The organism is Opitutia bacterium, from assembly GCA_016217545.1.
GTDB lineage: Bacteria > Verrucomicrobiota > Verrucomicrobiia > Opitutales > Opitutaceae > Didemnitutus.
In genome coordinates, this window is record JACRHT010000002.1 from 1 (window position 1) to 57,419 (window position 57,419).

Sequence of the window (57,419 nt, forward strand, 5' to 3'; positions counted from 1 at the left end):
CGCTCAGCCGCTACACCGCCGACGAAGGTGGTGCGCGTTGACCTCAACGCGCTCTTCGCAGACGAGCCCCGTGCAGCGGGTTGAGTTCAACGCGCTCCACCTCGATCCGATGCGCAATTCATGAGCCGTGACGGTCGCCGTCAGGGACGACGGCGACCACCTGGCGCGCGCGCGATCAGCGTTCATGCGACGCGTCAGCCTTTCTTCTCGGGCGCCGGTTTTGGGAACAGGATGTCGACCGCGCCGAGCTTCGCACCGGCGAGGCGGCCGCCCCACTCCAGTTCGCCTTCCCACTTAGAGAGCGGAGGCAACGCGAGACCGGTGCGGATCTTATCGACCGCAGCGGGCATCACCGGCCAGAGCAGCGCCGAGCCGAGACGCAGCGCCTCGGCGATCGTCGCAAGCGTGGTGCGGAGCTGAGCCTGCGCGGCGGGCGACGGGTCCTTGGCGAGCTTCCACGGCGCGCGTTTCTCGATGTAGGCGTTGGTCGCGGCGACGAACTGCATCGCCCGCTCCAGCGCGAGGTGGAATTGGAAGCCGTCGCACAGCGCGGTGAACTCGTCGCGCGTCTTCGGCCACAGCGCCTGTAACTCGCGCTCGGGATCTTCGGTGACCTCGAATGTCGGCACGACGCCCGCGGCGAAGCGCGTCGTCATGTTCAGCGTGCGATTCACGAGATTGCCGAGGCTGTTCGCCAACTCGCTGTTGTAGCGGACGAGGAATTGCTCCTGTGAAAAATCCGCGTCCATGCCGACCGTCATCTCGCGCACAAGGAAGTAGCGCAGCGAGTCTACGTTCCAAGTTTTGGTAAACTCGACCGGATCGACGAAGTTGCCGGTGCTCTTGGACATCTTGGCCCCGTTGATCGACCACCAACCGTGCACGAGCAGGCCTTTCGGCGGCGGCAGCCCGAGCGCGTGGAGCATGATCGGCCAGTAGATGCCGTGTGCGGGGATAAGGATGTCCTTGCCGATGACGTTATAGTCGGCAGGCCAGCGGCCGAGGTCCTTCACCGCGGTGTAGTAGTTCAGCAGCGCGTCGAACCACACGTAGGTGACGTAGTTCTCGTCGAACGGCAGCGGAATGCCCCACTCGAGGCGATCCTTCGGACGCGAGATGCAGAGGTCGTTGAGCGGCTCGCTGAGAAATTCGAGCAGCGACTTGCGACGGTGCGCCGGAAACACGAAGTCCTCGTGCGCCGTGATATAGTCGATCAGCCACTGCTGATAGGCGCGCAGCTTGAAGAAGTAGTTGCTCTCCGTGATCTCGATGACCTCGCCGAAAATTTCCGGCCATTTGCCGTCGGGCAGGCGGTCCTTCTCCTGGAGAAACTGCTCCTGGCGCGGCGAGTAGAAGCCCTTGTATTCGGCCTTGTAGATCTCGCCCTTGTCGAAGAGCTGCTGCAGGCAATCGCGCACGACCTGCTTGTGGCGCGGCTCGGTGGTGCGGATAAAGTCGTTGTTCGAGAGATTGAGGAGCTTCGCGAGCTGGACGAATTCCTGCGCGGTGTCGTCGACGAACTCCTGCGTCGGCACGCCCTTGGCGCGCGCGCTTTGCTGGATTTTTTGGCCGTGCTCGTCGGTGCCGGTGAGGAAGAAGACGTCCTGCCCCTGCATTCGCTTGGTGCGCGCGATGACGTCGGACAGCACCTTTTCGTAGGCGTGGCCGAGATGCGGCGAGCCGTTGACGTAGTCAATGGCAGTGGTCAGGTAGAACGACTTCATGAAAAGAACGGTCAAAGTAGTGGTCGGGACCCGTTTGTCGAAGATTTTGACGGGACTCGCCGGGCGGCCTAAGACACCTTCGCCAACTCCCTCATGACGCCCCTCGCTCGCGCGCTCCTGCTCTCGATCACCCTCGTCGGGGTTTTCCTCGTCGCGGCGTTTTCACTGCAAGCGTGGTGGCTGCGGCAGGAAACCGCGGCGCGCAGCGAAATGGCGGACCGGCTCGAAACCACTTTGAGCGGCGCCCTCCGCCTCGTTTCGCGGGCTCCGGAAAAATGGGACGAGTCCTTTCGCCGCGATCTGAGCGGCTTGGTGCAGGCCGACGTCCAACTGCGGCGCGCGCCGGTCGTGGCGCCAAACCTGCCGGACGCCTTGTTCGCGGCGGTTCCGCTGCCGGGTCATCCCGATTGGACGGTCACCGCCACCGGCAACTCGCCCACGCTCCAGCGGCTGCGGCGCTCGCATCAACGCCTCTTCGTCACCACCATCTTTCTCGCGCTGCTTCTCGGTGCCATTCCGCTCGTGTTCAGCCTGGCCAGCTCGCGCCCGAATCCCGAGCGCGACACTCGTGCACCTTGGCGGCGCGACGCGGCGGGCTTCGAGCAATTCGCCCGCCTCACCGTCGAGCGCGGCGCGGCGCTCGAACGCGAGCACGACGCGCGCCGTCGCGCCGAGGAGGACCTGCAGGTCAGCCGCACGCTGCTCGACCGTTCTCTCGAGGAGCGCATCAAGCTCGGCCGCGAACTCCACGACAACATGAGCCAGACGCTCTACGCCGTGAGCCTCGCGCTCGAAAGCGTCCGCAAGAAAATGACCGCCGCGCCCGCGATAGAGGAGCGACTCGACCAGTGCGTCGTCGAACTGCGCCGCCTCAATCAGGAAGTCCGCGCTTACATCCGCGAGCTCGAGCCGGAGAATCTCCGCCGCGAATCCTTCCCCACCGCGCTGGCCTCAACGCTCAAAGGCCTCGTGCCTGATCACGTGGTGCTGGAACAACGTCTCGATCCCACCGCGCTCGAACTGATTCCCGCGCAGCACGCCTCGGAGCTGGTGAACATCGTTCGCGAGGCTGTCAGCAACAGCGTGCGCCACGGCCGCGCGCAACGCATCACGCTGCGCGCCGCGCATGACGCAGGCTCGCTCGCGCTCGCGATTGCGGACGACGGCGCGGGCTTCGCCGCCAGCCAGACGGCTTCCGGCGGCCACGGCCTCGCCAACATGCGTGCCCGCGCCGCCGCGCTTGGCGGCACGCTGCACGTCGAGTCCGCCCCGGGAAAAGGCACTCGCGTCCTCCTCACGTTGCCCCTCGCCTCTCCTTCCTCCGCATGAACGCCGCCCCAGTCCGTCGCATTCGCGTCCTGCTCGTCGACGACAGCCCGCTGATCCGGCTTGGCCTGCGCGCCGCGCTCGAAGACCGCGCGGACATCGAGATCGTCGGCGAGGAAGGCACCGCCACCGCTGGCGTCGCCGCCGCGGAGCGGCTGAAGCCCGACGTCGTGCTCCTCGACTTGCGCCTGCCGGACAAACCGGGCTTCACGGCCTGCCGGGAAATTTCCGCCCACTTGCCGACCGCGCGCGTGCTCATCCTGACCTCCGCGACCGACGAGCGAAACGTCCAGCAAGCCATCGCCGCCGGCGCCTACGGCTATCTGCTCAAGGACAACGACAGCGCCACGCTCGCCGCCGCGATTCTTCAGGTTGCGTCCGGCCGCTCCGTGCTCGACCCGACGCTGGCCGGGCAAGTCGTAAGCCTCGTGCGCCGCGGACCCGAACTCAGCGCAGCAGACAAAATCAAGTCCCTCTCATTTCAGGAACACCGAGTCGTGGCCCTCCTCACCGAAGGCAAAACGAACAAGGAAATCGGCGACGCGCTTAACCTCACGGAGAAGACCGTGAAGAACTATCTCGCCACGATTTTCGACAAACTCGGCATCCAACGCCGCGCGCAGGCCGCTGCGCTTTTTACCGAAGCGCACCGCGAGTCGCTCTGATTTACGCGACTAGAGGCTTTCGCCTCCCTGATTACGGGAGGCGAGTGCCCCCTTCCATCGACCCTGTTTGGCACAGGCCGAGTGTGGCACTCTGGCCCCATGTCATCCGTCCCTAGCTCACCGCTTCGCCGCTCTCGCGTAGCGCGAAGCCGAGTTGCCGCCGCTTCCGGCCTCACGCTGGTCGAAGTCATGATCGCCCTCGGCATCTTCGCCATCACCGCCACCTCCGTCGTCGCGGTGACGTTTCGAATCCGCTCGATGGCGGAGCAGACGATCTATCAAAACACGGCGCTCGTTCTCGCCCAAGGCTACGTCGAGCAATTGCGCAGCGTCGACTACACCACCCTCAGCTCCGCCGCCGCCAACAGCGCCATCGCCCTGCCACTCGTCAACGCCACCGGCGCCGCGGCCACCGACACCTCGGGCGGTTCGCTCGGGAATGGCGACTGGTCCAGCGAGGTCGTCTACCTCGACGAAGACAGCGCGGGCCACAGCATCCAACCGCTGACCTTCCGATTCCAGCCGGTGCTCAACCTGCTTTCTCCCACCACCGCCGCCGGCGTGGAAATCACGGTCAACTACGAGACGACCTACAACTTCGGCCTCACTCGAACCTTCCGCGGCACGCTGCGCACCGTGCGCTCCGGTATTCCCACCTACTGATGAGAACCAGACGCCCACCCGCCCGCGCCGGCTACTCGCTCGTCGAAGTGCTGGTCACCATGACCGTGATGGGCTTGGTCATGGCCGGCGCCCTGCCGTTCTTCATTTCGAATCTCCGCTACCAATACGTCGGCGAACAAAAACTCCTCGTGAACCAGGACGTGCGACGCGCCACCAACGAGCTCGTCGAAAACGCCCGCGAAGCGAACAACTTCGCCCTCTACCAGAGCTTCTACAACCAGAGCCGCGCCAACGGCACCTCCGTTTCCCGCGATGCCAACGCCAGCGGCGCGGTCACTTGGGCCGACCGCCAACTCAACGGTCAGGCCGGCGACATGCTGGTCTTCGTCTACTACACCGACTCCTACTTCGACACCCGCTTCTACGACGGCGTCGCCGGCAACAGCCCCGACCTCTCGCAAGGCCGCGTCTCGCGCCTCGTCATTTATTGGACCGCCCCCAATCGCAACATCTCCGGCGAAACCGCCCTCTACTGCCTCGACACCGATCGCTACAAGGGCGCCGGTGCTACTTGGAACACCGGCTGGGGTGCCACCCTCCCCGCCGCCCTCTCCACCACCGGGGTCAGCGGCACGACCACGATCGAGGCCCTACTGCCACCGGCCAACAGCACCTGGGCCCAAAGCACCGACGCCCGCATCGTCCTGAACGACCTCAACGGCCTCGCCAACACCGGCGCCTGCTTCGTGAACTTCCAAAACCGCTCCGTCATCGTGCGCGCGAAAATCCTGCACGGCTCCCGCGCCAAGCGCGTCACCAACACCTACAACTTCACCGTCACGCCTCGCGGCTGACCCTCCCATGGACTCGTTCCTCTCTCCCTCCCGCCGCCGCGGCGTCGCCCTCGTGACCGTCGCCCTGCTCACCACCTTCGTGGGCATCACCGCCGCCGTGCTCCTCCGCTACGCGATCGTCGAGTTCCGCCTGAACCAGCGCACCGCCCTCCGCTTCGCCAGCAAGAATGCCGCCGAGGCCATGATGGAATACGGCGCCGCCGAACTGATGGCGCGACTCCAGCGCAACGTGAACTTCTCCACCAACGAGCTCATCTCCTCACCGCTCACCACCGCCACCACCCGCAAGGCCGTCCTCTTCGCCTCCGACTCCTCCAACCTCGTTTCGTCATCCTCCCTCCGGCTCTACGCCTCCGCCTACTCGGAGCCCGGCCGCAAATACGTCGACCCCGGTGATCCCGGCAACGACTTCGACCCGCTCCGCGGACAGAACATTCGCTCCCAAACCATCCGCCTCCTCTCCCGCGCCACCGCGACTTCCGTCACCGGCATCACCGCCCCCGCCTTCGCCGTCAGCACGATAGAGATCCGCGACGTGTTCCTCTTCAACTACGCGATCTTCTACAACCTCACCATGGAGTTTCACCCCGGTGCCGACATGACCATCTCCGGCCCCGTCCACTCCAACGTCGACTCGCGCTACTCCGCCAGCTCCGTGCTGCGCTTCCAAAGCCCCGTCACCGCCGCCGGCCGGATCATTGCCGCACCGTTGTCCAATGCAGGCAGCGGCCGCCCCACCGGACAGAACGTCCAATTCGCCACCGGACTCGACCAAAATGCCGACGGCGTGCCCGATACCGTCGCCCTCAACAGCAACACCATCACTGGCTCGAACGGCTCATCGCTCGGCACCTACGTCGACTCCGATCTCGTCAGCCGCTCCTCCTCCAACAGCTTCGCCCAAATCGCCTCCCAAGTCTGGCGCGGAAACGCCCAGGACAGCTCCATGGGCGTCATCCAACAAAACCTCCCGGCCATCAGCGCGGCCAATCCGTCCCAAGCCCACGACCTCATCGAGCCCCCAAGCGGAGCGACATTGACCGAGGAGGCCGCGATAGCCCGAGAAGCCCAAAAATTCTCGAAGAAAGCCGGACTCTACATTTTTCAAGGAAGTCCGGTCAGCGGCACTGCCCCGGCCCCTGTAGCTTTCCACAACTCGGATGACGCCAAAACCTATAAGGCCCTCAATGCGGCGGCTCGTGCCACATGGCTGACGAGCAATCCTGACAAGGTAGTCACCCTCCCCACTGGGATGGTCAAGAACACCCGAAGAATGGACGACTGGCGCGAAGACAAGACTGTCAACATAGTCGATGTGGATATGAGCGTCATGCGCACCGCCGTGAACCCGTCCGGTTCCGCGACCGCCGCGGAGAAATTTCAGGTCAATGGCTCCGACTGGAATCTCGACTCTTCCACCGACGGCTGGAACGGACAGGTCTACGTCGAAGTCGAGTCCCCTCTTTCCGGCTACACCGCCACGAGCGACGTCAACGGCTCCGGCACCGGCACCGCCACGTCCGTCCGTCTGATCAACGGCTCCCGCCTCCCCAACCGGCGCGAATACAACACCAGCAACGCCATGCTGCCTGAGGGCGTTACCGTAGCAACAAACGCCCCGGTCTACATTGCTGGCAACTTCAACTCACCTGGCCTCAACGCCGGCACACGAAACGGAACTGCCGTGGGAACTGAGACAACCGCGTCCATCGGTATCCCAAAAGACAATGAGGTTCCAGCCGCCGTGATCGCGGACGCAATCAACATTCTCTCCAACGCGTGGATGTCAGGCGGCGTTCCGACCGGCGACAGCAAGTCCGACGACGCGATAGCGACATCGGCGTCACCGCCTGTGCGCGTGGCCTCCAACACTGAGATCTGCGCGGCCTTCCTTACCGGCAATGTCGCGACGGCCGGCACCGGAAATTTAAACGAAAACTACTCTGGGGGCGTCGAAAACTTCCCCCGCCTCCACGAAAGCTGGAGCGCCTCAGGCAACCGCACCCTCCGCTACCGCGGCTCCATGGTCGCACTGTTCAACAGCGAAGTCGCCACCGGCCGCTGGACCAACGCCAGCTACGGCGCGCCCACCCGCGAGTGGGGCTTCAATCGCATGTTCGCCGATGGCCGCCAGCCCCCCGGCACACCCATGCTGCGCTCCTTCCGTCGTCTCGACTACCGCGACATCTCCGAATCCGACTTCAACACCTTTCTCGCCAGCACCACCTACGACTTCACCGAGATGTAGCCCGCCTCATCTCCCGAAGAAGCCACCGCCCTCGCTTTGAAACGCCCACTCCTGTCGCTCGCCCTACTCACCCTGCTCGACCTGGCGAACGCCGCCCACGGCGAAATCCTCGGCGCGCGCGCGCTGCCGCCCACCGCCACCCTGGTCATCTCCTCGCCGCGCCGCCCGGCGGCTCCGCCACCGTGGCCCAAGCCCCCGCCACCGCCGCGTGTCATCACCGTTCCTCGCCTCGACGACGACCGCCCGGGAGCGTGGCTCCAAGCACAATTCGCTGCCCGGCGCATCAACTTCGAGGCCGATCCGCTCACCGACTGGCGCCGCGTGATCCCGCCCTCGCGCTACTCATTGGAATGGACCGGGCGCTGGGCGCCCGACGTTCGCCTCGGCGCCACTCAGCTCCCGGCTGGGCAACTCGCCGACCTCTCCGATTCCGCGTGGCGCACCTACGTCAGCACGCTGCAACGGACCTATTTCCCGCGCGCCACCATCAACCTAGACGACGACACCAACAAAAACGCGGACATGACCCGCATCCTCGGTGCTCGCACCCGCGTGATCCGCTTCGACATCCCGCCCGACGATCCGGCGGGGAAACCGACGCAACTGCTGATCGTCGCCGCCGAATTTCCCGGCGGCGTGCTGGCATTCACCTGCGACGGCCCGGCACGGGACGTCGCCGCGCTTGCCCCCACCTTCGAACGCCTCCTCAACCGCGCCGAGTCGCTGGAACCGTAACGCCGCCGCTTATCGTCCCGCCAGCCACTGCGCCAGCTGCGCCCACGCGCGGCCGCGGTGGCTGATCGCGTTTTTCTCCGCCTCGCCCAGCTCCGCATAGGTGCAGGCGAAACCCTCGGGCACGAACAACGGATCGTAGCCGAATCCCTTTCCGCCGCGCGGCTCGCGACACAGCACGCCCTCGCAACGTCCCTCGAAGACTTGCTCCACGCCGCCCGGCCCGCGCAACAGCAGCACGCACACGAAACGCGCCGCGCGCTTCCCCTCCGGCACCTCGCGCATCACCTCCACTAGCTTGCGCAAATTCGCCGCTGCGTCGCCCTGCGGTCCCGCGTAGTAAGCCGACTCCACGCCCGGCGCGCCGCCGAGCGCATCGACGCACACGCCGCTGTCATCCGCCAAGACCCACGCGTCCGGTCCCAACGTCGCCTGCAACGCCATCGCTTTCTTGCGCGCGTTGCCGATAAACGTGCCCGTGTCTTCCTCCACCGCCGGCATCTGGATCGCCGGCACCACGCGCACGCCCAACGCGGCGCTCGCCGGCGTCTCGTCCGCGAGCCGCTGCATTTCCTGAACCTTGTGCCTGTTCCCGGAAGCCAGATGGATGATCATCGCTCCCACTCTCGTAAGCCCCGAACTCGTGTCGAGCCTCCGCACGCCCGCGACGCTGCGCCAGCGACCTGACCCCACGTCAGGCTTTGCGCGCCGTCACCGAGCGCCACGCCCCCCGAAAAATTCCGCCGAAGCCTCGGCGCAGGCGGATCACTCGAGCAGGCTCCGTTTGCTGAACGTCGCCTCGTCGATGAACATTTTCTCGGGATACTTCACGAAGCCGCGCGTCAGCACGTCCTCGCCAAGCGTCTCGTGCCGCACGCGCTCGAGGCGCACCGCGTTCGCCAGGTGCTCGGTCCGCAACCCGCGGAAGATCGTCTTGCCCTTGTCGTCGCCGAACAGCACCGGCGCCTGATAACTCAGCAAATAATCGAGCTCGCGCGCCTGCAGCAGCTCGCTGACGAGTTGCGCGCCGCCCTCGAAAAACACGCCCGTGATGCCCTCCTCCGCGCACTTCTTCCGGAAATCCACGAACGACACCTTCGGCGACGCATTCGACAACACCCACGTGCGCACGCCCATCGCGTTCAACTTCCGGACGTAGCCCAAGCCCCCGTGCGAAGTCGTCACGACGATCGTCCGCTCGCGAAATTCGTCCGTGTAGAGGTTCGGCATCGCCTTATCGAGCACGCTGCGCAACAGACCATCGAAGACGAACCGCACCGGGCACCACTCGCCGACCGGCAGCCGCGAAGTCAGCCGCGGATTGTCCGCGCGCAACGTGCCCGCGCCGACCGCGATCGCCGGGAAATACCGCCGCCACAAATGCCCGTTCGCTCGCGCCGCTTCGCCCGTGATCCACTTCGACTCGCCGAGGCGCGTCGCGACCTTGCCGTCGAGCGTCACGCCCGCCTTGGCCGCGAACAGCGGCTGCTTGGTCGTGATCCAGCGATTGAAAATCAGATTCAGATCCTCGCACTCCGACGCAAGGACTCCCGCCACCACTTCGATGCCCGCCGCCCGCAGAATCTCGAAGCCATGGCCGGCGTGCGCGGGATTCGGATCGGTGGCACCGACGACGACGCGCGCGAATTGGTGCTCGATGATCGCCTCCGTGCACGGCGGCGTGCGGCCGTGCGTGCAACATGGTTCAAGCGTCACGTAGAGCGTCGCGCCGGGCAGCGGCCGGCGGCCGAGCGCCCGCAGAGCGTTGATTTCCGCGTGCGCTTCCCCGGCCTTCGCGTGATGTCCCTCGGCGACGATTTCGCCGTTCTCCACGATCAGCGCGCCCACGAGCGGATTCGGGTGCGTGTCGCCCCAACCGCGCTTCGCCACCTCGATGGCGCGCCGCATGAACCAAACGTGATCGAGCTCCTTCATCGCGCCACGCCCGCGACGAACGGGTTGTTCTCCTTCTCGTCTCCCACCGTCGTGCGCGGCCCGTGGCCCGGCAGCACGATCGTCTCATCCGGCAGCGTGTAGATCTGACCGCGGATCGACGCCGCCAACTGCTCGAAATTCCCGCCCGGCAAATCCCAGCGCCCGACACCGCCGTTGAACAGCGCGTCGCCGACGAGCGCCGCTTTCGCCTCCGCTTGGTGAAACAACACATTGCCGGGGCAATGGCCGGGGACGTGCCGCACCTCAAATTCCCGCCCGAGCGCCGCGAGCCGGTCGCCCTGCCGCATGAACGCATCGATCTTCACGCCCTCGAGTTCCATCCCGGGCATCAGGAAATCGCGCATCACCTCGGGCGTCTCGATGAGATGCTGGTCAGCCTGGTGCGCGCGAACGACGGCGCCCGTCGCCCGCTTGATCGTCGCGGCATCCTGCGTGTGATCCCAATGCCCGTGCGTCAGCCACAACTCGACGAGCTTGCATCCGTCTTTCGCGAGGATCGGCTGCACCTTCTCCCAGACATCCGCCGGCGCGTCCACCAGCACGGCCTCGCCGGCGGGCGGCTCGGTCAGCAGGTAGCCGATTGTTTGGATCGGCCCCGAAGGCAGCGGATAGATTTTCACGTTCGCCAGAATCCGCGCGTGCCACGGTTCCGCAAACGTAATTTGGCGCCGCGCGCGTCTCGCTGCCCGCTCACTGTCGTCGCACGACGGGCGCCGCGCCCTAGTTCAGCGCGGCCTGGACCTCGCGCAGGAGAGTCATCGCGGTGAAGGGTTTTGCCAGCACGCACCGCACACCGGCGCGCTCCGCTTCCTCGCTCGTCACGCTTTGGCCGAGCCCGCTGCACACGATGACGGGGATATCCGCCCGATCCACACGCAACTCGTAGATCAAGTCCCAGCCTTGCGCGCCGGGCATCATCAGGTCCGTGATCACGACCCGCACCGTATCGCGCTGCAACGGCCAGTCCGCCAGCGCTTCGGCGACGTTGGGGAAAGCCACCACTTGGTATCCGGCGCTCTCGAGCACTTCGCGCATGGCGATGCGGATCGACTCCTCGTCGTCCACCACGAGCACGCGTTCGCCGTTTCCGCGTGGCAGGTCTTCCGCGTCGGCCACCGGGGCGGCGGAGCTCTCGCAGCCGAGCGCTGGCAGGAACACCTCAAAGCGCGTGCCGTTGCCCGGCGCGGAGTCCACTTCGATGAAACCTCCGTGGCCGCGCACAATGCCGAGCACCGTGGACAGGCCCAGCCCGGTGCCTTTGCCGACTTCCTTGGTGGTGAAGAACGGATCGAAAATCCGTCGCTGCAACTCCGGGGTCATGCCATGACCCGAGTCCTGCACCGAAAGCACCACGTATGTGCCGGCGCATACGTGGTCGTGCGCCGCAGCCATCGCATCGCCCACCAAGCGTGTGGCCACGCCGAGATTGAGGCGCCCGCCCTCCGGCATCGCGTCGCGAGCGTTGATGCAGAGATTCATCAGCACCTGGTGCACCTGCGTCGGATTCGCGAGCACGGCCGGCAAGCTTCGCGCGGTGTCCCGGACGACCTCGATGTTGCGCGGCAGCGTCTCATTCAGCAGCCGCGTGATTTCCGCCACGAGATGCTCGACCTGCAGCGGGATGCGCTCGCCACCGATGCCGCGACTGAACGTCAGCAATTGCGCCACGATGCCGGCGCCGCGCTGCGCGGAGCCCTCCATCAACTCGAGATAGCGGCGCGTCTCCGCGTCGATCTGTCGTTCGCGCAGCAGCCCCGCGACCATCAGGATCGGGGCGAGGATGTTGTTCAAATCGTGCGCCACGCCGCTGGCGAGCGTGCCCACGGCCTCCATGCGCTGCGCGCGGAGGAAACGATCCTCGAGATTCTTCTGCTCGGTCACGTCGCGCGCCACGCCGACGACGCGGATGACTTTCCCTTCATCATCCGTGACCGGGTAGGCGCGGTCCAGGATCCAACGCTCGCTGCCGTCGGGCCGCACGATGCGGTATTCCTCGTGGTAACCGCCGCTCGCTTGCCGCGCGGCGGCCACCGCGACGCGCTCCGCGTCCTCCGGCACGATCGCTTGCAGCCACTCGCGGGGATTCGCGTAGAGCGCCTCGCGCGTGCGTCCCCACACTCCCTCGTAGCCGGGGCTGACGTAGACGATCTCGTTTTTCGCCACCGAGGTCATCCAGAACACCTCGTCGATGTTCTCCGCCATCTGCCGGAAGAGTTCTTCGCTTTGCGTCAGTCGCTCGTGCAGCCGCATGCGGTCGAGCGTCGTGGCGACCTGATCGGCGACGGCCTTCATCAACCGGACGTCTTCCTCGACGAAGCGCGAGCGGGTTCGGCTGCCGAAGGTGATCGTGCCGATCAGGCGATCGCCGACGAGCAACGGATGGCCGCAATAGGCGCGCAGCCCGACACCGATGAGCGTCTTCGCCTGCGGCAGCGTCACCGTCGGGAGATCGGCCAGAACCAGCGGCTGCTTGCGCTCCGCCACCACGCCCGCCAGCGAGCTGCCGAACTCCAGCACCGCAAACTTCTCGCGCAGCTCCTCTGGCATTCCTCCGCAGCTCTCCAGCAACAGGGTCTTGCCGTTCGGCGAAACCATGTGGTTCGCGAACATGTCGCATTCCAGCTCGCGGGCGATGTCCGCCAAAATCCCGCGCAACAGCGAGCGCGGGTTCTCGCCGACCACCAAGCGGCGGGAAATATCCGCCAGCAACGTGACTCGTCGCTGCTGCCGCCGGCGCGCTGTCACGTCGACCAAGGTCGACAGGATCGTCGCCTCGCCATCCGTGGTCAGCAGACGCGTCGAGAGCTCGGCGACGAAGAGTTCGCCGTTTTTCTTTCGGAAAATCCCCTCCCAACCGCGAATCACGCCATGCTCGCGCAGCATCGCCACAAACCTTGCCGCCGCTTCCGGACTGGGCCAGATGTGGCGGGCGCTCCGGCCAAGCGCTTCCTCGCGCGTGTAGCCGGTGAGCGCCACCCACGTGTCGTTCACGTCGAGCACGAGGCCATCCTCGAGTCGCGTCAGCGCGATCGCAGCCGGGTTGTTCGCGAACGCCTGGGCGAACTTCGCGCGGGAAAGGCGCAAATCCGTCTCCACCTGCTTCCGCTCGGTGATGTCCGTGGCCACGCCGTCCCAAACCACGCCAAAGTGTTCGGTGCGGTGCGGCCGCGATTTCAACGACAGCCAGCGCATGACTCCGTCCGCTCGGCGGAATCGCAGCTCGATATCAAAATCCGACATCGTCCGAAAACTCTGCTCGCCGACCGTGAACAAGCGCTCGTTGTCCTCGGCGCTGATCTGGCCATACAGTTGCCTCGCATCCGCGAGCAGCGCTTCCACGGTGATACCGTGAATCAGTTCCATGCCCGCGCTGGCATAGAGAAAACGTGGACCGGCCTCCGTGCGCACCAAGCGATACACGTAGCTGCCCGGCAGATTGTCGCCCAGCGCGCGCAGTTGCTCTTCCCGTTGGCGGGCGAGTTGTTCGGCGGCGCCACGCGCCGCGATGTTCTCGGTCAACTCACTGAAGCTCCGCCGCAGCAAGACGAGCAGCAGCAACGACGTCACGATGACGAAGAACCAACCCTTCATCATCGCGACATCGGCGAACGTATCGCGATCCTGCACCACGGACACCAACACGTGATCCGACAGGCCGATCCACAGCGCGGCGAAGACCCCGTAGGCCAAGACGATCCTCACCGCCCTAGCCCGGGAGGACTTCGTCGGGGGCGCGACAGGTGCAGATGGGGACTCGGAAACCATGGGGTAATCGCCCACTCGCACTCCGCAAATACGAGCGAACGAGGAAGCCCCGATAGTAACACGGCCCACTCTCTCCGACTCCGCGTTTTGCGACAACTTCCACTCGCCCTTTGCAGAGCTAAATGCCCGTGGCGCCACGGGAGATCATCCCGCATTGCGTCAAATTTGCTCTCGCCGACCCCGTCTCCGTCCTCTGTCTTCCGTCATCTGTCCTCAGACATGACCTCCGCCGAAATTCGCCAGTCCTTCCTCGATTTCTTCGCCCGCCAGGGCCACACGATCGTCCCGTCGTCGTCCCTGCTGCCGGACTCGCCCGGACTCCTCTTCACCAACGCCGGCATGAACCAGTTCGTGCCCATCTTCCTCGGCGACCGCGCGCCCGACGTCTCCAAGTGGGCCGGCGTGAAGCCCTCCAAGGACACCCGCGCTGCCGACACCCAGAAGTGCATCCGCGCCGGCGGCAAACACAACGACCTCGAAGACGTCGGCTACGACACCTACCACCACACGATGTTCGAGATGCTGGGCAACTGGTCCTTCGGCGACTACTTCAAGAAGGAGTCCATCACCTGGGGCTGGGAACTCATCACCAAGGTCTGGGGCATCCCGCCGAAGCGCCTCTTCGCCACGATCTACAACCCCGACAAATCCAAGGGCGATCCCGCCGACCGCGACGAGGAAGCCTACGCGATCTGGGCCGAGCTGTTCCGCAAGGAAGGCCTCGATCCCGCCATCCACATCGTCAACGGCAACAAGAAGGACAATTTCTGGATGATGGGCGACACCGGCCCCTGCGGCCCGTGCTCGGAGATCCATTTCAACCTCCTCCCCTCCGACGACGAGGCCGAGGGCCGCAAGCTCGTCAACAGCTCCAGCCCGCGCTGCATCGAAATCTGGAACCACGTTTTCATCCAGTTCAACGCGAACGCCGACGGCACCTTCGCCCCGCTCGCCGCCAAGCACGTCGACACCGGCATGGGCTTCGAACGCGTCGCCGGCATCTACGCCACGACGCACGGTTTCAAGGACTTCTCCGCCGAGCCCTCGAACTACAACTCCGACGTCTTCGCCCCGCTCTTCACCAAGGTCACCGCGCTCTCCGGCAAAACCTACCGCGGCACCGTCCCGACCAAGCGCGAAGGCCTCACCGAGCAGGAAAACATCGACGTCGCGTTCCGCGTCCTCGCCGACCACGCGCGCTGCGTCAGCTGCGCCATCGCCGACGGCATCATGCCCGGCAACGACGGCCGCAACTACGTCATCCGCCGCATCCTCCGCCGCGGCATTCTCTACGGCAAGAAACTCGGCTTCAAAGTCGGCGACTTCTCGCAGCTCGTCGCCCCGGTGGTCGAGTCACTCGGCCACGTCTTCCCCGAGTTGAAGCAGCAGCAGCAGGTGATCGAACGCGTCATCCGCTCCGAAGAGGAGAGCTTTGGGCGGACCTTTGAAAACGGAATGCGGCTATTTCATCAGGAACTCCGTAGCGCCTTCCACGACGCCCATCGGAAGATCGGCCAGTCGAATAAATCGATTCTCTTTATCGGCGACGACGAGGGGCATTTTATCGGTTCGGTAACGAGCACCGGGCAGCCTCTACCTGAAGTGAAGCTTCAACTGGCAGATCTCACGCAGAGCACGGCGGATCAGCTCGGTTTGGGAACGATCACCATTCCGGGATACGTCGCGTTTGAGCTGTCGGATACCTACGGGTTCCCTTTCGACATGACCCAACTTCTGGCGAGAGAGCGAGGCCTTACGGTTGACGCGGAGGGATACAACTTGGAACTGGAGCTTCAGCGTTCAAGGTCCCGCGCCGCGCAGAAGAAGGAAGTCATCGTCGCCGCCACCGAAGGCGAAGCGACCGACGTCAAACCGACCACTTTCCTCGGCTACACGACGCTCAACGCCACCGGCACGCTCCTCGAAATCGTGAAGACCGAGAAAGACGCCTTCCTCGTATTCGACCAGACGCCCTTCTACGGCGAAATGGGCGGCCAAGCCGGCGACACCGGCACCGCGACCATCGCCGGCCAAGCACTCCAGATCGTCGACACGATCAAAGACAAATCCGGCCGCCATCTGCACAAACTCGCCGCGGGAGTCCCCGCCCCTACCGCCGGCGCTTCCGTCACGCTCGCGGTCGATCCCGCCCGCCGCCGCGCGATCAATCGCCACCACTCTTCCGCGCACTTGATCCACTGGGCCCTGCGCAAGGTCCTCGGCACGCACGTCCGCCAGGCCGGCACGTCGAAGACGCCCGAGCGCATGCGCTTCGACTTCTCGCACTTCGAGGCGATGACGCCCGCGCAGATCAAGGAAGTCGAACAGCTCGTGAACGAGAAGGTCATCGATAACGCCAAGGTCGAATCCTACGAGACCGAGTTCGACAAGAAGCCCGAGGGCACCCTCGCCTTCTTCGGCGACAAATACGGCAAGATCGTCCGCGTCGTCGACATCGGCGGCTACAGCCGCGAGCTCTGCGGCGGCACGCACGTGTCCACGACCGGCGAAATCGGTCTCATCAAGATCGTCGCCGAGATGGCGGTCGCCGCCGGCACGCGCCGCGTCGAAGCCGTCGCCGGCCAGCCCGCGTTCGACTTCGTTTCCGCCGAGGAAACCGCGCTCAAAGCCGTCAACGCCCGCCTCAACGCCGGCGTGCAAGACGTCGCCCAAAAACTCGAAGCCGTCTTCGCCCGCCAGAAGGAACTCGAGCAAAAGCTCAAGGCCTTCGAAGCCAAAGCCTCCGCTGGTCTCGCCGACGAACTCGTCGCGAAAGCCACCGAGAAAGACGGCCTCAAATTCGTCACCGCTGTGGTCAGCACCGATTCGCCCGACGCGCTCCGCTCGCTCGGCAGCCAGGTGTTGAACAAGCTCGGCGAAGGCGTCGTGACGCTCGGCACTGCGTTCAGCGACAAGGCCAGCGTCGTCGCCTTCTGCTCGCCCGCCGCGATCAAGGCCGGCCACCAAGCCGGCAAGATCGTCGGCGAGATTTGCGCAAAGCTCGGTGGCAAAGGCGGCGGCAAGCCCGACTTCGCCATGGGCGGCGGCAAAGACCCCGCGAAGCTCGCCGAAGTCCTCAAATGAGGTAGGGGCGGTTGCCCTCAACCGCCCTTCTGCGCTTCCCCCAACCGAAGGCCGGTCCCGCGACCGGCCTTTTCTTCGCCACCGCAGGATGTGCGTCGGCTCCCGGCGGCACCGTTCCGCCGCCCGTCGCCCTGCTCGCGCACGCCGCCGCCGGCACTGCCGCGACCCCGTCCTCAGCATTCAGGATTGCTTTGCCAAATGGCAGTCATGTTTATGCCATTTGGCAAATGTCTCTTGTCTTCCGACCGAAAGTGACGACACTGAGGGCATGAAAGCCCGCAAATCCAAGACCGCGCTGGTCGAGCATCTCCACGACAACCACGCCCTGAAGGACCGCGTGGAGGAAGGACTGCCGGTGCTCGAGATCGTGCAATTCGGCAAGCAGGCGGGCTTCACCAACGACGAACTCGCGCGCCTCATCCAGATCCCACCGCGCACCTACGCCCGGCGCGTGGCGGAGAAGGCCCGCCTCAAGGTCCACGAAGGCGAGCGCGCCGCGCGGCTGATGCGCCTCTTCGATCGCGCCCGCGAGATTTTTGGCACCGACGAGAACACCCGCGGCTGGTTCAACGCCAAGCTCCTCGCCCTCGGCGGCAAGACCCCGCTCGACTACGCGCAGACCGAGCCCGGCGCCCGCGAGGTGGAGAACGTCCTCGGTCGCATCGAGCACGGCGTGTTCTCGTGAGTTCGCTGGTCGTCTGGCGCCTCTGCGCCGCGAAATACGCCGCCACCGCCTTCTCCGGCGAGGGCGCGGAGCTCTATGGCGGTCGCTGGTCTCCTCCCGGCTTGCGCGTCGTCTACTGCGCGGAATCCCGCGCGCTCGCCATCGTCGAAGTGCTGGCCAACGCCGACGAGCCGGACCGCCTGCTCCACCTGAAATGGAATTTCGTCTCGGCCACTTTGCCGGAGAGCGCGGTGGAAAAGCCGGCGCGCTTCCCGACCAATTGGCGCCAGTTTCCCCACCCGCCCGAGACGCAGGCCGTCGGCGCAGCCTGGCTTAAAGCCGGCACGCACCTCGCGCTGCGCGTGCCGAGCGCCGTCGTCCCGGGTGAGTTCAACTACCTCGTGAATCCCGCGCACCCGGCATTTGCCAAACTGGAAATTGCCCGGCCCGAGCCCTTCGCGTTCGACCCGCGGCTGTTGTAGCGCAGAGGCAGAGATCTGGAGCAAGCAGGCGGACGCCCGGCCTATTCGTCGCGCAGCGCCACGAGGGGATCGATCTTCGCCGCGCGGCGCGCCGGCAGGTAGCTGGCGAGTAATGCCACCGCGATCAGCACGAGCGACACCGCCGCATACACGGTCGGCTCCGTGGGTTTCACGCCAAAGAGAAGGCTCGTCATGGAGTGGCTCAGCAGCGCGGCACCGACCAAGCCGAGCACGATGCCAATGCCTGTTTTCCACAGGCCTTGTTTCAGGATCAGGCCGATGATCTCGCCCTGCGACGCGCCGATCGCGCCACGCACGCCGATCTCGCGCGTGCGCTGCGAAACATCGTAGGCGAGCACGCCGTAGATGCCCAAGGCCGAGAGAAACAGCGCCAAGCCCGCGAACGCCACGAGCAGCAGCATGACGGCGCGGCGATTGTCGTAAGACGAGTCGACGACCTGCGCCATCGCGCCGGTGTCGAACAACGCGATGGCCGGATCGATTTCCTTCACCTTCGCGCGCAGCGCCACGACGACGTCCGCCGCCGGACGCTCGGTGCGCAGGAACAGCGTCAGGCCGCCGGGCCGACCGCCGAGCATGACTTGGTAGATGAAAGGGTTTCCGCTCTTCTCCTCCACGCCGTTGTGAGGCACGTCCTTCACGACGCCGACGATGGTCGGCCAATCCGCGTCCTTCTGCGGCCGGGGACCGAACGCAAAACGGCCACCCAAGGCGGAGCGGTTCGGGAAATATTTCTTCGCAAAGCTCTCATCGACGACGAACACGCGGCGCCCCGGCGCGAGGTCGCCCTCCTCAAAAAAACGTCCCTCGACCAGCTTGAGCCCGAGCGTCTCCAAATAGCCCGGCGTCACCACGACGCGGAAAGCTCCCGGCTGCGGCGCGCCCGGCGGCAGCGTGTCGTTCTCGAGCGTGAACGCATTGATCGGCAGCCCGCCTTCGAAAGGCGTGGCGAAGCCCAGCGCGACCGAGCTCACGCCGGGAATCTCGCGCAGCGCGGCGAGCATTCGCTCGCGGATCTTGTTCGCCGCCTCGTCGCTCGCGCGGTGCGCCTGCGGCAATGCGATCCGCCCGGTGACGACGTGCGACGGATCGAAACCCGGATTGACCTCGAGCGCCTTGGCAAAGCTCTGGATCAGAAGTCCCGCACCCGTGAGCAGCATCAACGCCACGGCGACCTGCGCCACGACGAGCGTGCTGCTGAGCGCGCGCACGCCGCGGCCCGACGACGCGCCGCGCGTGCCCCGCTGAATCACTTCGGCCAGGTTGGTTCGCAGCACGTGAAAAACGGGGATTAGTCCGATCAACACGCCGACCACGAGCGAGAGCGCCACGGCGAAGCCGAGCACGCGCAGATCGATCGTCGCGGCCATGGCCTCCGGCAGCATTTTCGCGAGGTAGAAATTCGTCGCCTTGAGCGCGCCCCACGCGAACAGCACGCCGAGCACGGCGCCGAGGCCGGTGAGCAGCAGGCTCTCGAGCAGCAACTGCCGCGCGATGATGCGCCGGCTCGCGCCGAGCGCCGAGCGGATCGCCAGCTCCGATTGGCGGGCGTTCGACCGCGCAAGGAGCAGGTTGGCGACGTTCACGCAGCCGATGAGCAGCACGAACGCGACGCCGCCCTGAAGCAGCAACAGCGTGGGCCGCACGGGCTCGACGCGCTGCTCCTGCACGCCGCCGACGTTCATCGTCATGCCGGAACGTTCGACAAAGGCTTTCAACGGCGGTGGGCCGGCGTCGACGTAGATTTTCTCGAGCGTCTTGGCTTCGGCGTCGGCCGCGCCGATCGTCGCGCCGGGCTTCAGTCGGCCGTAAAGATTGATGCCTACGCCGTAGCGCCCCTGCGGATTCTCCGCGCCCGCCGGCCAGCTCAGGGGCATGACGAATTTCACGCGCGCGTCGAAAGCCTCGAACTCACGCGGCGCCACGCCGATGATCTTGTAAGCATCGCCGTCGATGCGGATTTCCCGCCCGATCACCTCCGGGCTCTCGTTGAACTGCGCGCGCCAAAACGACTGGGTCAGCACCGCGACGCGGTCCGCGCCCTGCTTGTTTTGCTCCTTGGTGAAGAAGGTGCCGAGAATCGGCTGCACGCGCAGGATCGAGAAGATCTCGGAGGTCGCCTTGGCCGCCGGCGTGCGCACCACCGCGCCCTCCTCGCCGACCATGTTGTAGGAAAACGACCACAGGCCGAGCGTCTCGTAGGACGTCGCGTTCTTCGAGTAGTCGAGATAGAAAGGGATGTTCGCCGGCATGTGGGGCAGACCCGCCTTCTTCGCCGACGTGTAGAGTTCGACGATCCGAGCCGGCTCCGAAAACGGCAGCGGCTTCAGCATCAGCGAATACACCGTCGAAAAAATCGCGGTCGTCGCGCCGATGCAGAGCGCGAGCGTGAGCAGCGTGGTAGCGGCGAAGCCGCGGCTTTTCCAAAGCAGGCGAAACGCGTGGCGCAGGTCGCCGGGGACGCCGGCAAGCAAGCCGCTGGAACCCGTAGCGGAGGCGTGGGGGTGGGACATGTTGCGTGAGAACCCTGCGAAGCGGACCAAAGTTACACCAATTCCCTGCTCCGGGAGTTTCACCCGGCCCTGCAATCAAAATTTTCTCGCTCCAACACACGGCTTTGCTTCAGCCCGGAAGCGGCTATTTTTCCCGCATGGATCCGAAGACGATCGCCAACGAAATCTGCGATCAGGCCGATGACTTCCTCGCCGGGGTGCGGAAACGCGACGAAGCCAAGGCCGGCATCGCGGAATACCTCACCCTCCACCACCGCTCGCTCGCGCCCGCCGACAAGAAGGCCATCATCGATCAGACGATGCGCATCCTCGACAACGAGGGCTTTTTCGAGGCCGAAGCCGGGGGCGAAGGCGAGGACGCAGGCGATTTTTCCGAGGCCGGGGAAAGCTGATCCGTTCCGTTCAGTTGCGCGGGCGGGAGAATTTCTCGACGGCGCACGCGAGCTCGTGCTTGCGCACCGGCTTGGAAAGGAATCCCGCCATGCCGAGCGATTCGCAACGCGTCCGGTCCTCGGTGCTGCTGTTGGCGGTCAGCGCCACAATCGGCGGCGTCCGCGAACCGTCCCGCCGCCGGATCGCCGCCGTCGCCTCGTAGCCGTCCCGCACCGGCATGCGGCAATCCATGAACACGAGGTCGTAGCGCTTCTGGGCCGTGCGAGTGATCGCCTCGTCGCCATTGGCGGCGACATCCACCGTGCAGCCGAGCGACTCGAGCATCGACTTCGCGATGTAGCGATTCACCTCATCGTCCTCGACCAGCAGGATCGCACGCGGAGCGAGTTTCAGCGGGACCGTCTCCGTCCGCACAACCGGCGCCCGCGCCGGGCGGCGCAGACGGCTGAGTTCCTCGACCAAGTATTCAGGATGCAACAACGGCTTGCGAACGAGGCCGGCAGGCGCGAGTTCGGCGGCGTCCTCGAGCTCGAACCCCCAGGGGGCTGCGAGAATCACCGGGAGCTTTGTCGGATCGTTCTGCCGCCACTCCAGAAGCGCCGTGCGCTCGAGCACCGCAACCGAGAGATCGATCAACAGCGCGGTGAACCCGCCGCCCCGGAGCCGCTCGCGCGCTTCCGCCACGCTGCCGGCGGTCACGACCTCCACCCCGGTTCGAATCCCGATCGCCGCAATCGCCTCCGCGGCCGCCGGCAAATCGTCGATCGCGAGCACGCGCCAGCCTCGTGACGACATCGCCACCGCGGGCAATTCCACCGGCAGATCGATCACGAAGGCGAATGTCGAACCGCGTGCCCGCTCGCTGACGATTTCGATCCTCCCGCCCATGAGTCCAACGAGGTGCTTGCAGATGGCGAGGCCGAGCCCGGTTCCGCCATAGCGGCGCGTCGACGACGCGTCTTGTTGGGTGAACTTGTCGAAGAGGCGCTCCTGCGCCTCGGGTGCGATTCCGATTCCGGTATCCTCCACCGAAAATCGCATGCGCTCCGAACCGGCGGCCGCTCCCGGCTCACGGCTCACGCGCACCACGATATGCCCGCGGTCGGTGAACTTGATCGCGTTGGAAATGAGATTGAGCAGCACTTGGCGCAACCGTCCCGCGTCACCTACGACCATCCCCGGCAGATCCGGCGCCAGCACCAGGACGAGTTCGAGTTCCTTCTCCAGCGCCTTGGCGTGCAAGGTCTCGATCGCATCGATCACCGGCTGGCGCGGCTCGAACGACTCCTGCGCGAGGGTCACGTGCCCCGCCTCGATTTTCGAGAAATCCAGCACGTCGTTCAACAGCGTCAACAGTCCGCCCGCGCTGACCCGCAACGCATCGAGAAACTCCCGCTGAGTGGCATCGAGCGTGGTGTCAGCGAGCAGATCGGCCGAGCCGACAATGCCGTTCAGCGGCGTCCGGATCTCGTGACTGACGGTGGCGAGGAAGTCACTCTTGGCCGTGCTGGCGGCGGCCGCTGCTTCCTTCTCCCGTCGTTCGTGCTCGGCCCGCGCCTGGGCCTCTGCGACGAGCCGCTCGTGCTCGAGACGTTCGCGTTGCCGGCGCAGTCGCAGGCTCTGCGCCATCCACGCCCCGGCGCCCACCAGAGTGGCGAGCAGCACAACACCGCCGTAGCGAAACCAGAGCGTCTCCCAGACATGCGGCGCCAGCTCGAGCACGGGAATCTCGGCGGCCGGCCCACGGCGTCCATCGCGGCCGACCGCGCGCACGGCGAACCGGTAGCGGCCGGGCGCGAGTTCAAACAGATCCACCCGGCGATTCGGTCCGGCATCGCGCCACTCGTTGCGTCCGCCATCGAGCGAATATTCGAACCGCAGCGTCTCCGCGTCGGTGAGGTTGACGGCGGAAAAACTCACCGACACGCGGCGCGTGCCGGCCGGCAGCGAAACCTTCTCCACCCGCGCGATCGGCTGCGAAACACCGTCGACCTCCAAACCAGTGAGAAAAGTCGGTGGCATCGGCACCGCCTCGAATCGCTGCCGCGGTTCGAGGAACGTCACGCCGCGCATTGTCGCGATGACGAAGCGCCCGTCACTCGTGCGCCGCCACAGCGGCGAAACGCCATCGCGCAGCGCGAACGGCAGTCCGTCGGTCTGGTCGATGAGCACGAAGTCCAAGGCGGGGGCTCCCCCGCCCAGCCACCGCTCCACCGATTGGCGCGTGATGCGCAACAGCCCGCGGTCCGTGCCGGCCCAAATGTTGCCATCGTCATCGTGGAAGATCATTTGGGCGATTGCCGGAGGGAGACCCGACGCACTGGTGACGCGATGCCACGCGCCATTCGCGCGCACGACCAAGCCGCCGTCCTCCCACGCCACCCACAGCCGGCCCGCCGCATCGCAATGCACGGCCTCAACGCCAGCCACGCGATCCGCCACCGTCTCGTGGCGCACTTGATCCGCCTTGAACGCAAACAGCCCCGCGCGGCGGCTCGCCGCCCAGATCGTCCCGTCCACATCTTCCGCGAGCGCGTGAAAACGCGTGGCCGGCACGCCTTCCTCCGGCGTGTAGATGCGAAACTGTCCGGCGCGCTCGCGCGCGACGCCGGTGTTGGTCACAATCCAGAGCGAACCGTCGCGCGCCGCGTGGAGACCGTAGACGACTTCGTCGCCGGTGCCCGAACGCGGATGGAGCAACGTGTCGGAGTCGCTGACTTCCAACGCACCTTCACCAAATGTGCCCGCCCAGATGTGTCCCCGCGCGTCACGCTCCAGTGTCATCGGCCATGAGCCGGTCGGCCGGAACCGCTCGCCCAAGGGCGCGGGCGCCGGTTGAAACACGCCGTCGCGCAACAACACCACGCCGCCGCCGTGCGTCGCGACGAGGAACTCGCCCGGTGCGGTTTCGAGCACGCTGTTGACGACCGGCTGCTTCAAGCCGGCCTGCCGTCCGAGTGTGAGCACACGGTTCGGTCGCAAGCGAGTCAGCCCACCGCCGTTGGTTCCGAGCCAGATGTTGTGTGCGCTATCCTCGAAGACAGCCTGCACGGCGTCGTTCTCGAGCCCCTCTTCCATCGTGACACGAAGCCATCGGTTGGGCGCCAGCCGGGCGTAGGCACCGCGGGTGGAACTGGCGATCCAGAGCCGTCCGCGCGAGTCCTCCAGCAGACGGATGTAATCCGGCGGCAGAAACTCGGGCCGAGGAAAATCCTCCACCACACCGCCGCCGCGCCAGCGGACAATCCGGCCGCGAATCGCGATCCAGACGCCGCCTCGAGCGGAGGCCGCGATGCCGCCCAATTGCTCGCGCGGATCGTCGGAACTGAAGATGACGTCCCACTTGCCGTTTCGCCACAGACAGATGCGTTGCGGCTGCGTGAGCCAGAGATTCCCCTCGTCGTCGGTCGCCAACGCCGACCCTTGAATCGTCCGCGGCCCGATGTCCGGCAAAGGCAACTCGCGGAAGTGCTCCCCGTCGGCGCAGGTGAATGCCTTGCCACCGAACGTGACGAGAATCTGGCCGTTCAACTCGACGAGGGAGTGCGAGGGCTCCATGGGGATGCCCTGCTCGGCGCCATACCAGCGCCATTTCCCATCGTGCATGCGCCCCAAGCCGCGATTGCCCGCGAGCCAGAGAGCGCCATCACGCGCCACCAGCATGTGCAGCACCATGCCGTCGTGCAGCGCCGGCGCATCCGGCGGCGCAATCACCTCGAACCGCATGCCATCGAAGCGAGTGAGATTCGAATACGAACCGATCCACAAGTGGCCGTCCGCCGTTTGGGCGAAAGAGGTCGGCGCCACGTGCGGATAACCCGCCTCGACCGTCCACACTCGCACGTGGAATTCAGCCGTCGCGGGCGTGAAAATATCCCGCTGCGCCAGCACAGTGCCTGCAACAAGGAAGCAGGCGGCGAGGAATAACTTGCGGGCGCGTGCGGGAATTCGTCCTGTGAGTATCACGTGGTTCGTAGGGCCCTATGGACCTACTGTTTCTCGCGCCCTTCCACGCGTCCAGCTTCGTTTCGATTTTATGAACTACTCCAGCCCTGACCTTGGCCAACATCCCCCGCGCAGCCCGCGCGCCCGCCTCGGCGGCTATGCGCACCTGCCCCGCCTGCTCGACAAGGCCCGCGCCCAACTCGCCGGCAAGATGGGCGAATACAACTGGAACTGCCCGCTCGACCAGCGCTTCTTCGCTTTCGTCGGCGTCACGGCCGACGCGCTGCTCGCCGCCGTGAAGGAGGGCAAGGGCGACGCCGAGATGCTCGAGTGGCTTTCAGCCAACCAGCAGCCCAAGCGCGCCGCCTGGGAAATTCTCGCCTGGTCGCAATGGCTCGAAAGCCTCGCGCCCGGCGACGTCACACGCCACGAGACATTCGCGGAGCACATCCGGAAGATGGCGCCGAAACGCGACGACATCCGCACGATGTTCGACCGGCTGGAGCTCGACGACTACTTCAGCTTCGGCGGCAAGGCGTGAACCTGCCGTCGGCATCGCGCCGACGTCCCGAAGAAGACCGGCGAAGAGCCGGCGCGTCTCTCACGGCATCAACCGCTCGACCGTCCACTTCCCGTCGGGCTGGCGTCGATACATGAACCGATCGTGCAGCCGGTTCGGACGCCCCTGCCAAAACTCAAACGTCTCCGGCGTCACGCGATAGCCGCCCCAATTCGTCGGCAGCGGGATCACGCCCTGTGCAAACTTCGCCTTCATCTCGGCGAACTTCTGCTCCAGCAGCGCGCGCGTGGTGATGACCGAACTCTGTCGCGACGCCCAGGCCCCGATCTGGCTGTCGCGCGGTCGCGACAGGAAATACTTCAGCGACTCCGCCGCGCCGATCTTGTCCGCCCCGCCGGTGACGACGACCTGTCGCTCGAGCGGCAGCCACGGAAACATCAACGCCACCCGCGGATTCGCCCCGAGATCACGGGCCTTGGCACTCTCGTAGTTGGTGTAGAAAACGAAACCGCGCTCATCGAAACCCTTCAGCAGGACGGTGCGCAAGTTGGGGCGGCCCGTCGCGTCGGCGGTGGCCAGTGACATGGCATTGGGCTCCAGCACCTGCGTCTCGATCGCCTCCCGCATCCAGAGGTCGAACTGCGCGAACGGACTGACGTTCAGGTCGGGCAGATCGAGCGAGCGCGACGCGTAGTTGCGGCGGAGTTCCTGCAGGTTCATGCCGCGCAGCTTCGCGATTCGTTCCGCCCGAGGCAAGCAGCCGGCGCGTGTCGCCGGCACAGTTCTCCGCTGCGACACGCGCGACAGGAAGTTTGACGCTCCCCGGGGTTGTGCTTCCGTCAGGACTGTGTCCGTCGCCATCGCCCGCCTCCCTCTCCTTCTCGCGTTCAACCCGAGCAATCAGCTCGCGGTCGCCGTGGACGGCGCGCGCGTGCGCTTGCCCTTCGCCGGTGACCGGGCGGCCGCGGACTTGACCCGCTCCTTCCCGGCCCGCACGGAGCCGGCCGAGTATTTTTCGTTCACGCACGAAGGCACGGAATGGGCCGTATCGTTCGTGCAAGTCACGACTCCCGCGGCGGCCGGCGACCTCGCCTTTCGCTCGATCGAACAACTCGAGCGCCAGGGCGACCGCCTCGATCCGCTGCTCGCCGCCGTGCTGCCGCGGCTCGAGCCGCACCTGATCGAGATTCCCTACCTGCACCTCGGCGAGAACGACTACATCTACCGGTTCCGCGTCGAGAAGGACCGCAACCGCTCGATCTACGAGCAGGACGACACCGCGCGCGCCCTCTACCAGAGCAAGCTGTGCGAAGCCATCAAGGCCCTCTCGCGGACCAACGAGCGCTCGGCCTCCACGCCGGCCGTGCTCGATTTCGGCGCGGTGCACTACGTCATCCCCAGCCATTTCGGTTTCTGCCTCGGCGTGAAAAACGCCATCGAGCGCGCCTATGAATCGCTCGCGGAGAATCCCGGCCGCCGCGTCTTCATGCTGAGCGAGCTGATCCACAATCCGTTCGTGAACGAGGACCTCCTGCGCCGCGGCCTGCGCTACCTGCAAACCGACAAAGGCGTGCCGTTCACCGTCAGCGGCCGACCAGCGAACGCCGATCAGCCTGAGCCGTGGCTGTGGGATTCGCTGACCAGCGAGGACGTCGTGATCATCCCGGCCTTCGGCGCCACCGACGAGGACAAGAAGCGCCTCATCCGCAAAGGCATTCGCGTCGCGCAATACGACGCCACGTGCATGCTCGTGGAAAAGGTCTGGAAAGCGGCCCGTGCATTCGGCCGCGAGGGGTTCACGGTCGTCATCCACGGCAAAAGCGAGCACGAGGAGACGAAGGCGACTTTCTCGAACACCCGCCGCTACGCGCCCGCCATCATCATTCGTTCGCTCGACGAGGCGCGGCTCCTCGGCGACTACATCGCCAACCCCACGCCAGAGGGACGCGCCGCCATTCTCAAGAAATTCGAAGGCAAGACCACGCCCGACTTCGATCCCGCGCTGCACCTCGACCGGGTCGCCATCGTCAACCAGACGACGCTGCTGATGAACGAGACGGCGACCATCATCGACTACTTCAAGTCCATCTTCGCGGCAAAATACGGCGCGGCGGCCGGACTCGAGCACGTCGGCGGCGCAGGCAAGAAGGACACCCTTTGCTACGCGACGCAGGTGAACCAGGACGCCCTCGCCCGCGCGCTGGGCGAGCCGCTCGACGCGGCCTTCGTGGTCGGCGGCAAGAACTCGTCGAACACCTACCAACTCTACCGCGTGTGCGAGCAAAAGCTCGGTGGCCGCGCCTTCTTCATCCAATCGGAGTCCAGCATCCGCTCGCGCTGCGAGATCGAACACTACGTTTTTCCCGCCAGCGGCCACGGCAAAGGCGGACACACGGAAGTGCACCCGCTGTGGTCGCACGCCGATACGGCGTCCAAACGCGTGCTCATCACCGGCGGCGCATCGTGTCCCGACGGACTGGTCCAGCAGGTGATCACACGCATCAACTCCTTCTTCCCGGCCACGGCGTTGCGCTCGATCGACGACGTCCTCGCCGATTTGGGAAAATAAAAAAGCCGGGCGCGAAGCCCGGCTCGGGAGAGGCGCAAGGGCGCGAGCGTCAGAACTTGAAGTTCATGCCACCACGGATGCCCATGGCGTTGCCGAAATCGATCTTCGCCGTGCGGCCGCCCACTTCCATGTCGTAGGAGCCGAACTTCTGCATGTTCACGCCGGCATAGAAGCCCGTGCGCTCGGTCGCGGCCCAGTCAAGGTTCACGTCGGCGTAGAGACCGCCGAGGAACGCGCTCTTCGCGTCGTCCGCCTCTTCGGTGATCGGCTCGGGCAAGTCAGCAACGGTAAGGCTTTCGAAGACCGTGTAACGCGTGCCGCTGAAAGCGCCCGCCATGCCGATGCTCGCGCTCAGGCCGAGACGCTCGGTCAGCTGCGCGCGGATTTGCGGCCCGAGGCGCAGCATGAAATAGGCGCCCTTGATCTTCCAGTTGCCGTCGATCGCCGCGCCACCTGCCGTGGTGACGGTCTTGCCCGTGCCGGCGACGGTCGTGTCGGGCGTCGCGCTGACGGGCACGGTCGTTTCGAGCGAGTTGTCATTGCCGTCGACGGTGGAATCGAAGTCCCCGAAAGTGGGACCGCTCTTCACTCCGTCCGGCAACGTGCCGCCGAGGCGGAAATAGTCGCTGTAAACCGAGAGCGTCGCGCGCACGGCGCCGCCGGTCTTTGAGTGGACCGGGTTCAACGCGATGCCGCCGGCCAAGCCCCACTCGAAGCGATTGCCGAGCTTGCCGAACGCGCGGGACATCGAGAGTTCGATGCCGCTGTTCATTCCTTCCTTTTTCTCCGCGAAGGCACCTTCCGATCGTGCGCTGTAGTTGCTCATCCGGAGCAGCGACCCGTCGATCAGGCCGGCGGAGGCCGCCGACCACTCGCGGCTGAAGGCGGCGTTGTAGCTGAGTCCCTCGCCCACCACCTTATCGGTCAACGGACCGCCTTCCTCGGCTCGCGTCACTTGGTGCGCGCGATAGCGGCCATTGCCGATCGGCTCACCGTAAAAGGTCGGCGTGCCCACCTTGGTCGCCTGATCGGGCGCGTTCTTCGTTTCGAACGGGTCGCGCAGCGCGTCCTTCTTCACGTAGCCGGTGTCGTAGACGTAGTTGCCCGAGGCATCCGGACCAGTCGTGCGAATGCTGGAGATGCTACCGAGGTTGCCGAACCGCACCGAGGCGCCCTTGTTCAGGATGCGAACGCCGAAATTGAGGTTGTTCTTCGGCACATACCATTCGTCGGTGGGAAGCGTGAGGGCGAGATTGGCCTCTTCGTCAGTGGACGACGCGGATTGCGCAAAAGCCGGGGCAACGAGCGCGGCCAACAGGGCCACCGTGGAAACGGAACGAAGGTTCATTCAGGAAAGGGAGAAAGCAGAGTAGGATGGCTTGGAAAAGCCAATTCAAACCTTGTTCCCTACGCTTTTTCCCTGATTTCCGGCGGTTCGTCCCCTCCCAAACCGAGTTGCCGGGCCTTCCGCTTCAAATCGTCCGCGAGCTGCTCGAGTTCCGTTTCCTTCTCCTGCTGGTCCTGCATCTTCGAGAACAGCCTGGCTTCGCTCTGCTCCAGAAACTCCTCCCGCTCGCGCAGGGCCGCGCGCTGCTCCTTCAATGCCGCTTCCTGTCGGTCGAGCTCTTCCTTCAGCTTCTTGAACGCCTCAAATTCCTCTCCCGAGACGGCCGGACCGGCGGCAACCGTTTGTCTTCTGGCGGCCGCCACGACGCGTTCGCGGGCCGCCAGAAGCGCCTCCGCCTCGGCCAACTCCCGCTCGCGCTCCGCCAGCCTCGCCTGCGCCTCGCTCACCGCCAAATCGCGTTCCGCAAGTTTCGCCTCCAAGGCTCGGATCGCTTTCTGTAGTTCGTCCACTTGGGTGCCGCTGAGTTTCGGCGCTTCCCCACCCCACGGAGTCCGCGATTGCGCGAGGATCGCATCGATCGACTTCCGAGCCTCAACGGTCGCCGCACTCGTGGCAGCCGCTGCCTCCTGCGCCCGCAGCAACGGACTGGCACGACGCGGCAGAATCAGGGGCTTGCTGCCGCCGCCCGAGGGCTTGGGCGTGACGATGCCCGGAGGCGCCACGAAGCTCGGGGGCTTCGGGAACGGCGGCGGGAGGCCGGCGGCAGGGGGCGGGTTGTTCTCCACGCCCACGAATTAACGCCCAAACAGCCGCGAAAACAAGCCGCCCTTCTTCGGCGCGACCGGCGCCGCAGCGGAGGAATTCAGCTTCGACGCCCAGGCGGCGCGGAAAAAACGCGCGGCGATCGCCTCGCGCACCGGATCGCCGATCACCACGAGTTCGCGCTCCAAGGAACCGCCGGCGTTCAGTTTCGCCACCAGAGCGGCTGCCGCATCCTTGAACCAGTCGAGCGTCGCGTTCACGGCGGTTTGCACACGCTGCTCGGCGCGGGCCTGCGCATCCGCCGACAACCCGGCCGCCGCCGCCTCCGTGCCGGCAAGCTTCGCGCCGAAGGCCTTGGCCAAGGCGACCTGTTCCGGCCGGCCGACCGCGGCCGCCGCGAGTCCGAGCGCCTCCGGCAAATGGAGGCCACTCGAACCCTTCCGGAACGGCAAAAACTGGCCGATACCTTCCTCGTCGCCGTGCGACAGCGCGTTCAGCAAGGCGCGGAAATCCCCGCCGATCACGACGCGCGTCGACATCTGCTGCGCGAGATTGGCGAACTCGCCGATCGTCGCCACGCCCTCCGACGCGCACACCGCGCGTGTGCCTTCGCTCAGATTCACCAACGCGAGCGGGTAGGCCTCCGGAATGCCAAGGCGACCGAGCGTCTTCAGCACGGTGTTTTCCTTCGATGCGCTCTCCTCGACCTGCGCGACCATGTCGCCAAACGGGTCGTCGAACGCGAGTGTCTCCTTGAGGATGCCGATGAGGTGATCGACGCGCTTCTCGCTGCCGGCGATCTCCGGCAGCATCAGCAACTCCTCATAGTTGAAATCGATGTATTTCGACGGCTTCTCCTCCTCGCCTTTCACCGGCCAGTCGGCGGTGTCGAGGTTTTGCGCGAGGCTGCTCAGCGAGGTGTCCGCCATGATGGAGCTGTGGAAACGCTTGCGGACGTCTTCCCAGTCTTTCGCGGTGTATTTGGCCATGGTGTCCTCCGTCAGGTTGCGGGCGCGTGCCCGACGATTTCGGCGGCGAGCTGGCGGTAGTCGTTCGTGACGCTGTCGGTCTCCGTGCCCTCGGAGCCGACGAGCGCGACCGGCAGGCCGAGCGTCACGGCGCGTCGCACGACGATCGCGTCGCGAATTTGCGTGGAGAAAATCTTCGCACTCGGCGCGCAGCCGCGTTTCTGCGCCTTGAATTGATTCAGGCGGAGCTGCATTCGCATCTTCGGCACCTCGATGTCGACGTTCGTCTTGATCGCGTTGAACACGATGCCGTAGACCTGCGCCGAGGGCCCCATCGCCGCGGTGCGGAAGCTCGCCGAACTCTGCTGGAAGCGCATGAGTTTCTCCACGAGCAGCGTGAAACCAATCAGCGACAGCGCGTCGGGATTCGACGGCACGTAGATCTCGTTCGCGCAGAAAATGGCGTTTTGCGACGCGCGCAGGATGTTCGGCGGGCAATCGAAGAGGATGACATCGTAGTCCTTCTCCACCTCGGCCAGCTGCTCCTGGAAGATCGCGTAGCTCGGCCGCTTCGGATCGGGCTTATATTCGCCCTCGAGATCGACGAGGTTGAACGTCGTCGGAATCAGATCGAGGCCCGGCAGGAGCTTCTCGCCCTCCTTGCCCTCGACGACGCTCTTGATGATCAAGTCGCGCACCCGCGCGGTGCCGGGATCGAAAATCGAATAGATCGCGCCCACGCCGCTGGCGTTGATCTTGTTCCAGCGATCGAGCTTCAACAGCCAGATGCTCGCGTTCGATTGCGTGTCGAAGTCCACCAGCAGGACCCGCATCCCGCGTTGCGCGAGCGCGGCGGCGGTGTTGACGATCAGGGAGGTTTTGCCGACGCCGCCCTTGTAATTAATGAATGCGATTTTGCGGGCCATCAGGGGTATCGCGACGCGCGAGGATGGCGGCAACCCGCCCAAACCCGCGAGTTAAAAAACCTTTGAATCACGCCCTCGCGCGGCGCGACTTTCGGTTTTTCTTTTGCCGAATCTTCCGCCCTGCTTCGCGCCATGTCCGAGCCTTCGCTGCAAGACCGATACTCCCCGCAAAGCATCTGTTTCGGCTGCGGCCCCGCCAACCCCAAGGGCCTGCACATCCAAAGCCACGTGCGCGGCAGCGAGGTCGTCGCGACCTGGACGCCCGAGAAGCACCACGAAGCTTTCCCCGGCGTGCTCAACGGCGGCATCATCGGCTCGCTGCTCGACTGCCACTGCAACTGGACCGCTGCCTGGCATCTCATGCAGCAGGGCAAGCTCGAGAAACCGCCGTGCTGCGTCACCGCCGACTACGCGATCAAGATGATGCGCCCCACCCCGACCGATGGCCCCGTCGAGCTCACCGCGCGCGTCGTCGAGTCCACCGCGGACCGCGCCGTTGTCGAGGGCGTGCTCACCGCCGGCGGCAAACCGCGCGCCACCTGCCGCGGCACCTTCGTCGCCGTGCAGCCGGGACATCCCGCGTATCACCGCTGGTAAGCGTTTACCGCCGCGCGTGCCCGACTCAGCGGCGCCCCACGCGATTTCACCTCGTCGTAACGCAGCCGTCGCACGCGCGCCACATTGCGATGCCATGCTGCGGCGATGCCCGCCGCCCACATCCTCGCCGTCGACGACGAACCGGAAATCCTCGATCTGATCGCCTATCAGCTCCGCAAGGCCGGCCACTCGGTGGCGACCGCCGGCAACGGCTGGGAAGCGCTCGCCGAAGTGCGGCGCCAGCGCCCTGACCTCATTCTCCTCGACCTGATGCTGCCGGACCTCGACGGCTTCGGCGTCTGCGAAATTCTCCGCCGCGACGCCGCGACGGCGACGATTCCCATTGTGATCATTTCCGCGTGGGCCTCGGCCGACTCGCGTCACCTCGGCCTCGAACTCGGCGCCCTCGATTACCTGACCAAGCCGTTCAGCCCGCACGAGCTGGTGCAGCGCGTGAATCGCCTCACCGAGGTCCGTGCGGACCGAGCGGCAAACTGAAGGTCAGTCGCGATCGGTCATCGTAAACCCGATCGGCACGACCATCCGGAACGGCACCGGCTTGCCGTGGCGCTTCCCGGACTCGAAGCGCCACTTCAACACCGCGCGCACCGCCGGCTCCTCGAACTCGCGCGCGGAGCTCTTCAAGACCCGCGCAGACGTCACCCGTCCGCTGGCATCCACGTCGAACTCCACCGTCACGCTGCCCTCGACGCCGGCGCTGCGCATCGCGAACGGATACTCGGGCGGGATCTGGGCCTTCGCGCGCGGGTGAGCGTCGAGCTGCTCCATCGTGAAGATGCCCGGCCCACGGGGATCACCCACGACGGGCGCGCCGGTCGTGCCATCGCCCCAATCCTTGGGGATTTTATCGGCCTTCACGTCGACCTTGGCTGACGGCGGCGTGAACGGATCCACGACCACGTCGGGCCGCACGTCGACGGAGCGGTCCTCCGTGACCGGCTTGACCGGGCCCGGCTTGCTCAGCGGCTTCACGGCCTCGACCGCGGGATCGGGGTCGACCTTCGGGGTGATCAGCTCGACCGGCATCGGCGGAAGCTTGATGGGCGGATCGAGTTTGATGCGGTCGATGATGGCCGGAACGTCCGGACGGATACCGAACAGCAACACGACGTGGAACGTCGCTGCGACTAACGCGGGAACGCCGAAGCGTTGAGTCATGGTGGCGGTGTGCATGGCAATCTCCACCTGCACGACGCACGACCGCGCGCTTTATTAGGAGGCGGCGCAAACTTCGTTGCCAAACTGCGGCGCGACCGCGTCACATCGCGGCGTGAAACCCACCGACCTCGCGTTCAGCCAAGCGCTCGGCCTCGTCGCCGCGCCCGCCGGCGCCGAGCACCTGCTCGAGCTGCCGTTCGCGCCGCTCGTGCAGAACCACGTGGGCACGACGCACGCCGCCGCGCAGTTCGCGCTCGCCGAGGCCGCCAGCGCCGCGTGCCTGCAGCGCGACTTTCCCGCGCTCGACGGCAAGGTCTTCGCCGTCGTCCGCGGCGTGCAGCTCAAATACCGCAAGGCCGGCACCGGCGATCTCCTCGCCTTCGCCCGGCCCGACGACCTCACTCGCGCCAACCTCGTCCGCGATCTCGAAACCAAGACCCGCACCGCGGCGACCGTGCTCGTCGAACTGAAGGACCGCGCCGGCAACGTGACCTTCGCCGGCAGTTTCGATTGGTTCATCGCCCGCGCCGAGGCGGCACCGTGATCTCCATGCGCCTCCGCCTCGCCCTCGCCTTTTGCGCGCTCGCCGCCGTCGCCTCCGCGGCCGAACTGCCGTCCTACTTCAGCGACGCGCTGGCGCGTTTCACCTCCGACGCCCCGCGCGGTTGGGCCTACACGCTGACCACCACGCGCGAAGGCGACACCTCGGTTGAGCGCTACGATCCCTCGCGTCCCAAGGGCGGCGAGTGGACCTTGCTCGAACGCAACGGTCGCGCGGCCACCGCTGACGAGATCGAGCGCTACCTCCGCTACAAGGCCAGCAGCACGCCGCCGACCGCGCGCGCCACGTTCGAAAAGGGCGACCTCGATCGCGGGAGCTTCGAGCTCGTGCGCGAGGACGCAGCGACGGCCGTGTTTCGCGGCCGGTTCCGCGAGGATCTCAAGGAGCCGCTGCTCGCGCATCTCGTGCTCGAACTCCAAATCGCGAAAGCCGATCCCGCCGTGGAATCCTTCACGATGCGCCTCGTCGCGCCGTTCACGCCCGCGCTCGGCGTGAAGATGCACGAGCTCGAAGTCGCGATGGAATTTTCTCCTCCGACCGACGACCGCCCCTCACTCCCGCGCGCCTCACGCTCGCGCTTCCGTGGCCGGCTTTTCTTCCTCAAGTCGATCGAGGAAGACCTGCGCATCACCTACGCGGATTTCCAGCGCGTCGTGCCGCACCGCTGAATGGTCGCGTGGTTTTCCGGTAGGGGCGCTTGCCCTCAAGCGCCCAACGAGGGCCGTTGAGGGCAACGGCCCCTACCTCACGGCCGCGTTCACGCCGTCCACTTGTAGACGAGCGTGCTGAGCCCCGGCAGCGTCAGTGTCAGCGATTGCGCCTGTCCGTCGCTCGGCTCCGCGGCGGCGAGACGACTGCCAAAATTCCCCACGCCGTTGCCGCCGTAGATCTCCGCGTTCGTGTTGAACACCTCGCTCCACTGCCCGGCTTGCGGCACGCCGACGCGGTAGTTCGCCCGCTCCACCGGCGTAAAGTTGCCGATCACGAGGTAGAACGTCTTCTCGTCCGGCGCCACGCGGAGGAAGCTCAGGACGGAGTTCTCCCCGTCGTTGGCGTTCACCCAGCGGAACGACTGCGCGTTGAAGTCGTTGGCGGAAAAAACCGGCTCGCTCGCGTAGAGACGGTTCAAGTCGCGCACGACGGACTGGATGCCGCTGTGCAGCGGGGTGTCGAGCAAGTGCCAGTCGAGCGAGCCGTCATGGTTCCACTCGTGCCACTGGCCGAACTCCGCGCCCATGAAGAGCAGCTTCTTGCCCGGATACGTCCATACGAAGCCGTAGAGCGCGCGCAAGTTCGCCGCCTTGTCCCGGTCGGAGCCGGCGCCCATCTTGCCGAGCATCGAGGCCTTCAGATGCACGACCTCGTCGTGCGAGTAGACCGTGATGAAGTTCTCCGAGTATTGGTAGACCATGCCGAACGTGAGCTTGTTGTGCGCCCACTTCCGGTAGACCGGGTCCTTTTGAAAATAGGCCAGCGTGTCGTGCATCAGGCCCATATTCCACTTGTAGTCGAAGCCGAGGCCGCCGTCCTTCGTCGGCCGGCTCACCATCGGAAACGCCGTCGACTCCTCCGCGATCGTGACCGCGCCCGGATAATACTGGTGCACGAGATCGTTCACCTGGCGCAGGAACGCGATCGCCTCGAGATTCTCGCGCCCGCCGTAGCGATTGGGAATCCACTCGCCGGCCTTGCGCGAATAATCGAGGTAGAGCATCGACGCCACGGCGTCCACGCGCAGGCCGTCGATGTGATAGCGGTCGAGCCACGACAGCGCGCTCGCGATGAGAAAGCAGCGAACTTCGTGGCGCCCGTAGTTGAAGATCAGCGTGCCCCAATCCATGTGCGCTCCCAGCCGCGGATCCTCGTGCTCGTAGAGGTGCGAGCCGTCGAATTGCGCGAGCGCAAAACTGTCGCGCGGGAAATGCGCCGGCACCCAGTCGAGGATCACGCCGATGCCGCGCTGGTGCAGGTGGTCGACGAAAAACTGGAAATCCTCCGGCGTGCCGTAGCGGTGCGTCGGCGCAAAATATCCCGACACCTGATAACCCCACGAGCCCGTGTAAGGGTGCTCCGCCACCGGCATCACCTCGACGTGCGTGAAGCCCAGCTTGACGACGTAGTCGGCGAGCAGCGGCGCAATTTCACGGTAGTTCAGCGGACGGCTGCCGTCCTCGAGCACGCGACGCCACGATCCGAGGTGCACCTCGTAGACCGACATCGGCTGGTCGACCTTGCCGGCGTTCTCCGCGCGCTTGGTCATCCATGCTCCGTCGCCCCAAGCGTAGTGCTCCACGCTGCGCACGATCGCCGCGTTGTTCGGCGGTGATTCGAAATACGTGCCGTAAGGATCGGTCTTGAGCCGCTGCTGTCCGTGACGGTCCCAAACCGCGAACTTGTAGAGTTCGCCCTGGGACAATCCCGGCACGAACAACTCCCACACGCCCGACGCGCCCAGCGGCCGCATCGGGTGATAGCGCGCATCCCAACCGTTGAAGTTGCCCACGACCGACACGCGCGACGCGCTCGGCGCCCACACCGCGAACGCCACGCCGGGCACGTCGCCGAGTTTGCGCACGTGCGCACCGAGCTTTTCGTAGATGCGGTGCTCGTTGCCCTCGTTGAAGAGATAGAGGTCCTGCTCGCTGAGCGTCGGCAGGAACGAGTAGGCGTTGTGGACTTGGTGGATGTCCCCCCACGACGTCTGGTAGCGCAGTTGGTGGCGGAACACTTCTTTGCGCTTCGGGATGAACAGCTCGAAAAATCCCTCCGGCGCGAGCCGCTCCATCGCGAGCGCCGGCGCGCCCGGTGCATCGAGGTCCACGACCTCGCACTTCACGGCGCCGCGCACGAACGCGCGCGCCACCACTCCCTTGCGCCGACCCACGGTCACCGGGTGCATGCCCAGCCAACCATGCGGGTTCGACTGGCGGTTCTGAAGGAAGGCGTCGAGTTCCGACTGGGGGATAATCACGGTGCCATCACTTTGTCCGAGCGCCCCGGTGGGTCTAGCGCAAATCGCCCGGCACATTCCTCGCAATTCCCAGTCGAAATCTCGTTGCGCCACCCCAACCGCCCCGACAGTTGAAACGGATGCTTCGCCGCCTGGCTCTCTGCTTCGTGTTCGCCGCTCTCGCGGGCATCGCCGCGCGCGCCCAAACCGCGGGCACGATGCCCGATGTCCGGGGCGACGAATCCGTCTACGACGACAATACTCGGGAACTAGTCGTCCGCGGTCATGCGCGTCTCGTCTGGGGCGAAGTCGTTCTCACCGCCGACGAACTCCGCTACCGCCGCGAGAGCAACACCGTCACCGCGTCCGGACATTTTATTCTCACCCGCGGTTCGCGCCGCCTCGTCGCCGACGAAGGCACCTACGACCTCGCCTCGAACACGCTCCACGTCCGCAACCTCCGCGTCGGCGAATTTCCTGTCTACGTCACCGGCGAGTCCGTCGACGGCACGTTCGACAAACTCGTCTTCACCAACGCCACGATCTTCTTCCGCGAAAACGCCGCCTACGCGCCCTCCATCCGCGCCCGCAAGGTCGTCTACGAAAAAGGCCAGATCGTCTCGGGCGAAGGCCTCGCACTCGGCCTCCTCGGCAGCCACTTTCTCTCGATGCCGACGTTCCAGCACAAGCTCGGGACGGAGCTGTTCTCCTACTTCGTCGGCAAAGTCGGCTATCGCGCCAGCCTCGGCCCATTCCTCGAAGCCGATGGCCGCATCCCCATCGCGCCCGGCGTGAAAGCCGGCGCCGACATCGGTCTCTACGGTTCACGCGGCGTCATGGTCGGCCCCGCCGCCACCTACCGCACGGGCGACGACAACAATTTCGCGACCGGCGGACTCACGAGCGGCTACATCAACGACCACGGCGATCGCAAAACCGACATCCTCGGCCGCGCCGTGCCCGAGAACCGCAGCTTTGTCGAGTGGTGGCACCGCCAACGCGTCGGCGAGCGCTTCACCCTCGACGGCCAGTTCAACTACTGGAGCGACTCCGAGGTGCTGCGCGACTTCCGTCCGAAGCGCTTCTTCCCCGTCCAGCAACCCGACTCCTACCTCGAAGGCACCTACACCGGCGACAACTATGTCCTCAGCGCCTTCTCGCGCGTGCATCCGAACCGCTACCACCGCGTGCAGGAACGCTTGCCCGAAATCCGCTTCGACCTGCTCCCCTCCGAAGCGCCCGCCGGCTTCTACGAACGCGGCTCCGCTTCCCTCGCCGTGCTCGAGGAGGACGCCTACCTCAATCTCCCCAAGCAACGCTCCACCCGTTACGACGCCTACTACGGCATCGAGCGCCCCATCGCCCTCGCGCCGTGGATGACCTTCACGCCCGTCGCCGGCGGACGCCTCACGCACTACGCGAACGCCACCGGCGGCAAGGACACCTACACGCGCGCCATCGGCGAAGTCGGCTTCGATGCCCGCCTCCGCGCCGCCGGCGTTTTCGACTACAAGAATCCGCTTTGGGACATCGACGGCCTGCGCCACCTCGTCGAGCCGCGCCTCTCCTACCGCTACGCGCCCAAAGCCGACACCGGAGCGCGCTACATCCCGGCGATCGACCATCGCGTCTTTTCGACCTACCTGCAGCCGCTCTCGATCGGCGACCAGCGCAACATCGACGACCTCGACGCGATGAACACCGTGCGCCTCTCGCTGAACAACACGCTCCAAACCCGCAGCTCCACCGGCTCGCGCGACCTCGCGGCGCTCAGCTTCGCCGCCGACTACCGCTTCGAACGCAAGCTCGGCCAGCGCCCGCTCACCGATCTCCACACCGAGCTCGCGCTCACGCCCGCCGACTGGATCACGTTCTCCGTCTACGAACGCTTCACGCCGCAGACCTCCGAGCAGCAGGAGCTGAACTACGCCCTCGAAATCACCGATCAGGAATGGTGGGCTGCGAAGCTCAGCTCGCATTTCCTCCGCAACGACTACCAGGAATACGCGCTCGATTACCGCCAGCGCATCAACGAAGTCTTCGACGTCGTCGGCCGCTGGCGCTACGACGTTCGCAACAGCCGCTTCAACGAGCAAACCTACGGCATCTCGCAGCGCCTCGGCCAAACCTGGGCGATCAAATACGAAGTCTCCTTCTCCGAAGGCCCGCGCCGCGAAAGCAGCTTCGGCTTCAACCTCGAAGTCGAACTCCTGAAATTCTGAGCGAGCAACGCGCGATGCGCTACCTTTCCGGATTTCCGAAACCGCGTTCGTCGCGTGCGGTAGGGCGGGACCGCCGGGCCCGCCGCGAATCAGGGAATAGCTCGCCCACACTTCTCGCGGTGACGAAACCTGGGCAAATTCGCCTGCCATGAACCCGCGCATCGCCGCGAACCAGCAGCGCACGTTCCTCGCGCAACTCGCCGTCGTGCTCCCGCACGTCCGCACCGACAGCGCGCTCCCGCGCCGCATCAAGGAACTCCTCGGCCGCAATCGCGCCTTCGGCTCCCGCGACCGCCGCCTCTACCGCGAGCTGCTCTACACCGTCATCCGCTACCTGCCGTGGTTTGAGCCGCTCCTCGCCAGCGACGAAAACGCCGCCGCGCAACTCGCCGCCTGGCTCGCGCCGGAAATGAAGGACACCGCCGCCTATCGCGCCGCGCTCCTCGAAGGCTGGCCCGCGACTCCCCCCACGCTCGCCGAGAAATCCGCCGTCCTCCGCGCCCGTTTCTCCGCCCCAGGTAGGGCGAGTCGTCCCGACGAGCCGCCCACATCCGTCGACGACAACAACTTCGCCCCCACCACTCTCCTCCCCGCGTGGTTCCGCGAGCACTGCCCCGAAGCTTTCTCGTCGGCGCAGCTCGATGCGCTCCTCGCCCGCGCACCGATCTGGATTCGCCTCCAAGCCAACGACCGCGAGATGGTTCTCGACGAGTTCCGCCGCAAGGGCTGGGAGCCGCGCGCCACTCCGGTTTCGCCCGACGCCTTCGCGCTGCCGCCCAACGCCGAGGTCGCGAACACCGACGCTTACCGCCGCGGCTTCGTCGAGATTCAGGACGTCGGCTCGCAACTCGTCCTCGCTCACGCTCCCGTCGCGCCCGGCGAGCGCTGGCTCGACGCCTGCGCGGGCGCCGGAGGCAAATCGCTCCAACTCGCCCACGCCGTCGAAGCCGCCGGCCGCGTCGACGCCACCGACATTCGCCCCGCGATGCTCGAGGAGCTGCGCGAACGCGCCACCCGCGCCCGCCTCACAAACGTCCGCCTCGTCCGCGCCGCCGACGGCGTCTACGACGGCGTTCTGGTCGACGCGCCGTGCAGCGGCTCGGGCACGTGGCGCCGCCTGCCGCACATGAAGTGGCACACGCAACCGGCCACGATCCCGCAATTCGCCGCGCAACAACTCGCCATCCTCTCCGCCAACGCCGCGCACGTCCGCCCCGGTGGGTTGCTGGTCTACGCGACGTGCTCGCTGAGCCACGTGGAAAACCACGACGTCGCGGCCGCGTTCCTCGCCACGCACGCGGAATTTTCCGCCGAAAAGCCGGCGCGCGATCTCGGCGACCGCTTCGACGGCGCCGGCACCACATTGCTGCCCGCCACCCACGACAGCGACGGCTTCTACGTCGCCCTCCTCCGCCGCCGCGCCTGAGCGATTTCCCCCTTGCGCGCCCTCCGCGCCGTCCCTCGACTCGACCCGTGGTCGCCGAAGCCGATTATCGCATCAAACTTCCCGTTTTCGAGGGTCCGCTCGATCTCCTGCTCTTCCTCATCCGCAAGAACGAGCTGGATATCTACGACATCCCGATCGAGTCGGTGACCAAACAATACCTCGAAGTCCTCTACGCGATGAAGGACTTGGAACTCGAGGTCGCCGGCGAGTTTTTCGTCATGGCCGCCACGCTGATGGAGATCAAGAGCCGCATGCTCCTCCCGAAGCACCAGCAAGCCATCGACCCGAACGCCGACGACGAGGAACTCGATCCGCGCTGGGAACTCGTCCACCAGCTCCTCCAATACAAGAAATTCAAGGAAGCCTCCGGCAAACTCGGCGAGATGGCCCGCTATACGCAGGACATGCTACCCCGCCCCGCCAGCGCTTTTGCCCCGCTCGCGGAACGCCCGCTGAAGAGCGTCGATCGCATCGAACTCTGGAACAGCTTCAACGTCGTCCTCCGCCGCCTCGCCGAGAAGCTCGTCGTCGGCGAAATCCACGCCGAACAGGTCACCGTCGCCGATCAGATGGAATACATCCTCGAGCGCGTGAAGACCCAGCGGGAGTTCACTTTCTCGAGCCTGTTCACGACGAAGATCCCTCTCCGCACGCTCGTCGCGACCTTCCTGGCCATGCTCGAGCTGACCCGCCTCCGCAAACTCACGCTGCGGCAGGACGAGGCTTTCTCGGACATCTACTGCACCGCCGTCGAAGACACGCCGCCCGCGCCCGCGACTCCGGTCGATGACATCGCTGCAACCGCGCCCGCAGCGGAAGCGCCGCCCGCCCCGGCTTCCTCGAGCGAGCCGATTGTCGCGACCGAGCCCGCCGCGGAGACGCCGCCGGCAGCCGACGCACCCGCGTCGGCGTCCGTCATCGATCAAAACGCTCTTGAAACGTCCGACCCGGCGAACACCGTCACGCCCCAAGATGAAAAAAGCGCCCCGCCGCCGCCCGTCTAAGTCCGCGAAGAAGCCCAAGGCGAACGCGCACCTGCTCGGCCTCGGCCTCGACAACGACGACGGCCACAAGCGCATCACGCAGGCCGAAAAATTCTCGCTCTTTGGCGGCTCCGAGGAGACGCACGGCCGCATGGCCGAGACGATGATCAAGACCTTCGAGGAACTGAAGCACCGCGGCAAACACCTCGAAACCGTCGAGCCCAAGGAACTCGCCGAGATCATCCACAAATCCACGCCGCGCTGAGGCGCGCAGTTGTCTTTTTTTCGAACCGCACTTCACTTTCCCACCAACATGGCCGCCAACATCCTGAATCTCGACACGAACTCCTTCAAACCCGCCGTTTCCGGCAGCACGCCCGTCCTCGTTGACTTCTGGGCTCCTTGGTGCGGCCCGTGCAAGGCGATCGCCCCGATCCTCGAAGACCTCTCGACCGAGCTGGCCGGCAAGATCCAGATCGCGAAGGTCAACGTCGACGACAACGGCGACCTCGCCGCCCAATACGGCGTCCGCGCCATCCCCACGCTGCTCCTCTTCAAGAACGGCGCCGTTGCCGAGCAGTTCGTCGGCATGATGGACAAGGCCACGCTCAAGGCGAAACTCGCCGGCAAGATCTGAGCGAACTCGCCTCCTCCCTCTCTCTTCCCGCCGGAGCAACCGCTCCGGCTTTTTTGCGCCCTCGCGGTGCGATCCCGCGCCCCACACCTGTAGGAGCCTGCTTGCAGGCGACCGTTGGAGTTACATCCGCGCGCGAGATTCGCGACTACCTTCGACCGGCCAGCCACCAGCCAGCACCCTCCACCCAACGCGCTTCCCCACCAGCCCCACAGGTCACGCTGCGGCAAGCGCCCCGTGCTCAGAATTTCTTCAGCTCGAAAACCAGCACGCCCGGAGGCGTCGCGCCCGACGAGAGGACATCCACGTGCACCGTCGTCCCCTTGGGCAAGCCCGCTGAGAATCGATCGTCGAGCGCGGCGTTGAACATCCGCACTGCCGCCGCCGGCGTCTGCGCGACTCGTGCATCGAACCGCACTTCGGGTATGCCGTTGGTCACCACGCCCCCCGGCGGCAGCCGCAACTGAACTTTCACGGAGCCTTCGATCTTCATGCGCAGCACCGCGCTGTTGAGAGACTCCCACTCCTGTGCGAAGGGCGAAACCAGCAGCGAGGAAACCTGCGCGCCGGCCGACAACACGCCCACCGCGACGAGTCCACCCATCGCGGCGAAGTGCCACACCGGCTTCTTGCCCGCTTGCTCACCGCTGCCGCGCACAGCCGCCACCAAACCGACGACCACGATGCCGCCCAGCGGCCAAAGCGAACGATAGCCGCCATGCCAGTTCGGCGAAAACACCGCGACCGCACTAAACAGCGCCATCGCTGCGCCCAGGGCCAGCAACCAGCCCATCCGCGCACGTGGCTCGGTTCGGGTTTCACGACGCGCCGTTGCAATCAGTCCCACCATGACAATCGCGCCAATCACCGCCGCCAGCACCCGCGCCGAACCGTGCTCACCCACGATGAAAACGCCCCAACCCGCGGGGAGCGCGAAAGTGAACAGCGATTCCAGCCGACCGACGATCTCCGTGCGATCGACGATGCCGGCTCCATCCATCAGCCACCGCTCCAACAAGCCCGACGCAACGAGCCCCACGGCCATGACCGCCAAATGGGTCAGAAACCAGCCTTTCAAGTCGTTCACCACGCGCAGCGGCCGCGCAAGCGTCAGCGCCGCCAACGGAACGAGTCCCATCGTCGCGTTCGGGAAGTAGCACATCGCCGCGCCGAAATAGAGCAGCGCACCGCCGAGCATGCCCACGAACCGCCGTTGCCCGCCGACCTCCAATTCGCTTTCCGTCGCCGCGAACGCGGCGAGTGACAACAAAGCCGACAGCGCCGCCGGCCAAGCCGCCGCCCAAGCGACGTAGAGTTGCGCGGCAGGCAGCAGCATGACGCCCGCAGACAACGCCGTCGCATCGATCTCGGACCAGCCGCCGCGCTCACAGACCTGCCAAATGGCGACGCCGCAAAGCAGCACGAGCAGGAACGACAGTCCGCGCAGCGCCGTCAGCATCGGCACCGAGTCGATCGAGTGAAACGCCAAGTCCTGGAGTGCGCCGTGCAAGATGCCCTTTTGCGCGCCGTCCGTCGCGAGCACCTCAGGCGCGCTCAGTCGCAGAAAATCCTCCGGCGAGCCAAACTCGTGCGTGAAGACCGGCCAATACGCGAGCAACGGCAGGACGAGCAACGCGAGATAGCACAGGCGGGTGCGCATGGATTACAGCAGGAACTCCTGCTGGTCGACTTTGGGCCGGAGACCCGCGAATCGTCCATAGCGTTCCGACCAATCGTCGATTTTTTCCAAGTAATAGACAGGGTCGTAGGGTGCCGCCGCCGGATCGAAGAGCGCCACCGGCCGCGCCCGCTGCCAGTCCGCCGTCTGCCCCTTCTGCTTCGCCACGATGTAGTAGGTGACGCGCTCGCCCATGCGCGGACGCGGCGTCATCTGCAGCGCCGCTTCCGCCGCGGCGCGGCGCGGCTTGCCGCCACCCGCAATCCATTGCTGATACGCGTCGGGGTTCTGGCTCAACGACTCCGACTTCGCCAGTTCCGCGACCGGCAACTCGCGCGCGGCGATCTTTGCGCGATAGTCCTCGATCGTCTTCGCGGGCGACTGGTCGGTGACGCCGAGCACGAAAGCAATGAACTCGTCGCTCAGCCGCTTCAGGTAAGGCTCGATCCCGCGCGAACGCAGCGCCGAGCCGCGGAGCGTCACCTCGCCATCGACGGCGAGCGCGTAGTTCTTCGCCTTGTAGCAGAACATCGCGTCGTAGCGGCCGTCGAACTCCAGCTCGATGCCCGTCGGCAGCACACCGACAACCTCCGCGAGCAATTTCTCCGGCTCCGCGAAGTATTTTTCCGACGAGAGATAAATGCCGTCCGTGTCGGCCTCGAGGATCGTGCAACCTTGCTTCTGAAACTCCTCGATCAGCTTCTGCAGGAGTTCGCGCCCGCGCCGGGTGACCTCGGCCGCGAGGTCGCCGTCGCCGAAGCGCGCGCCGGAGAAGCCGAGATAGCCGTAGAACGAGTTGATCAGGATCTTGAAATTCGCCTGCCGTGCTTGCGCCTCGTCGCGCTCGGCGGCCGTCGGCGCGGACTTGGCGAGCTGCTTGTATTTCAGACGGTATTCGCGCAGCCGCTTGAGCAGCGGGATGAACACGCCGAGCGAATCGTTCTTCGGGTTGCGCCCGATGTGCAGCAACAGGCTCGGATAGAGCGACGCGACGTCGAAGTGCAGCACGTGCTTGAACACGCCCTCCTGAAAGCTCCGCGTGAAACCACCCTCGAACGTCGCCCACTCCACCGGCGCCGGGCACGCCGCGCGCGCGTGGTAGTATTCCTCGAGAAAGAGCAAGTCGACCTTGCCCGCCGTCCCGCGCAGCGCGGCGTCCTGCAGCAGCAGCGGAAAAGTCCGCGTCTGCTCGAAATAGGTCGGCAACAACACGTCGGCCACGCCCTTGGTCTCGCGCAGGTCGTCGGCGAGATACGCGAGGAACTTCGCGCGGTCGCGGCGAAACTCGTCCTGGATCCCGAAGCCGTCGATGTAGGTGCGCCCGGCGCCGTCCTCCGGCGTCACTCCGAAGTAAATCGCCGCTTCCTTGAGCCCATACGACGTCATCTCACGCGTCGTGATGTCGTAGAGCTGCACGAGCAGATACGTATCAATCACCGCGCGCCCCGGGATATCGCACCGCGGAAAATCCACCCAGCGTTCCGCGACCTTCAGCCGGCTGTTGCGAAACTCCGCGTTCAACCCGAACCGCCCCCAAGCACACGGCAGCTTGTAGCGCCGGCAGCGCTGGCGCAGGTAGTCGAGGTCGAACTTGAAGAGGTTGTGCCCCTCGATGACGTCCGGGTCCATCTCGCGCAGCACGTCGTTGAAGCGGATGAGCAGGCGCTTTTCGCCGTCCGGCGTTTCGTCCTCCAGCTCCAACAATTCGCGCCGCGCGCCGCATTGCAGGCCGATCGCGAGAATGCGGTCGCCCGCGCGGCGCGCGTCGGAAAATCCGCCCGGCTCCTCGGTCGCCGTCTCGATGTCGAGCTGACAGCGACGCAGCTCCGAGAAGTGCATCTCGGCATAGAGCCGCGCCCGCTGCTGGAGCAGCCACTGGCTCTCGTAGGGCTTGAGCACATCGATCGGCGCGCCCTCGCGCGTGGCGCGAAAGAAGTTGTCGAAACGCGAGAGCGCTTCGGCGTGCGCGAGCCAAGTGAAGGCTCCCTCGCCTCGCAGCCGCTCAAAGGAGATATCCGGGATCGTGGCGCTTTCCGCGACCCACGCGAACGGCCGAAACGCCTCCACGCGTTCAATGCGTCCGCCGTCGGGCATCGCGACCGACACGTGGGCCTTACCCGCGTCGTCGATCCACAGACCGCACAGCGTTTCGGGCATCAGCAACTCCGGCTCAGAACGGCCGGAAATACACCATCACGAAAGCCGTCGCGACGAGCACGAGCGTGATCGTGCTCAGCACGCCGCGCAGATGCGGCCGGCGGTAGGCGATGCCCGACATGGCGGCGAGACCGAGCCAGCACACGAGCTTCACCCAGACCCAGCCGGTGCTGGCGAACGGAATCTTGTTCAGCGAGAGCATGGCGAAGCCGCTGACCAACATCAGCAACGCCGCGATGCCCGTGATCATCAGCGTGCGCTTGCGGTTTTCCGGCGCCGGGTTGGCGAACGCCATGAACGTGTGCGCGCTGAGCACCGCGAGCGAGAGCAGGTGCAGGACTTGGTAGTAAGGCAGTCTTTCCATGAGGGGTATGCGTGGGTGAAATTGAAATGACACTCCGCCTGTGCCGTATGCCTACTGTGGCTCCAAAACCTTCTAGGTTAAGGTGGGCGCCACCTGGCACGTTTCTGCCTTCCGGTTTACGGCCTGGCATCGGCGTGCCGCTTGGCGGCTCCCAAATGGTATCAAAGGCAAAGAGCGAATTCGAGGCACCTCGAACACTGCAGAGTGTCGCCTCGGACCGTAGCCCCCTCGCCTCCCCCGTCAAACGCGAACGTCGCGGAATTTCCCTCGGCGATTCCAGCGCTTCGCACGTCACTCCATGACCGTCGGGTCAAGGTGCTGCACGATCACCTCCTGCAGCGTCGCGAGGAAAACGTAGGCCGCGAACGCCCGGCGCAACGGCTCGGCGAAATCGTCGATGTCGAGATCGCCCGACTCCAAGTGCTCCTCCTCGAGCTCCTTGAAATGGCTCGCCCGCAGCTTCAGCCGGATCGCCGCGCACGCCCGGAGGATCGGTTCGCTGTTCGTCGGATCGAGGGCGATCACGCCCGTGGCGAAGAAATCCGAGTCGAACAACCCCAGCAGCACCGCGATATCGCTGGACTGACCGGCGAGCAGTTCGCTGCTCCACGTGTCCGCAAAGTCCGGATCCGGCACTTGTGGATTGATCGCGAGCGTCGGCTCGAGCTGGTCGGCCGTCATTTTCATGACGTCGAGCAGCGGCGCGACGGCATCGAGGTTCAGTTTTACCTCAACCCGCTTCATTGGCCTCGAGCACCGCGGAAAGGTGCCACTGTTGGAGCGTGAAGACGTAGGCCTCGGCCGCCTCGCGATTGCCGGTCCAGAGGATCGAGCGCCCCTGCTCGTGCACCTCGAGCATGTGCTTGCGCGCCTTCACTTCGTCATAGCCGAAGACCCGTTTGAAAACCATGACGACATACGACATGAGGTTCACCGGGTCGTTCAACACGACCACGCGCCACGCGTCTTGCAGGCGCGTCTCGGCGTCCGTCGCCAGCGCGGGTGTCGTGTGAGTTTTGGTGGCCACGGGGACAGCAAAATCAGAAGCGGAAGGAATGCCAGCGTTGCGTTGCCTAGCCACGCAAAAGGATGGGGTCGTCTCGGTGGAGCGACTTGACCTCAAGCCGCTCGTAGCGCGTTGAGGTCAACGCGCTCCACCTACCCGCCCTTACGCCTTCGGCTCGCCGGCCGCGCGCACGGCGGCGGCGATGACCGCCTCCGCGTCCGCGAGCGGAACTTTTTTCACTTCCTTCTCGGCGCGCCACTTCATCTCGAAGATGCCTTCTTTGAGGCCCTTGCCGCCGACGGTGAGGCGCAGCGGGAAGCCGAGGAGATCGGCATCTTTGAATTTCACGCCCGGACGCTCCGCGCGGTCGTCGATCAAAACGTCCGCGCCGGCAGCCTCGGCGGCGGCGGCGAGTTTCTCGGCAACTCCACTCGCGGTGGGATCCTGTGGATCGAGATTGGTCACCACGACCTGCCAAGGCGCGACGGCCCACGGCCAGATGATGCCGTCGGCGTCATTCGCTTGCTCGATGATCGCCTGCAGCGTGCGGCTCACGCCGATGCCGTAGCAGCCCATCACCATCAGGTGCGACTGCTTCTTGTCGTCGGTGTAGACGGCGTTGAATTTCTCGGAGTATTTCGTGCCGAGCTTGAAGATGTGGCCGACCTCGATGCCGCGGCGGACCTGCAGCGGCTTGCCGGACTTCACGTCGGGCTCGCCCGGGCGCACGCGGCGAAAATCGCCGAACTTCGTGATCGCGAGGTCGCGGGTCACGTTGACGTTGCGCAGGTGGAAACCGTCCTTGTTCGCGCCCGTGGTGCCGTTGCCGATGAGGCGGATGGCGTGATCGGCGAACACGCCCGCGAGCGCGGACGGATTCTTGATCGTGCCCTTCACGGCGCCGAGCGAGCCGGGCTTCGCGCCCAGCACGGGCTCGATTTCCTCGGGCGTCGCCGGACGCCAAAGCTGGAAGCCGAGCGAGCCGAGCTTCGCCTCCTCGACGTCGTCGCAGCCGCGCACGATCACGACGAACGGCTTGCCGTCGCCGACGAAGACGAGCGTCTTGAACTGCTTGTCGGCCGGCACCGAGTAAGGCGCGGCTTCGAGCGCGGCGATGGTGACGACGCCGGGCGTCGCGAATTCCTCGATCGCGCCGGCGGGCGCGGCATCAGCCAAATCGGCGGGCACGAGCGCGCTGGTGGCCTTCTCGCGGTTCGCCGCGTAGCCGCTCTCCTCGTTGTAGATGACGTCATCGTCGCCAATCTCGGCGGGGACCATGAACTCGTGCGAGAAGTTGCCGCCCATGACGCCGGTGTCGGCCTCGACCGCGATCGCAACGATGCCGAGCCGCTTGAAGAACGCCTCGTAGGACGCCTTCATCGCGAGGTAGCTCTTGATCGCGCCCTCGTCGGTCGCGTCGAACGAATACGCGTCCATCATCACGAACTCGCGCGCGCGCATCAGACCGTAGCGCGGACGGATCTCGTTACGGAACTTCGTCGAGATCTGATAAAAGTTCTTCGGCAAATCGCGGTAGCTGGTGATCTCGGTCTTCACGAGCGGCGTGATGACCTCTTCGTGCGTCGGCCCGAGGACGAACTCCGGCTCCTTGCTGCGACCCTTGCCGGCCCCGGCGTGGTCAACGCGGAACATGATTTCGCGCGCCGCGTTCCAGCGCGGGCCTTCTTCCCACAGCTCGGCCGGATGCACGTGCGGCATCCAGACTTCGATCGCGCCCGCGCGCTCATTCTCGGGACGCGCCCGCTCCATCTCCTCGCGGCAGATTTGCGAGATCTTCTGCATCACACGCAGGCCGGCCGGCATGAAGGTGTAGAGGCCGCCGCCGAGCTTCCGGACGAGACCGGCGCGGACGAGGAGCTTGTGCGACGCAATCTCGGCGTCGGCCGGGCTCTCTTTGAGCGTGGGAATGAAAGTCTGCGACCACTTCTTCATGGGAAACCCGCAACGAAACAACTCCCCCGCCCCCGCGCAATGGAATTTCCCACCCGCGCGTCGCCGCATGCGTTCTACGGAAACCCGCTTGTCCCCGTCGCCCACCGTGCTTTGCTCGCGCGCTGATGAGCGCCCGCCGCAACCGTTCCGAACCGAAGCCCTGGTCCATGAAATGGATCGTGCTCGCCATCGTGATCTTCGTGATCGGCTACACGCTCGTGAACGTCTTTTACCGCAAGCCCGGCCCGGCGTTCCGCCCCTACGAGGACATGAACAAGCGCGCCACCACCGCGCGCCTCCTCAACGCCGGCTGGCAAAAACTCCCCGTCGACCTCTCACGCCCCGCGAACAAACCGGGCTTCAGCATCGCCGCCTCCGTCGCCCGCGCCGGCGCCGGGCTGGGCACCGAGCTCGAAGCGTCGTTCGCCGAGAAACCGCGCCTGCTCGCCACGATCGACAAGGTCACCGCGCCGACCGAGACCGCGCGCGGCTCCGCTTACTCCGTGTTCTTCACGGCGAGCCTCTCCGACCAGAGCTTTCAAGTCGGCCACCTCGAGGCGCTGCTGCGCGGCAACGAGATCGTCCTCATCCCCACACTCGAGCGTCTGCCGAACAAACTCCTGAGCCGCTGGGAAGACGCCGACTATTGCGCGACCGTGCCGACCGAGCGCCTCGCGCCGGGCCGCTACACGATCCGCCTCGCCGCGAAAGGGCCGGCGGCGCAGTGGACGTTCGACGTGCGCTGACGCGCTCGCGTGCGACGCGCTATTGACGCGCCGGGCGCGATGCCCGAAGAAATGCGCCAAGAAAAAATGTCCACCGGCGCCGACATCAAGCCCACCGACCTCCGCGGCATCCTGAAATACGTTCCGCGTTACCAGGATCAGATCTTCGTGATCGCCATCGACGGAGCGATCGTCGCCGACGAGAACTTCGGCAACATCCTCCTCGACGTCGCCGTGCTCCGCTCGCTCGGCATCAAGGTCGTCATCGTGCACGGCATCGGCCGCCAGATCGAGGAGCTCTCGGCGCTGCGCAAAGTCACCATCACCGACTCGATCGGCACCGGCGTCACCGACGCCCCGACGCTCGACCTCGCGATCCGCGCCGCCGGCCGCGTCACGCACCTCGTGCTCGAGGAACTTTCGCAAAACAATCTTAAGGCCGCCCTCACCAACGCCGTCCGCTCCGTGCCGCTCGGCATCCTGCGCGGCGTCGACCACCAACTCACCGGTCGCGTCGACCGCATCGACAAGGAATTCCTGCTCCAGCTCATCGGCTCCGGTGTCGTGCCCGTCGTCAACCCCATCGCCTTCGACCGCGACGGTCGTCCGCTGCGGGTAAACTCCGACCTCCTCGCCGCCGAGATCGCCGAAGTCCTGCAAGCCACGAAGATCATCTTCTTCTCGCCCTGCCGCGGCCTCGAGATCAACGACACGTTCAAGCAGCAGATCAACGTCGACCTCCTCCGCGACCTCGTCACCAAGGACCCGGAAGCCATCAACGAGGCCATGCGCTCCAAGGCCGCGCACGCCGTGAAGGCCATCGAGACCGGCACGCCGCGCGTGCACCTCCTCGACGGCCGCATGATGGACGGACTGCTGACGGAAATCTTCTCCAACGAAGGCGTCGGCACCCTGATCCACGGCAACGAATACCAGCAGATCCGCCTCGCCCGCAAAGGCGACGTGCGCGCCATCTACAACCTCACCCGCTCCGCCGTGAAGCGCGAGGAGCTCGTCTTCCGCACGCAGCAGGCGATCGAGAAGAACATCGAAAATTTCTACGTCTACGAGATCGACGAGAACATCATCGCGTGCGCTTCCGTCGCGCTCTACCCGGACAAATCCGACACCGCGGAGATCGGTTCGGTCTACGTCATGCCGTTCTACCACCACCGCGGCATCGGGCGGAAGATGATCGAATTCGGCCTCAAGCTCGCCAAGGAGCGCGGCGCCGCGCAAGTCGTGGCGATGTCGACGCAAGCGTTCACGTTTTTCACTTCGGTCTGCGGCTTCGTCGAAGCCGACAAAGACGCCCTGCCCGATTCGCGCCTCAAGACCTACGAGGAAAGCGGCCGCAACTCGAAGATCCTCGTCAAGGATCTCTCCTGACCGCCGACCGCGGCGCCCCTCGTCAGCGCAGCGCCGCAAATCGCCCGCCAGCCGCGTCCACTTCCTCCCGCGAGGTGACGCGCACGCTCAGCGAAGCCACCGCCGGCTCCGAAAAACCCGCCGCCAACAGGCGCCTCTTCAGCGCGGAGGTGAACCGCGCCTGCTCCGTGTCCGCAAACGCGCGGCGCTCCGCCTTGCTGCGGCAGACGAGCCAAACCAGAAAATCGTCCTCCGCGCCTCCGTGCGACGCGACGACTTCATGGTCGACCACCGGACACGCCGAGCCGATCTGCTCGCGCTCGACCGCATCGAGGCACTCGCCGATCCGCCGCGTCCATTGACCGGAGCCTCTCGCCATCGCCACTGGCGTCAGTTGACGCCCAGCAACTCGATTTCGAAAATCAGCGCCGCGTTCGGCGGGATCTTTCCGCCCGCGCACGGACCGTAGCCCAGCGCCGGGGGCACGTAGACCTTGAACTTGTCGCCGACCGACATGAGTTGCAGCGCCTCGACCCAGCCGGGCACCACCTGCGTCAGCGAAATATCGATCGGCTGGCCGCGCTGCACCGACGAATCGAAAACCGTGCCGTCGATCAAGGTGCCGTGGTAGTGGACGCGCACCTTGTCGGTCGCCTTCGGCTTCACGCCGCCAAAACCTTTCTTGAGCACCTCGTATTGCAGGCCCGAAGCGGTCGTCTTCACACCGGAGCGCGTCTTGTTCTTGGCGAGAAAATCGTTCGCCGCCTGAAGATTCGCCTTCCCCTGCGCCTCCATTTCGGTGGCGAGCTTGCGTTGGTGCTCCTCGAACGCCGCTTGGATCATCTTCTCGTCGATGCGCGTCTTCTGGCCGCCGACCGCGTCCTGCACGCCGGCGGCGAAGGCCGCTTGGTCGAACTTCAACGCCGGCTGCCGCGCGATGTTCGAGCCGATCTGGTAACCCATGCCGTAGCTCACGCGCTGGTCGGCGGTCTCGAAACCTTTCGCCGAAGCCTTCGCATCGGCCTTCTTGTCGCCGCAGCCGGCGAGCGCGAACGTCAAAGTTAGGAGCGAAACGGGAACGAGCAGCGAGGTCGTCTTCATGGGAAAACGCGAGCGAACCAACCGCCCGACGAAAGACAAGCCGCCGTTCAACGCGCGTCCGGCGGCAGCATCTCGAAGGTCGCCACGTCCTTCACCGTCAGCGGACGCTCGAGGAAACCGAGTTCGCTCAACAGCTTCAGCTGCGTCTCGAGCCGCGCAGGTGTGAGCTGACCCATTTTCTCGCCGCGCGCGGGGTCGCCGAGCACGAGTTGGTAATCCTTCATGGCCTTGATGCTGTAGGCAAAGAGCTCGTCCGGCAGGTCGGAGCGTGTGGCCTTGATCAGGTTGTTTCCGGGCGTCGGATCGCCGGTCAGGTAGTCGACCCAGCCGCGGATGCTCGCGCGCACGAAGCGGCGCACGACTTCCGGGTTTTCGACGAGAAAGGCGTCGCTCGTGAACAACACGCGGTAGGGCTCATAGCCGCCCGGCGTGGCGATCAGAAACGCCCCGGCGTCGGCCCCCCGCTGCCGCACGAAGAACGGTTCGTTCGTGACGAAGCACTGCTGGATGAACTTCTTGTCGCTCATGAAGCGCGCGAGTTCGCCCACGAGCGGCTGAATGTTGAAATGGATGCCGAGTTTCTTCTGCGCGACTTGCAGCCAGATCGAGCCGGCGCCGGCCATGATTGTCTTGCCGTCGAGATCCTGCAGCGAACGGATGGGGTTCTGTGCGTGGAAAAGAATGCCCTGCGCATCGCGCTGCATCTCCGCCGCGACCATCTTGATCGGCACGCCGCGCCCGACCGCGACGATGACATCGTCGCCATTCGTCATGCCCAGCTGCGCGCGACCGGTGGCGACGGACGCCATCACCTGGGCGTTCGGGCCGCCCTTCACGATTTCGACGTCGAGCCCTTCTGCGACGTAAAACCCCTTCGCGACCGCCTGGTAATAGCCGCCGTGCTCGGGCTGCGGGAACCAGTCGGTCTGGAACCTGATTTTGATGCGTCCGTTCGCGTCGGCCGTGGCAGTTTTCTTGCCGCAACCCGTGACGAGCACGAGCGAGAGCAGCGCGAGGAGGAGCGTGGGGAGGCGCATGTCAGTGATCGTTGGGTTCGAAGGAATCGTGCCAGTGGTGCAACAGCGCCCAGTTCAGGAGCGACACCGCTGCAACGAACACGAAGCCGAGCAGGCAGCTCGTCAACGCCGTCGCGAACAGCGCGGGAATCTTGATCTGGGTGTTGTAGCTGTAGACGAGAAAGCCGAGGCCGCCGGAGCCGCCCGAGGCGTTGCCGACCATGTATTCGCCGAAAATCGCGCCGATCGGCGCCAGCGTCGCCGCGATGCGCAGTCCCGCGAGGTAATACGGCAGCGCCGACGGCATGCGCAGCAGCAGCAGTTCCTGCACGCGGCTCGCGTTGCACATGCGGAAAAGCGCCACGTGGTTCATGTCCGTCGAGAGCAGACCCTGCGTCGTGTTCGCCACGATGGGAAAAAACGAGATCAGCCACGTGATCGTGATGATGCCCGGCATGCCCGGGCCGGCCCACAGCACGATGATCGGCGTCAGCACGATGACCGGCGTCATCTGCAACACCAGCAACCACGGGTAGAGCGAGAGCCGCAGCGAGTTCGAAACGCCGAGCACCAGCGCCATCGTCAGGCCCAGAACCGCCGCGAGCAGGAATCCCGCCGCCGCGCCGAGCGCCGTCGCTCCCACCGCGGAAATCAGCCGCGCCTTTTCGCGCCACGCCGCCTCCAGAATCTCCACCGGCGTCGGCAAGATCCAGCTCTGCAAGCCCGTCGCCGCGCGCACGGCATACCAGATGCCGAAGAACACCGCACCGGTGACAACGGGCAGCAGCCACTGCTTGAGCGGCGATTCGCGTCTCATGCGCGCACCTCCGTTTCGACCTCGTGCAGAATGCGTGTCACCTCATTCACTTGCGCGGCGAACTCCGCCGTCTCGCGCAACGCCGCGCGTCGCGGATATCCGAACTCCACCCGAATCTCGCGGTGGATGCGCCCGGGATGCGCCGACATCACGACGATGCGATTCGAGAGGAACACCGCCTCCGCCACGGAGTGAGTCACGAACACCGCCGAAAAAGGCGACTGCTCGCGCAACGCCAGAAGCTCCTCGTTGAGCCGGTGTCGCGTCATCTCGTCGAGCGCGCCGAACGGCTCGTCGAGTAGCAGCAACTCCGGCGCAAGCGTGAGCGCCCGCGCGATCGACACGCGCATCTTCATGCCGCCCGACAGCTGACGCGGGTAATAGTCCCGCACCTTCGCCAGTCCCACGAGTTCCAGAAACTTCTCCGCCTGCGCCGCGCGCTCCGCTTCCGTCGCCCGACGCAGCCGCAGCGGAATTTCCACGTTCTGCCGCGCCGTGAGCCACGGCAGCAGCGTCGCGTCCTGAAAAATGAACACCTGCCGGTCGCGCGCCTGCCGCGGCAGCTTGCCGAGCACGCGAACGTCGCCTTCGGTCGTCGGGCTCAGCCCCGAGATCAACTTCAGCACGGTCGACTTGCCGCATCCGCTCGGACCGATGAGGCTCACGAAGTCGTCGCGCGCGATGTCCAGATCGACGCCATCGAGCACGAGCGGCCCGTCGCCGTAGCGCTTCCGGACCGAGGCGAGTTTGACGATGGGCGTGGGGACGTCCATGAAACGGCCAGTGGATACAACCGGAAGCAAAACGCCAGTTCCTTTGCCCTTCGCCGACTGGCAAGCGATGTCGCCCGGCCGCGCCGCGCAGGAAGTCGCCCGGCGCGTCGCCGAGCTCCCGGCACCACTGCGGTCTGCCGCGCTCGCCTGGCAGTCCACCAACGACGATCTTTCCGCGGCGCTGACGCGCGGCACCGGCCCGCTGCGCGGCCTCCCCTACCTCGCCAAGGATCTCTTCGACGTCGCCGGCGTGCCCACGCGCGCCGGCTCGGCGTTCCTCGCCGAGACGCGGGCCACACCCGGCGACAGCGCGCTCGTGCGCCGCTTGCGTGACTTGGGGGCCGCGCTTGCGGGCAAGACGCATCTCGTCGAGTTCGCCGCCGGCCTCACCGGCGAGAACCGCACCTACGGCGACTGCCCGCACCCGCGCTTCGCCGACCGGCTGGCGGGCGGATCGAGCAGCGGTTCCGCGGCACTCGTGGCGGCGGGCGTGACGCCTTTTGCGCTCGGCACGGATACCGGCGGCTCGGTGCGGGTGCCGGCGGCGTTTTGCGGGCTGTTCGGCTTTCGCCTCACGCCGGGCGAACCGTTCGTGCGCGACGCTTTCCCGCTCTCGCCGACGTGCGACACCGCCGGCTGGTTCACCGCGTTCCCACAGGATCTCGCGCAACTGAACCACGCGCTCCTCGGCGCCCGCGAACCCGCCGACCGCGCGCCGCGCGGCGTGTTTCTTCGCGCTCGCGCAGTCTTTCCGGAAGCGGACACCGCGATCGACGACGCGTGCGCACTCGCCGCGGCGCAGCTGGCCGCACCGCTGGACACTGAGCGCGAGCGAGCGCTCCTCGCCACGTGGGCCAACGCCGTGGACGCCTACACCACGCTCGTCACGCACGAAGCCTTCACGATTCACCAGCCCTGGCTCGATCGGTTCCGCGACCGCTATGATCCCGGCATCTGGCAGCGGTTCGTCAAAGCCGGACACACGACGCCGGCGCAGCTCGAGGCGGCGAGCGCGACGTTCGCGGCAGTCCGCACATCGTTCGCCGAATTGTTCCGCGCCCACGATTTTCTGGCGTTTCCCTGCGCGCCCGTGCCCGCGCTGACGAAGGCCCAATGCACTCTGGAAACCCGCCGTGCGATCCTCACGTTCACCGCGCCGGCCTCGCTGGCCGGATTGCCCGTGCTGACAGTGCCGGTCCCGCTGGCGAATGGCCTGAGCGCGGGTCTGCAAATCGTCGCGCCGCGTGTCAGCAGTCCGGTCTTTGATTGGGTGCTAGCATGCTGCGCCGAACAATGACACCGCGTTGCCGCCCATCACGGCGGCCTGCGCCTCACTCGGCAGTTTAGCCCGCGCCTCGGTCACGAACCGCGACAAGCCGCTCGCCTGATCGTCGCGCGGAAACAAACGCAGCGGATAATCCGATCCGAAAAGCAAACGCTCCGGCCCCACCGCCGCCAGCGCGCGCGTCCACGCCGTTGCGTCGTAGAGCAGCGGCGAGGCGGCCGTGTCGAACCACACGTTCGCGAGTGCACGGCTCGCCGAATCGAAAGCCAAGCCCCCGCCCCAGTGCGCGAGCACGAAGCGCGTCTGGGGAAACTCCCGCGCCCAACGCGTGAAATCTTCCAGCGGCGTCGAGACCCAACCGTCGTAGCGGCGGCTCGCCGGGTCGGTGACATGGAGGTTCACGGGAAGCTTCAGCTCGCCCGCGAGACGCAGCATCTCGCCGACCCGCGCATCGTCGGCCGCGAACCCTTGGGAGTGCGGCGAGAGTTCGCCGACCCCGCAGAAGCCCGCGTT

At 65.8% G+C, this 57,419-nt stretch carries 50 protein-coding genes and 1 other RNA gene (1 of these 51 running past the window's edge); 24 read left to right on the top strand and 27 right to left on the bottom strand.

The window, feature by feature from the left end:
• Positions 1-194: 194 nt before the first annotated feature.
• The gene (locus tag HZA32_00020) at positions 195-1,724 is read right to left on the bottom strand and encodes a methionine--tRNA ligase (protein MBI5422438.1); all 1,530 of its coding nucleotides are present in this window, start codon (positions 1,722-1,724) and stop codon (positions 195-197) included.
• A 93-nt stretch (positions 1,725-1,817) separates the two neighbouring features.
• On the opposite strand from HZA32_00020, the gene HZA32_00025 reads away from it, so the two are divergent.
• The 6 genes from HZA32_00025 to HZA32_00050 all read left to right on the top strand — a co-directional run bounded on the left by HZA32_00025 (position 1,818) and on the right by HZA32_00050 (position 8,176).
• Positions 1,818-3,053, top strand: coding sequence for a sensor histidine kinase (locus HZA32_00025; GenBank protein MBI5422439.1), 1,236 nt, complete (start codon positions 1,818-1,820; stop codon positions 3,051-3,053).
• On the top strand, positions 3,050-3,715 hold the full coding sequence (locus HZA32_00030; GenBank protein MBI5422440.1) for a response regulator transcription factor: 666 nt from the start codon (positions 3,050-3,052) through the stop codon (positions 3,713-3,715). Before HZA32_00025 ends, HZA32_00030 begins: the two co-directional genes overlap by 4 nt.
• A 189-nt stretch (positions 3,716-3,904) precedes the next feature.
• A complete protein-coding gene (locus HZA32_00035) occupies positions 3,905-4,378 on the top strand; it encodes a hypothetical protein (protein MBI5422441.1) in 474 nt (157 codons plus the stop codon).
• Positions 4,378-5,193 carry a prepilin-type N-terminal cleavage/methylation domain-containing protein gene (locus HZA32_00040; protein ID MBI5422442.1) on the top strand — a complete coding sequence of 272 codons (816 nt, stop codon included), beginning with the start codon at positions 4,378-4,380 and terminating at the stop codon, positions 5,191-5,193. The genes HZA32_00035 and HZA32_00040 overlap by 1 nt, the downstream gene beginning before the upstream one ends.
• A gap of 7 nt (positions 5,194-5,200) precedes the next feature.
• Entirely contained in the window at positions 5,201-7,441 is a 2,241-nt protein-coding gene (locus HZA32_00045; GenBank protein ID MBI5422443.1) for a hypothetical protein, read from the top strand.
• A gap of 36 nt (positions 7,442-7,477) precedes the next feature.
• Complete coding sequence (locus HZA32_00050; protein ID MBI5422444.1) at positions 7,478-8,176, top strand: hypothetical protein; 699 nt, start codon at positions 7,478-7,480, stop codon at positions 8,174-8,176.
• Positions 8,177-8,185: 9 nt separating this feature from the next.
• On the opposite strand, the gene rdgB is transcribed toward HZA32_00050, so the two are convergent.
• From rdgB to HZA32_00070, 4 genes are all read right to left on the bottom strand, one after another.
• Positions 8,186-8,788, bottom strand: a complete 603-nt coding sequence (gene rdgB, locus HZA32_00055) for an RdgB/HAM1 family non-canonical purine NTP pyrophosphatase (protein ID MBI5422445.1) — start codon at positions 8,786-8,788, stop codon at positions 8,186-8,188.
• A gap of 150 nt (positions 8,789-8,938) precedes the next feature.
• Positions 8,939-10,081: a bifunctional diaminohydroxyphosphoribosylaminopyrimidine deaminase/5-amino-6-(5-phosphoribosylamino)uracil reductase RibD gene (ribD, locus tag HZA32_00060; protein ID MBI5422446.1), complete on the bottom strand. Its 1,143-nt coding sequence runs from the start codon at positions 10,079-10,081 to the stop codon at positions 8,939-8,941.
• A 23-nt stretch (positions 10,082-10,104) separates the two neighbouring features.
• Positions 10,105-10,749 (bottom strand): MBL fold metallo-hydrolase, encoded by a 645-nt coding sequence (locus HZA32_00065; protein ID MBI5422447.1) that lies wholly within the window; start codon positions 10,747-10,749, stop codon positions 10,105-10,107.
• A 100-nt stretch (positions 10,750-10,849) separates the two neighbouring features.
• Entirely contained in the window at positions 10,850-13,819 is a 2,970-nt protein-coding gene (locus tag HZA32_00070; protein ID MBI5422448.1) for a PAS domain S-box protein, read from the bottom strand.
• A gap of 294 nt (positions 13,820-14,113) precedes the next feature.
• Here HZA32_00070 and HZA32_00075 point away from each other — a divergent pair, with 294 nt between their 5' ends.
• The 3 genes from HZA32_00075 (at position 14,114) to HZA32_00085 (ending at position 18,124) form a co-directional block, all read left to right on the top strand.
• Positions 14,114-16,978 carry an alanine--tRNA ligase gene (locus HZA32_00075; GenBank protein ID MBI5422449.1) on the top strand — a complete coding sequence of 955 codons (2,865 nt, stop codon included), beginning with the start codon at positions 14,114-14,116 and terminating at the stop codon, positions 16,976-16,978.
• Positions 16,979-17,246: 268 nt separating this feature from the next.
• Positions 17,247-17,663, top strand: a complete 417-nt coding sequence (locus HZA32_00080; protein ID MBI5422450.1) for a DUF2384 domain-containing protein — start codon at positions 17,247-17,249, stop codon at positions 17,661-17,663.
• A gap of 5 nt (positions 17,664-17,668) precedes the next feature.
• Entirely contained in the window at positions 17,669-18,124 is a 456-nt protein-coding gene (locus tag HZA32_00085; GenBank protein ID MBI5422451.1) for an RES domain-containing protein, read from the top strand.
• Between the two features lie 41 nt (positions 18,125-18,165).
• Here the strand turns inward: HZA32_00085 and HZA32_00090 are convergent, their stop codons facing one another.
• Positions 18,166-20,658 carry an ABC transporter permease gene (locus HZA32_00090; GenBank protein MBI5422452.1) on the bottom strand — a complete coding sequence of 831 codons (2,493 nt, stop codon included), beginning with the start codon at positions 20,656-20,658 and terminating at the stop codon, positions 18,166-18,168.
• A 137-nt stretch (positions 20,659-20,795) separates the two neighbouring features.
• On the opposite strand from HZA32_00090, the gene HZA32_00095 reads away from it, so the two are divergent.
• Complete coding sequence (locus tag HZA32_00095) at positions 20,796-21,050, top strand: hypothetical protein (protein ID MBI5422453.1); 255 nt, start codon at positions 20,796-20,798, stop codon at positions 21,048-21,050.
• A gap of 10 nt (positions 21,051-21,060) precedes the next feature.
• Here the strand turns inward: HZA32_00095 and HZA32_00100 are convergent, their stop codons facing one another.
• Positions 21,061-24,858 carry a response regulator gene (locus HZA32_00100; protein MBI5422454.1) on the bottom strand — a complete coding sequence of 1,266 codons (3,798 nt, stop codon included), beginning with the start codon at positions 24,856-24,858 and terminating at the stop codon, positions 21,061-21,063.
• A 229-nt stretch (positions 24,859-25,087) separates the two neighbouring features.
• On the opposite strand from HZA32_00100, the gene HZA32_00105 reads away from it, so the two are divergent.
• Complete coding sequence (locus HZA32_00105) at positions 25,088-25,537, top strand: DUF5069 domain-containing protein (GenBank protein ID MBI5422455.1); 450 nt, start codon at positions 25,088-25,090, stop codon at positions 25,535-25,537.
• A 60-nt stretch (positions 25,538-25,597) separates the two neighbouring features.
• Here the strand turns inward: HZA32_00105 and pdxH are convergent, their stop codons facing one another.
• Positions 25,598-26,236, bottom strand: coding sequence for a pyridoxamine 5'-phosphate oxidase (pdxH, locus tag HZA32_00110; protein MBI5422456.1), 639 nt, complete (start codon positions 26,234-26,236; stop codon positions 25,598-25,600).
• Here pdxH and ispH point away from each other — a divergent pair.
• Positions 26,235-28,085, top strand: coding sequence for a 4-hydroxy-3-methylbut-2-enyl diphosphate reductase (gene ispH / locus HZA32_00115; protein MBI5422457.1), 1,851 nt, complete (start codon positions 26,235-26,237; stop codon positions 28,083-28,085). The two genes, pdxH and ispH, sit on opposite strands and share 2 nt — an antisense overlap.
• Positions 28,086-28,134: 49 nt before the next feature.
• On the opposite strand, the gene HZA32_00120 is transcribed toward ispH, so the two are convergent.
• Genes HZA32_00120 through HZA32_00135 form a run of 4 tightly spaced genes read right to left on the bottom strand, consistent with a single transcriptional unit; the run spans position 28,135 to position 32,089 of the window.
• The gene (locus HZA32_00120) at positions 28,135-29,433 is read right to left on the bottom strand and encodes a hypothetical protein (protein ID MBI5422458.1); all 1,299 of its coding nucleotides are present in this window, start codon (positions 29,431-29,433) and stop codon (positions 28,135-28,137) included.
• A 59-nt stretch (positions 29,434-29,492) separates the two neighbouring features.
• Positions 29,493-30,218 carry a hypothetical protein gene (locus tag HZA32_00125; GenBank protein MBI5422459.1) on the bottom strand — a complete coding sequence of 242 codons (726 nt, stop codon included), beginning with the start codon at positions 30,216-30,218 and terminating at the stop codon, positions 29,493-29,495.
• Between the two features lie 9 nt (positions 30,219-30,227).
• Positions 30,228-31,184 carry a hypothetical protein gene (locus HZA32_00130; protein MBI5422460.1) on the bottom strand — a complete coding sequence of 319 codons (957 nt, stop codon included), beginning with the start codon at positions 31,182-31,184 and terminating at the stop codon, positions 30,228-30,230.
• An 11-nt stretch (positions 31,185-31,195) separates the two neighbouring features.
• Positions 31,196-32,089: an AAA family ATPase gene (locus HZA32_00135; GenBank protein ID MBI5422461.1), complete on the bottom strand. Its 894-nt coding sequence runs from the start codon at positions 32,087-32,089 to the stop codon at positions 31,196-31,198.
• Between the two features lie 132 nt (positions 32,090-32,221).
• Between HZA32_00135 and HZA32_00140 the strand changes: the two genes are divergently transcribed.
• Both HZA32_00140 and HZA32_00145 read left to right on the top strand, forming a co-directional pair.
• Positions 32,222-32,686, top strand: coding sequence for a PaaI family thioesterase (locus HZA32_00140; GenBank protein ID MBI5422462.1), 465 nt, complete (start codon positions 32,222-32,224; stop codon positions 32,684-32,686).
• A gap of 105 nt (positions 32,687-32,791) precedes the next feature.
• Positions 32,792-33,184, top strand: a complete 393-nt coding sequence (locus tag HZA32_00145) for a response regulator (protein MBI5422463.1) — start codon at positions 32,792-32,794, stop codon at positions 33,182-33,184.
• 3 nt (positions 33,185-33,187) lie between these two features.
• On the opposite strand, the gene HZA32_00150 is transcribed toward HZA32_00145, so the two are convergent.
• Positions 33,188-33,880, bottom strand: a complete 693-nt coding sequence (locus tag HZA32_00150) for an energy transducer TonB (protein ID MBI5422464.1) — start codon at positions 33,878-33,880, stop codon at positions 33,188-33,190.
• Positions 33,881-33,977: 97 nt separating this feature from the next.
• On the opposite strand from HZA32_00150, the gene HZA32_00155 reads away from it, so the two are divergent.
• Entirely contained in the window at positions 33,978-34,409 is a 432-nt protein-coding gene (locus HZA32_00155) for a DUF4442 domain-containing protein (GenBank protein MBI5422465.1), read from the top strand.
• A gap of 5 nt (positions 34,410-34,414) precedes the next feature.
• The gene (locus HZA32_00160) at positions 34,415-35,095 is read left to right on the top strand and encodes a hypothetical protein (protein ID MBI5422466.1); all 681 of its coding nucleotides are present in this window, start codon (positions 34,415-34,417) and stop codon (positions 35,093-35,095) included.
• A gap of 89 nt (positions 35,096-35,184) precedes the next feature.
• Here the strand turns inward: HZA32_00160 and glgB are convergent, their stop codons facing one another.
• Entirely contained in the window at positions 35,185-37,326 is a 2,142-nt protein-coding gene (gene glgB / locus HZA32_00165; GenBank protein ID MBI5422467.1) for a 1,4-alpha-glucan branching protein GlgB, read from the bottom strand.
• Positions 37,327-37,517: 191 nt separating this feature from the next.
• On the opposite strand from glgB, the gene lptD reads away from it, so the two are divergent.
• The 5 genes from lptD (at position 37,518) to trxA (ending at position 42,666) form a co-directional block, all read left to right on the top strand.
• Positions 37,518-39,599, top strand: a complete 2,082-nt coding sequence (gene lptD, locus HZA32_00170; protein MBI5422468.1) for an LPS assembly protein LptD — start codon at positions 37,518-37,520, stop codon at positions 39,597-39,599.
• Positions 39,600-39,747: 148 nt separating this feature from the next.
• Positions 39,748-41,025: an RsmB/NOP family class I SAM-dependent RNA methyltransferase gene (locus HZA32_00175; protein ID MBI5422469.1), complete on the top strand. Its 1,278-nt coding sequence runs from the start codon at positions 39,748-39,750 to the stop codon at positions 41,023-41,025.
• Positions 41,026-41,072: 47 nt separating this feature from the next.
• A complete protein-coding gene (locus HZA32_00180) occupies positions 41,073-42,050 on the top strand; it encodes a segregation/condensation protein A (protein ID MBI5422470.1) in 978 nt (325 codons plus the stop codon).
• Complete coding sequence (locus HZA32_00185; GenBank protein MBI5422471.1) at positions 42,019-42,294, top strand: hypothetical protein; 276 nt, start codon at positions 42,019-42,021, stop codon at positions 42,292-42,294. Before HZA32_00180 ends, HZA32_00185 begins: the two co-directional genes overlap by 32 nt.
• A gap of 48 nt (positions 42,295-42,342) precedes the next feature.
• Positions 42,343-42,666 (top strand): thioredoxin, encoded by a 324-nt coding sequence (gene trxA, locus HZA32_00190; GenBank protein MBI5422472.1) that lies wholly within the window; start codon positions 42,343-42,345, stop codon positions 42,664-42,666.
• A gap of 238 nt (positions 42,667-42,904) precedes the next feature.
• Here trxA and HZA32_00195 read toward each other — a convergent pair whose 3' ends face one another.
• The 7 genes from HZA32_00195 to HZA32_00225 all read right to left on the bottom strand — a co-directional run bounded on the left by HZA32_00195 (position 42,905) and on the right by HZA32_00225 (position 49,821).
• Positions 42,905-44,206, bottom strand: a complete 1,302-nt coding sequence (locus HZA32_00195; protein ID MBI5422473.1) for a hypothetical protein — start codon at positions 44,204-44,206, stop codon at positions 42,905-42,907.
• A 120-nt stretch (positions 44,207-44,326) separates the two neighbouring features.
• A complete protein-coding gene (locus HZA32_00200; GenBank protein ID MBI5422474.1) occupies positions 44,327-46,498 on the bottom strand; it encodes a DNA polymerase in 2,172 nt (723 codons plus the stop codon).
• Between the two features lie 13 nt (positions 46,499-46,511).
• Positions 46,512-46,862: a hypothetical protein gene (locus HZA32_00205; GenBank protein ID MBI5422475.1), complete on the bottom strand. Its 351-nt coding sequence runs from the start codon at positions 46,860-46,862 to the stop codon at positions 46,512-46,514.
• Between the two features lie 27 nt (positions 46,863-46,889).
• Positions 46,890-47,071: non-coding RNA, 6S RNA (ssrS, locus tag HZA32_00210), on the bottom strand.
• An 82-nt stretch (positions 47,072-47,153) separates the two neighbouring features.
• Positions 47,154-47,606, bottom strand: a complete 453-nt coding sequence (locus HZA32_00215; GenBank protein MBI5422476.1) for a hypothetical protein — start codon at positions 47,604-47,606, stop codon at positions 47,154-47,156.
• Positions 47,593-47,889 (bottom strand): ATP-dependent Clp protease adaptor ClpS, encoded by a 297-nt coding sequence (locus HZA32_00220; protein MBI5422477.1) that lies wholly within the window; start codon positions 47,887-47,889, stop codon positions 47,593-47,595. The genes HZA32_00215 and HZA32_00220 overlap by 14 nt, the downstream gene beginning before the upstream one ends.
• 141 nt (positions 47,890-48,030) lie before the next feature.
• A complete protein-coding gene (locus tag HZA32_00225) occupies positions 48,031-49,821 on the bottom strand; it encodes a proline--tRNA ligase (protein MBI5422478.1) in 1,791 nt (596 codons plus the stop codon).
• A gap of 167 nt (positions 49,822-49,988) precedes the next feature.
• Between HZA32_00225 and HZA32_00230 the strand changes: the two genes are divergently transcribed.
• Together HZA32_00230 and argA are read left to right on the top strand one after the other, a co-directional pair.
• The gene (locus tag HZA32_00230; GenBank protein ID MBI5422479.1) at positions 49,989-50,567 is read left to right on the top strand and encodes a hypothetical protein; all 579 of its coding nucleotides are present in this window, start codon (positions 49,989-49,991) and stop codon (positions 50,565-50,567) included.
• Positions 50,568-50,606: 39 nt separating this feature from the next.
• Positions 50,607-51,935, top strand: a complete 1,329-nt coding sequence (argA, locus tag HZA32_00235; GenBank protein MBI5422480.1) for an amino-acid N-acetyltransferase — start codon at positions 50,607-50,609, stop codon at positions 51,933-51,935.
• Positions 51,936-51,957: 22 nt separating this feature from the next.
• On the opposite strand, the gene HZA32_00240 is transcribed toward argA, so the two are convergent.
• From HZA32_00240 to HZA32_00260, 5 genes are read right to left on the bottom strand one after another with little or no spacing between them, the layout of a single operon-like run.
• Positions 51,958-52,293 (bottom strand): hypothetical protein, encoded by a 336-nt coding sequence (locus HZA32_00240; GenBank protein MBI5422481.1) that lies wholly within the window; start codon positions 52,291-52,293, stop codon positions 51,958-51,960.
• Positions 52,294-52,304: 11 nt separating this feature from the next.
• Positions 52,305-53,015 carry an FKBP-type peptidyl-prolyl cis-trans isomerase gene (locus tag HZA32_00245; GenBank protein MBI5422482.1) on the bottom strand — a complete coding sequence of 237 codons (711 nt, stop codon included), beginning with the start codon at positions 53,013-53,015 and terminating at the stop codon, positions 52,305-52,307.
• A gap of 47 nt (positions 53,016-53,062) precedes the next feature.
• On the bottom strand, positions 53,063-54,052 hold the full coding sequence (locus tag HZA32_00250) for an ABC transporter substrate-binding protein (GenBank protein ID MBI5422483.1): 990 nt from the start codon (positions 54,050-54,052) through the stop codon (positions 53,063-53,065).
• Position 54,053: 1 nt separating this feature from the next.
• Entirely contained in the window at positions 54,054-54,848 is a 795-nt protein-coding gene (locus HZA32_00255; GenBank protein MBI5422484.1) for an ABC transporter permease subunit, read from the bottom strand.
• Positions 54,845-55,621, bottom strand: coding sequence for an ABC transporter ATP-binding protein (locus tag HZA32_00260; protein MBI5422485.1), 777 nt, complete (start codon positions 55,619-55,621; stop codon positions 54,845-54,847). Before HZA32_00260 ends, HZA32_00255 begins: the two co-directional genes overlap by 4 nt.
• Here HZA32_00260 and HZA32_00265 point away from each other — a divergent pair.
• Positions 55,620-56,918, top strand: a complete 1,299-nt coding sequence (locus HZA32_00265; GenBank protein ID MBI5422486.1) for an amidase — start codon at positions 55,620-55,622, stop codon at positions 56,916-56,918. The genes HZA32_00260 and HZA32_00265 overlap by 2 nt on opposite strands.
• Here the strand turns inward: HZA32_00265 and HZA32_00270 are convergent.
• Positions 56,895-57,419, bottom strand: the 3' portion of a protein-coding gene (locus HZA32_00270; GenBank protein ID MBI5422487.1) for an amidohydrolase. 345 nt of this gene lie beyond the right edge of the window; 525 of the gene's 870 nt are visible here — the last part of the coding sequence; the start codon falls outside the window, past its right edge; it ends in the stop codon at positions 56,895-56,897. The two genes, HZA32_00265 and HZA32_00270, sit on opposite strands and share 24 nt — an antisense overlap.

Excerpts from the sequence above, each read along its gene's own strand:
- HZA32_00035 (MBI5422441.1), top strand. The coding sequence starts at position 3,905 with ATGATCGCCCTCGGCATCTTCGCCATCACCGCCACCTCCGTCGTCGCG.
- HZA32_00240 (MBI5422481.1), bottom strand. The coding sequence starts at position 52,293 with ATGGCGAGAGGCTCCGGTCAATGGACGCGGCGGATCGGCGAGTGCCTC.
- HZA32_00255 (MBI5422484.1), bottom strand. The coding sequence starts at position 54,848 with ATGAGACGCGAATCGCCGCTCAAGCAGTGGCTGCTGCCCGTTGTCACC.
- HZA32_00120 (MBI5422458.1), bottom strand. The coding sequence starts at position 29,433 with ATGAACCTTCGTTCCGTTTCCACGGTGGCCCTGTTGGCCGCGCTCGTT.
- HZA32_00105 (MBI5422455.1), top strand. The coding sequence starts at position 25,088 with ATGAACTACTCCAGCCCTGACCTTGGCCAACATCCCCCGCGCAGCCCG.
- HZA32_00075 (MBI5422449.1), top strand. The coding sequence starts at position 14,114 with ATGACCTCCGCCGAAATTCGCCAGTCCTTCCTCGATTTCTTCGCCCGC.
- ispH (MBI5422457.1), top strand. The coding sequence starts at position 26,235 with ATGCCGCGCAGCTTCGCGATTCGTTCCGCCCGAGGCAAGCAGCCGGCG.
- HZA32_00130 (MBI5422460.1), bottom strand. The coding sequence starts at position 31,184 with ATGGCCAAATACACCGCGAAAGACTGGGAAGACGTCCGCAAGCGTTTC.
- HZA32_00095 (MBI5422453.1), top strand. The coding sequence starts at position 20,796 with ATGGATCCGAAGACGATCGCCAACGAAATCTGCGATCAGGCCGATGAC.
- HZA32_00145 (MBI5422463.1), top strand. The coding sequence starts at position 32,792 with ATGCCCGCCGCCCACATCCTCGCCGTCGACGACGAACCGGAAATCCTC.
- argA (MBI5422480.1), top strand. The coding sequence starts at position 50,607 with ATGCCCGAAGAAATGCGCCAAGAAAAAATGTCCACCGGCGCCGACATC.
- HZA32_00230 (MBI5422479.1), top strand. The coding sequence starts at position 49,989 with ATGAAATGGATCGTGCTCGCCATCGTGATCTTCGTGATCGGCTACACG.
- HZA32_00175 (MBI5422469.1), top strand. The coding sequence starts at position 39,748 with ATGAACCCGCGCATCGCCGCGAACCAGCAGCGCACGTTCCTCGCGCAA.
- HZA32_00225 (MBI5422478.1), bottom strand. The coding sequence starts at position 49,821 with ATGAAGAAGTGGTCGCAGACTTTCATTCCCACGCTCAAAGAGAGCCCG.
- ribD (MBI5422446.1), bottom strand. The coding sequence starts at position 10,081 with ATGCGGCGCGCCATCGAGGTGGCGAAGCGCGGTTGGGGCGACACGCAC.
- HZA32_00135 (MBI5422461.1), bottom strand. The coding sequence starts at position 32,089 with ATGGCCCGCAAAATCGCATTCATTAATTACAAGGGCGGCGTCGGCAAA.
- HZA32_00140 (MBI5422462.1), top strand. The coding sequence starts at position 32,222 with ATGTCCGAGCCTTCGCTGCAAGACCGATACTCCCCGCAAAGCATCTGT.
- HZA32_00025 (MBI5422439.1), top strand. The coding sequence starts at position 1,818 with ATGACGCCCCTCGCTCGCGCGCTCCTGCTCTCGATCACCCTCGTCGGG.
- HZA32_00090 (MBI5422452.1), bottom strand. The coding sequence starts at position 20,658 with ATGTCCCACCCCCACGCCTCCGCTACGGGTTCCAGCGGCTTGCTTGCC.
- HZA32_00260 (MBI5422485.1), bottom strand. The coding sequence starts at position 55,621 with ATGGACGTCCCCACGCCCATCGTCAAACTCGCCTCGGTCCGGAAGCGC.
- HZA32_00200 (MBI5422474.1), bottom strand. The coding sequence starts at position 46,498 with ATGCCCGAAACGCTGTGCGGTCTGTGGATCGACGACGCGGGTAAGGCC.
- HZA32_00020 (MBI5422438.1), bottom strand. The coding sequence starts at position 1,724 with ATGAAGTCGTTCTACCTGACCACTGCCATTGACTACGTCAACGGCTCG.
- HZA32_00245 (MBI5422482.1), bottom strand. The coding sequence starts at position 53,015 with ATGAAGACGACCTCGCTGCTCGTTCCCGTTTCGCTCCTAACTTTGACG.
- HZA32_00265 (MBI5422486.1), top strand. The coding sequence starts at position 55,620 with ATGAAACGGCCAGTGGATACAACCGGAAGCAAAACGCCAGTTCCTTTG.
- HZA32_00185 (MBI5422471.1), top strand. The coding sequence starts at position 42,019 with ATGAAAAAAGCGCCCCGCCGCCGCCCGTCTAAGTCCGCGAAGAAGCCC.
- glgB (MBI5422467.1), bottom strand. The coding sequence starts at position 37,326 with ATGCACCCGGTGACCGTGGGTCGGCGCAAGGGAGTGGTGGCGCGCGCG.
- HZA32_00160 (MBI5422466.1), top strand. The coding sequence starts at position 34,415 with ATGCGCCTCCGCCTCGCCCTCGCCTTTTGCGCGCTCGCCGCCGTCGCC.
- rdgB (MBI5422445.1), bottom strand. The coding sequence starts at position 8,788 with ATGATCATCCATCTGGCTTCCGGGAACAGGCACAAGGTTCAGGAAATG.
- HZA32_00150 (MBI5422464.1), bottom strand. The coding sequence starts at position 33,880 with ATGCACACCGCCACCATGACTCAACGCTTCGGCGTTCCCGCGTTAGTC.
- HZA32_00215 (MBI5422476.1), bottom strand. The coding sequence starts at position 47,606 with ATGAAGCGGGTTGAGGTAAAACTGAACCTCGATGCCGTCGCGCCGCTG.
- HZA32_00040 (MBI5422442.1), top strand. The coding sequence starts at position 4,378 with ATGAGAACCAGACGCCCACCCGCCCGCGCCGGCTACTCGCTCGTCGAA.
- lptD (MBI5422468.1), top strand. The coding sequence starts at position 37,518 with ATGCTTCGCCGCCTGGCTCTCTGCTTCGTGTTCGCCGCTCTCGCGGGC.
- trxA (MBI5422472.1), top strand. The coding sequence starts at position 42,343 with ATGGCCGCCAACATCCTGAATCTCGACACGAACTCCTTCAAACCCGCC.
- HZA32_00045 (MBI5422443.1), top strand. The coding sequence starts at position 5,201 with ATGGACTCGTTCCTCTCTCCCTCCCGCCGCCGCGGCGTCGCCCTCGTG.
- HZA32_00205 (MBI5422475.1), bottom strand. The coding sequence starts at position 46,862 with ATGGAAAGACTGCCTTACTACCAAGTCCTGCACCTGCTCTCGCTCGCG.
- HZA32_00250 (MBI5422483.1), bottom strand. The coding sequence starts at position 54,052 with ATGCGCCTCCCCACGCTCCTCCTCGCGCTGCTCTCGCTCGTGCTCGTC.
- HZA32_00030 (MBI5422440.1), top strand. The coding sequence starts at position 3,050 with ATGAACGCCGCCCCAGTCCGTCGCATTCGCGTCCTGCTCGTCGACGAC.
- HZA32_00080 (MBI5422450.1), top strand. The coding sequence starts at position 17,247 with ATGAAAGCCCGCAAATCCAAGACCGCGCTGGTCGAGCATCTCCACGAC.
- pdxH (MBI5422456.1), bottom strand. The coding sequence starts at position 26,236 with ATGAACCTGCAGGAACTCCGCCGCAACTACGCGTCGCGCTCGCTCGAT.